This is a genomic window from Achromobacter sp., from assembly GCF_032113835.1.
Taxonomy (GTDB): domain Bacteria; phylum Pseudomonadota; class Gammaproteobacteria; order Burkholderiales; family Burkholderiaceae_B; genus Achromobacter.
In genome coordinates this window covers 1-46,170 of record NZ_DAMCTG010000040.1, presented here as the reverse complement: position 1 = coordinate 46,170, position 46,170 = coordinate 1, and the positions used below count along the sequence as shown (strand labels likewise).

General features: G+C 65.2%; 44 protein-coding genes and 1 pseudogene. 16 read left to right on the top strand and 29 right to left on the bottom strand.

All coding sequences use genetic code 11. The features are described from left to right. Positions 1–1,438 (bottom strand): annotated as a pseudogene (locus RT697_RS15465) (DNA mismatch repair protein MutS); the annotation flags it as partial. A 213-nt stretch (positions 1,439–1,651) separates the two neighbouring features. Next, entirely contained in the window at positions 1,652–2,020 is a 369-nt protein-coding gene (locus RT697_RS15460; RefSeq protein ID WP_313699971.1) for a hypothetical protein, read from the bottom strand. Between the two features lie 475 nt (positions 2,021–2,495). Between RT697_RS15460 and RT697_RS15455 the strand changes: the two genes are divergently transcribed. The 3 genes from RT697_RS15455 to RT697_RS15445 all read left to right on the top strand — a co-directional run bounded on the left by RT697_RS15455 (position 2,496) and on the right by RT697_RS15445 (position 4,314). Next, positions 2,496–2,888 (top strand): YkvA family protein, encoded by a 393-nt coding sequence (locus tag RT697_RS15455; protein ID WP_313699969.1) that lies wholly within the window; start codon positions 2,496–2,498, stop codon positions 2,886–2,888. Positions 2,889–2,986: 98 nt separating this feature from the next. Further along, the gene (locus RT697_RS15450) at positions 2,987–3,889 is read left to right on the top strand and encodes an aldose 1-epimerase (RefSeq protein WP_313699968.1); all 903 of its coding nucleotides are present in this window, start codon (positions 2,987–2,989) and stop codon (positions 3,887–3,889) included. A gap of 68 nt (positions 3,890–3,957) precedes the next feature. Continuing rightward, complete coding sequence (locus RT697_RS15445; RefSeq protein ID WP_312429823.1) at positions 3,958–4,314, top strand: hypothetical protein; 357 nt, start codon at positions 3,958–3,960, stop codon at positions 4,312–4,314. 64 nt (positions 4,315–4,378) lie between these two features. Here the strand turns inward: RT697_RS15445 and RT697_RS15440 are convergent, their stop codons facing one another. Then, on the bottom strand, positions 4,379–5,392 hold the full coding sequence (locus RT697_RS15440; protein ID WP_313699966.1) for a zinc-binding alcohol dehydrogenase family protein: 1,014 nt from the start codon (positions 5,390–5,392) through the stop codon (positions 4,379–4,381). Positions 5,393–5,418: 26 nt separating this feature from the next. Next, entirely contained in the window at positions 5,419–6,213 is a 795-nt protein-coding gene (locus tag RT697_RS15435; protein WP_313699964.1) for an SDR family NAD(P)-dependent oxidoreductase, read from the bottom strand. A gap of 113 nt (positions 6,214–6,326) precedes the next feature. On the opposite strand from RT697_RS15435, the gene RT697_RS15430 reads away from it, so the two are divergent. Next, entirely contained in the window at positions 6,327–7,229 is a 903-nt protein-coding gene (locus RT697_RS15430) for a LysR family transcriptional regulator (protein ID WP_313699963.1), read from the top strand. Between the two features lie 52 nt (positions 7,230–7,281). On the opposite strand, the gene RT697_RS15425 is transcribed toward RT697_RS15430, so the two are convergent. Beyond that, positions 7,282–7,800 (bottom strand): DUF6496 domain-containing protein, encoded by a 519-nt coding sequence (locus tag RT697_RS15425; protein ID WP_175138624.1) that lies wholly within the window; start codon positions 7,798–7,800, stop codon positions 7,282–7,284. 187 nt (positions 7,801–7,987) lie between these two features. Between RT697_RS15425 and RT697_RS15420 the strand changes: the two genes are divergently transcribed. After that, positions 7,988–8,203, top strand: coding sequence for a dodecin (locus RT697_RS15420; RefSeq protein ID WP_062842102.1), 216 nt, complete (start codon positions 7,988–7,990; stop codon positions 8,201–8,203). An 814-nt stretch (positions 8,204–9,017) separates the two neighbouring features. Here RT697_RS15420 and RT697_RS15415 read toward each other — a convergent pair. Both RT697_RS15415 and hpxZ read right to left on the bottom strand, forming a co-directional pair. Continuing rightward, positions 9,018–9,572, bottom strand: coding sequence for an NAD(P)H-dependent oxidoreductase (locus RT697_RS15415; protein WP_313699961.1), 555 nt, complete (start codon positions 9,570–9,572; stop codon positions 9,018–9,020). 126 nt (positions 9,573–9,698) lie between these two features. After that, a complete protein-coding gene (gene hpxZ, locus RT697_RS15410; protein ID WP_313699959.1) occupies positions 9,699–10,073 on the bottom strand; it encodes an oxalurate catabolism protein HpxZ in 375 nt (124 codons plus the stop codon). A gap of 200 nt (positions 10,074–10,273) precedes the next feature. Here hpxZ and RT697_RS15405 point away from each other — a divergent pair, with 200 nt between their 5' ends. Next, the gene (locus RT697_RS15405) at positions 10,274–10,813 is read left to right on the top strand and encodes an antibiotic biosynthesis monooxygenase (RefSeq protein ID WP_191579228.1); all 540 of its coding nucleotides are present in this window, start codon (positions 10,274–10,276) and stop codon (positions 10,811–10,813) included. 102 nt (positions 10,814–10,915) lie between these two features. On the opposite strand, the gene RT697_RS15400 is transcribed toward RT697_RS15405, so the two are convergent. From RT697_RS15400 to RT697_RS15375, 6 genes are all read right to left on the bottom strand, one after another. Further along, complete coding sequence (locus tag RT697_RS15400; RefSeq protein ID WP_313699958.1) at positions 10,916–11,623, bottom strand: GntR family transcriptional regulator; 708 nt, start codon at positions 11,621–11,623, stop codon at positions 10,916–10,918. A gap of 34 nt (positions 11,624–11,657) precedes the next feature. Further along, positions 11,658–13,046 (bottom strand): AtzE family amidohydrolase, encoded by a 1,389-nt coding sequence (locus RT697_RS15395; RefSeq protein ID WP_313699956.1) that lies wholly within the window; start codon positions 13,044–13,046, stop codon positions 11,658–11,660. Continuing rightward, complete coding sequence (locus tag RT697_RS15390; protein WP_056563598.1) at positions 13,043–13,225, bottom strand: DUF4089 domain-containing protein; 183 nt, start codon at positions 13,223–13,225, stop codon at positions 13,043–13,045. The genes RT697_RS15395 and RT697_RS15390 overlap by 4 nt, the downstream gene beginning before the upstream one ends. Positions 13,226–13,253: 28 nt before the next feature. Beyond that, a complete protein-coding gene (locus RT697_RS15385) occupies positions 13,254–14,075 on the bottom strand; it encodes an ATP-binding cassette domain-containing protein (protein WP_313699954.1) in 822 nt (273 codons plus the stop codon). Continuing rightward, the gene (locus RT697_RS15380; protein WP_175124396.1) at positions 14,076–14,849 is read right to left on the bottom strand and encodes an ABC transporter permease; all 774 of its coding nucleotides are present in this window, start codon (positions 14,847–14,849) and stop codon (positions 14,076–14,078) included. Between the two features lie 84 nt (positions 14,850–14,933). Next, positions 14,934–15,941: an ABC transporter substrate-binding protein gene (locus RT697_RS15375; RefSeq protein WP_313699952.1), complete on the bottom strand. Its 1,008-nt coding sequence runs from the start codon at positions 15,939–15,941 to the stop codon at positions 14,934–14,936. Positions 15,942–16,184: 243 nt separating this feature from the next. On the opposite strand from RT697_RS15375, the gene RT697_RS15370 reads away from it, so the two are divergent. After that, a complete protein-coding gene (locus RT697_RS15370; protein WP_313699951.1) occupies positions 16,185–17,096 on the top strand; it encodes a LysR family transcriptional regulator in 912 nt (303 codons plus the stop codon). Positions 17,097–17,103: 7 nt separating this feature from the next. Here the strand turns inward: RT697_RS15370 and RT697_RS15365 are convergent, their stop codons facing one another. The 3 genes from RT697_RS15365 to RT697_RS15355 all read right to left on the bottom strand — a co-directional run bounded on the left by RT697_RS15365 (position 17,104) and on the right by RT697_RS15355 (position 19,994). After that, entirely contained in the window at positions 17,104–18,063 is a 960-nt protein-coding gene (locus RT697_RS15365) for a tripartite tricarboxylate transporter substrate binding protein (RefSeq protein WP_312429790.1), read from the bottom strand. A gap of 96 nt (positions 18,064–18,159) precedes the next feature. Beyond that, positions 18,160–18,960, bottom strand: a complete 801-nt coding sequence (locus tag RT697_RS15360) for a class II aldolase/adducin family protein (protein ID WP_313699949.1) — start codon at positions 18,958–18,960, stop codon at positions 18,160–18,162. Between the two features lie 107 nt (positions 18,961–19,067). Next, positions 19,068–19,994, bottom strand: coding sequence for a LysR family transcriptional regulator (locus RT697_RS15355; protein WP_313699947.1), 927 nt, complete (start codon positions 19,992–19,994; stop codon positions 19,068–19,070). Positions 19,995–20,194: 200 nt separating this feature from the next. Between RT697_RS15355 and RT697_RS15350 the strand changes: the two genes are divergently transcribed. The 5 genes from RT697_RS15350 to RT697_RS15330 all read left to right on the top strand — a co-directional run bounded on the left by RT697_RS15350 (position 20,195) and on the right by RT697_RS15330 (position 26,349). Further along, the gene (locus tag RT697_RS15350; protein ID WP_313699946.1) at positions 20,195–21,493 is read left to right on the top strand and encodes an imelysin family protein; all 1,299 of its coding nucleotides are present in this window, start codon (positions 20,195–20,197) and stop codon (positions 21,491–21,493) included. Next, positions 21,490–23,007, top strand: coding sequence for a di-heme oxidoredictase family protein (locus RT697_RS15345; RefSeq protein WP_409517443.1), 1,518 nt, complete (start codon positions 21,490–21,492; stop codon positions 23,005–23,007). Before RT697_RS15350 ends, RT697_RS15345 begins: the two co-directional genes overlap by 4 nt. Next, positions 23,007–24,095, top strand: a complete 1,089-nt coding sequence (locus tag RT697_RS15340) for an imelysin family protein (RefSeq protein ID WP_313699944.1) — start codon at positions 23,007–23,009, stop codon at positions 24,093–24,095. Before RT697_RS15345 ends, RT697_RS15340 begins: the two co-directional genes overlap by 1 nt. Continuing rightward, positions 24,085–25,194, top strand: a complete 1,110-nt coding sequence (locus tag RT697_RS15335) for a DUF1513 domain-containing protein (protein ID WP_313699942.1) — start codon at positions 24,085–24,087, stop codon at positions 25,192–25,194. Before RT697_RS15340 ends, RT697_RS15335 begins: the two co-directional genes overlap by 11 nt. 318 nt (positions 25,195–25,512) lie before the next feature. After that, on the top strand, positions 25,513–26,349 hold the full coding sequence (locus tag RT697_RS15330; RefSeq protein ID WP_313699940.1) for a mechanosensitive ion channel domain-containing protein: 837 nt from the start codon (positions 25,513–25,515) through the stop codon (positions 26,347–26,349). A gap of 118 nt (positions 26,350–26,467) precedes the next feature. Here RT697_RS15330 and RT697_RS15325 read toward each other — a convergent pair whose 3' ends face one another. After that, a complete protein-coding gene (locus tag RT697_RS15325) occupies positions 26,468–27,229 on the bottom strand; it encodes an IclR family transcriptional regulator (RefSeq protein ID WP_105239793.1) in 762 nt (253 codons plus the stop codon). Between the two features lie 161 nt (positions 27,230–27,390). Here RT697_RS15325 and RT697_RS15320 point away from each other — a divergent pair, with 161 nt between their 5' ends. Then, positions 27,391–28,380 (top strand): Bug family tripartite tricarboxylate transporter substrate binding protein, encoded by a 990-nt coding sequence (locus tag RT697_RS15320; protein WP_409517442.1) that lies wholly within the window; start codon positions 27,391–27,393, stop codon positions 28,378–28,380. A gap of 118 nt (positions 28,381–28,498) precedes the next feature. On the opposite strand, the gene RT697_RS15315 is transcribed toward RT697_RS15320, so the two are convergent. Further along, a complete protein-coding gene (locus RT697_RS15315; protein WP_312429777.1) occupies positions 28,499–29,275 on the bottom strand; it encodes an RNA methyltransferase in 777 nt (258 codons plus the stop codon). Between the two features lie 129 nt (positions 29,276–29,404). On the opposite strand from RT697_RS15315, the gene RT697_RS15310 reads away from it, so the two are divergent. Next, positions 29,405–30,190 carry an inositol monophosphatase family protein gene (locus RT697_RS15310; protein ID WP_056563559.1) on the top strand — a complete coding sequence of 262 codons (786 nt, stop codon included), beginning with the start codon at positions 29,405–29,407 and terminating at the stop codon, positions 30,188–30,190. A gap of 115 nt (positions 30,191–30,305) precedes the next feature. Here the strand turns inward: RT697_RS15310 and RT697_RS15305 are convergent, their stop codons facing one another. The 11 genes from RT697_RS15305 to RT697_RS15255 form a co-directional block, all read right to left on the bottom strand. Next, entirely contained in the window at positions 30,306–31,196 is an 891-nt protein-coding gene (locus RT697_RS15305; RefSeq protein ID WP_313699937.1) for a LysR family transcriptional regulator, read from the bottom strand. Positions 31,197–31,396: 200 nt separating this feature from the next. Beyond that, on the bottom strand, positions 31,397–31,732 hold the full coding sequence (locus RT697_RS15300) for a hypothetical protein (RefSeq protein ID WP_313699935.1): 336 nt from the start codon (positions 31,730–31,732) through the stop codon (positions 31,397–31,399). A 35-nt stretch (positions 31,733–31,767) separates the two neighbouring features. Then, a complete protein-coding gene (locus RT697_RS15295) occupies positions 31,768–33,837 on the bottom strand; it encodes a pyridoxamine 5'-phosphate oxidase family protein (RefSeq protein ID WP_313699933.1) in 2,070 nt (689 codons plus the stop codon). Positions 33,838–33,895: 58 nt separating this feature from the next. Continuing rightward, positions 33,896–34,513: a glutathione S-transferase gene (locus RT697_RS15290; protein WP_313699932.1), complete on the bottom strand. Its 618-nt coding sequence runs from the start codon at positions 34,511–34,513 to the stop codon at positions 33,896–33,898. A gap of 174 nt (positions 34,514–34,687) precedes the next feature. Continuing rightward, complete coding sequence (locus tag RT697_RS15285) at positions 34,688–35,686, bottom strand: FAD:protein FMN transferase (protein ID WP_313699930.1); 999 nt, start codon at positions 35,684–35,686, stop codon at positions 34,688–34,690. Positions 35,687–35,751: 65 nt separating this feature from the next. Continuing rightward, on the bottom strand, positions 35,752–36,261 hold the full coding sequence (locus RT697_RS15280) for a nitrous oxide reductase accessory protein NosL (RefSeq protein ID WP_313699928.1): 510 nt from the start codon (positions 36,259–36,261) through the stop codon (positions 35,752–35,754). Beyond that, on the bottom strand, positions 36,258–37,088 hold the full coding sequence (locus RT697_RS15275) for an ABC transporter permease (RefSeq protein WP_312429760.1): 831 nt from the start codon (positions 37,086–37,088) through the stop codon (positions 36,258–36,260). Before RT697_RS15275 ends, RT697_RS15280 begins: the two co-directional genes overlap by 4 nt. Continuing rightward, entirely contained in the window at positions 37,085–37,990 is a 906-nt protein-coding gene (locus RT697_RS15270; RefSeq protein ID WP_313699925.1) for an ABC transporter ATP-binding protein, read from the bottom strand. Before RT697_RS15270 ends, RT697_RS15275 begins: the two co-directional genes overlap by 4 nt. Next, the gene (locus tag RT697_RS15265) at positions 37,987–39,384 is read right to left on the bottom strand and encodes a nitrous oxide reductase family maturation protein NosD (RefSeq protein WP_313699924.1); all 1,398 of its coding nucleotides are present in this window, start codon (positions 39,382–39,384) and stop codon (positions 37,987–37,989) included. Before RT697_RS15265 ends, RT697_RS15270 begins: the two co-directional genes overlap by 4 nt. A gap of 6 nt (positions 39,385–39,390) precedes the next feature. Next, positions 39,391–41,307, bottom strand: coding sequence for a TAT-dependent nitrous-oxide reductase (gene nosZ / locus RT697_RS15260; protein WP_313699923.1), 1,917 nt, complete (start codon positions 41,305–41,307; stop codon positions 39,391–39,393). 53 nt (positions 41,308–41,360) lie between these two features. Then, complete coding sequence (locus tag RT697_RS15255) at positions 41,361–43,616, bottom strand: 4Fe-4S binding protein (RefSeq protein ID WP_313699921.1); 2,256 nt, start codon at positions 43,614–43,616, stop codon at positions 41,361–41,363. 268 nt (positions 43,617–43,884) lie between these two features. Here RT697_RS15255 and azu point away from each other — a divergent pair, with 268 nt between their 5' ends. Next, positions 43,885–44,334, top strand: a complete 450-nt coding sequence (azu, locus tag RT697_RS15250; protein ID WP_056563534.1) for an azurin — start codon at positions 43,885–43,887, stop codon at positions 44,332–44,334. A 239-nt stretch (positions 44,335–44,573) separates the two neighbouring features. Further along, complete coding sequence (locus RT697_RS15245; RefSeq protein ID WP_313699919.1) at positions 44,574–46,160, top strand: TerC family protein; 1,587 nt, start codon at positions 44,574–44,576, stop codon at positions 46,158–46,160. Positions 46,161–46,170 lie beyond the last annotated feature (10 nt).

Below are 46,170 nucleotides of genomic sequence, written 5' to 3'. Positions count from 1 at the left end.
CGGTGCGCTCGCGCTCGCGGGCTTCGAGCTGAACCAGGAAGTCGCCGCCATCGGCAGCCAGTCCACGCAATTCGTCCAGTTCCGCATCAAAGCCGGCCGCCAGCACGCCGCCATCGCGGATGGCCACGGCCGGCTCCGGCGCGATGGCCCGCACCAGCAGCGCGGCCAGCGCCGGATCCACGGATAGGTGGGAAATCAGTTCGCCGATGCGCGGCGAGCCCGACATGGGTTCGACCAGATCGGCCAGCGCGGGCAGGGCCTGCAGCGCGTCGCGCAGGCTGGCGAGTTCGCGCGGGCGCACGGACCGCAGCGCCAGTCGTGCCGCGATGCGCTCGATATCGGGGAAGGCATTCAGGGACGCGCGCAGGGCTTCCAACAGGCCCGCCGAACCGAACGTCTGCTCGACGTCCATGCGGCCAGCCAGCAGCGCCGAAATGGCCTGTTGCCGCGCCAGCGCCTGCTCGTTCTCGCGCAAGGGGTGATGCAACCAACGGCGCAGCAAACGGCTGCCCATCGGCGTGCGGCAACCGTCCAGCAGCGAGAACAGCGTGGGCGAGTCTTCGCCCGACAGCGTCTGCGTCAGCTCCAGGTTGCGGCGCGTGACCGGATCCAGCAATACGAACTGCCCAGGCCGCTCGGCCGACAGGCTCTGCACGTGCGCCAGCGCCTGCGACTGCGTGCGCGCCGCATAGCGCAACAGGGCGCCCGCCGCGCAGATGCCGGCCGGCATGTCTTCGATATCAAAGCCTGCCAACGTGTCCGTTTTGAAATGCGCCAGCAGATGCGCGCGGGCGCCGTCGCTTTCAAAGTGCCAGTCCGGCACGCGGGAGCGCGCGCCTTCGAACGGAAAGTCGAACTCGGCGCTGTCGGCGCAGACAATCTCCGCCGGCGCGATGCGGTGCAACTCGGATTCCAGTTGCGCCGGCGCGCATTCGGTCACCCGGAACTCGCCGCTGGCCAGATTCAGCCAGGCCAACCCGGCACGCGGCGCGCGCGCGCTGCCGCTGACGAAAATGGCTGCCAACGCGCGGTCCGCCTTGGCGGGCAAGAGGGCGTCATCGGTCAACGTGCCGGGCGTCACGATGCGCACGATACGGCGCTCGACCGGACCCTTGGAAGCAGCGGGATCGCCGATCTGTTCGCAGATGGCGATGGACTCGCCCATCGCGACCAGTCGCGCCAGGTATTGCTCCATGGCATGCACGGGCAGCCCGGCCATGGGGATGGGCACGCCGTTGGACGAGCCCCGCTTGGTCAACGTGAGGTTAAGCAACCGCGCGCCGCGCTCGGCGTCTTCGTAGAACATTTCATAGAAGTCGCCCATGCGATAGAACAGCAGCAACGGCCCGGCCTCGGCTTTGAGGCGTAGGTACTGTTGCATCATGGGGGTGTGGCCCGCGTGGGCGTCGGCGGCGGTGTTTTGCAGTGCAGAATTCATGCCCGTGATTGTATCGGGGCGGGGAGGGGGACGCTGAGCGGGGGCGCGGCAAATTCGTTGCGGTTTGCGATTTTCGGCATGGCGGACGGTTCGCATGCTGGTCGCGCTTCCGGTGTTTGCCGTGCGCCCCATGTATCGGAAGGCCTGCTGTTCCTGCGGCCGGGATCGATCCGGTCGCAGGACGGGTCATCATGCCAAACGCATCGCCCGCGCTCAGGCGGTGGCGATTCCCCAACGCTGCTTGGCGAGCGCGGTGTCTTCGCTCTCAGCGTCCACGAACGTCCAGTTTTTCTCGAGGTAGTTCTTGGCGGTCAGTTCGTTGCCTTTGACCGACATAAATACCTGAAGCCCCATATATATCGCCACATTGAACAACATGGCAATTGCCTGCACTTCCTCGGTCGGCGTCGGCATGATCAAGTTAATGGAGCCGACGGCTAAAAACACAGCGCCCCACATATGTAGGCCGCGCAGGAAGAGCGGAATCCCAAACATGCCGGAAAAGAAAAACAGCGTCCAGCTCCAACCAACCTTTACCTGTTTTATTTCGCCTGTCTTGGGGTTTCTCATACCAACTTTCATGAAGTCTCCGGAATAAAAGCGCTAGCTCGGGATATTCGCTAGCGAAAAAAATTCTAGAGCATAATTTCCGAATGAAAATCGTTACTTCAAAATGTAAATTTGTTTAATTTGTCGGTTATGCCGTGTGGGCCTTCCCAATTCGACGCTTTCGCGGGAGTGGTCACTCCTCCGCATTTCATAGGGGAAAGGAGCAGTTCGGCATCAGCGAAATTACAGAAGGCTTCGAATATGACGGCCGCTTTTATGCTGCTGTAGTGTTGATATTCTTTGAGCGCCGAGAGTAATAATCGAATATTTACTACCCGGTTAGTAATGGTGGTCGTTTCGCATCTTCGCGCATTCAGTCCCAACCATCGGACTTTGCAATCGACCGAAACGCCGGTGCCATGTCTCGCGCACAGTCTCGTCAGTAGTCATCACCGAGCCAGGTGGCGACTCTTACAATCGAAGCCTTATATAAATAATCCGCCCAGCCGTGACGACAACCCAAAAATTGAAGGCCTGGGCCAAACGAATCAAGCGTGACGGCGTCACGCTATGGTTTGCCGGCAAGGACCCGCGAACGCCGTGGTACGCCAAGGCGCTCGGCGTTCTGGTCGTGGCATACGCGTTAAGTCCGATCGACCTGATTCCGGATTTCATCCCGGTGCTGGGATGCGTCGATGACGTCTTGCTGCTTCCCGTCCTGATCTGGGCCGCCATCAAACTGCTTCCCCCGGATGTCATTTCAGATTGCCGCCTTCGCGCTGAGGAATGGATCCGGGAAAAGGGCTCCAAGCCCAGAAGCTTGGTCGGCGCAATATTGATCGTTGTGGTTTGGGTGGGCACAGCCGCAGCGGCATGGATGTGGTGGTCCGCAAGAGCGTAGCGGTCTGCGTTGCAATCAAGCCAACTTGCCGCCATATCGCGCCGGCGGGCACAATCCCCCCTCGTGGCGCGTGTGGACGCCGCAGGAGTTTCACCCCCATGCCCGATATCGCTGTTCCCGCCGTACTGGACGCCACCGAGCGCGTTTCCATTTCCAGTGGCGACCACCAAGCCGAATTCGCACCGGCCGGTGGTGGGCGGCTGACGCGGCTTTCCACCAGCGGACACGACTGGATCGTGCCCCTGACCGCCACCGAATGGCCCGCCGGCAAATGGCCGCGTGCCGGATCCTATCCGCTCGCGCCGTATTCCAACCGCATCCGCGACGGCGTCTTCACCTTCAACGGCGCCCGATGCGCGCTCCAGTCCGTGCCAAACCGCCCGCAGGCGATTCACGGCGCCGGTTTGTTCCAGACCTGGCAAGTCCGCAATCTGACACCCGACAGCGTCGACCTCGTGCTCGACCAACCCGCTGGCGTGCTGGGCTGGCCCTGGCCGTTTGAATGCGTGCAGCGCTGGCGTCTGGACAGCCGCGGACTCAGCCTGAAGCTGTCCATCACCAACCAAGGCGACACCCCGATGCCGTGCGGCATGGGCATACATCCGTATTTCACGGCCGAGCGCGTGTCGCTGCACGCCCGGCGCATCTGGCCGTCGGACGAGAGTGGTCTTCCCACCGGCAGCAAGACGACCACGGTGCGAGAGCTACGCCAGTCCGCCGAGGGCTGCGACACGTACCTGTCGCAGTGGCAGGGCCGCGCCACGCTGCACTGGCCCGCCGGCCATGAACTGGCGCTGCATGCCGATCCGGCGTTCGCGCATCTGGTGGTGTACACGGCGCCGGGGGCGGATTTTCTGTGTGTGGAACCGGTCACCAACGTGGCTGACGCCTTCAACCTGGCAGCGGCCGGCGACACCCGTACCGGCATGCAGGTGCTGGAACCCGGCGAGCGCTTTGCCGCCACGCTCTTGCTAGGCCTCGCGCCGGCTCGCAAAAAGTGAATGGCAGCTTGGTAACCGCCGCACCCTGCGGCGATAATCCGCACAAATCAAGAATCAGGAGTCGTTACGTGAAAAAGCTCAGCACCGAACAATTGCAGGCCGCTGTCGAGACGCTGCGCCGGACGCAGGCCAAGTTGGCGCGCGCGGGCAACCTGCCGCTGGAGCCGACCATCTACGCCAGCGCCAAGGGCTTTCGCCGCAACGTGCCCGATTATGTGTGGTCGTGGCTGTCGGGCCTGCTGGCGCCGCACAAGAGCCTGTCCGCCTGGATGGACGCGCACCAGTCGGGTTGGCGTGAGGGCAAGACGCCGGCGGCCGCCGTCTATGCCCGCACGGAAAACGGCTGGTTCCAGTGGCTGATTGCCGAGCTGGAAGCCGAAATCAACGATCCGCACGCACGCGCCAAGCGCGAAGGCCGAGGCTGACAGGCCTGGTCGCGCCCGGCGCGCCGCGCCGGCGCACGCGGCCCTGCTCGGGTTCGCCGCGCCTTTAGAACCCCTCCAGCACGATCTTGCCGCGCGCCTTGCCGCTTTCGATGAAGGCATGAGCGCGCCGCAGGTTTTCGGCGTTGATCTTGCCGTAGTGCTCGCCAAGCGTCGTGCGCAGCGTGCCGTTGTCGATGAGGCGGGCGGCCTGGTTCAGCAGCTCGTGCTGGGCGATGAGGTCGGGCGTGTTGTGCAGCGGCCGCGCAAACATGAATTCCCAGTGCAGCGAGGCCGATTTGCCCTTGAGCAGCCGCACGTCCACGGCGGCCGGGTCATCGATCAGCGCGATCTTGCCCTGCGGCGCAATCGCCTCGGCCATCTGCGCAAAATGCTTGTCGGTGTGCGTCAGGCCGGCGATATAGCTGACGTTTTCAAAGCCGATGCGCTTGAGCTCCTCGGTCAGCGGCCGCGTGTGGTCGATGACGTGGTGCGCGCCCAGTTCGCGCACCCAGGCCTGGGTTTCGGGGCGCGAGGCGGTGCCGATCACCGTCAGGCCGGTGAGCTGGCGCGCCAGTTGCACGAGGATCGAGCCGACCCCGCCGGCCGCCCCGATGACGAGCAGACTGCGTTGGCTGGGCGCGGCGTTGTCCAGCACGCGCAGGCGGTCGAACAGCAATTCCCACGCGGTGATGGTGGTCAGGGGCAGGGCGGCGGCCTGCGCAAAATCCAGGCTCTTGGGCATGTGGCCGACGATGCGCTCGTCCACGACGTGGCGTTCGCTGTTGGCGCCCGGGCGGGTCAGGGCGCCCGCATACCAGACGCGGTCGCCGGGCTTGAAGAGGCTGGTCCGGGCGCCGACCGCGCGCACCACGCCAGCGGCATCCCAGCCGATGATTTCCGGCTTTCCGTCCTGCGGCTTGCGATTGGCGCGGATCTTCACGTCAACGGGATTGACCGAGATGGCGTGCACATCCACCAGCAGGTCGTGGTCGCCCGGCACGGGGTCGGGGGCGGTGATGTCCTGCAGCGCGTCGGCGTTGTCGGCGGGCAGGTTCTTGTAATAGGCGATGGCTTTCATGATGGGGTTCTGGTTATCTCAAGGGATCAGATGATGGAGCGGACGACGCCGCCGTCCACGCGCAGGGCCGCGCCGTTGGTGGCCGATGCCTGCGTCGAGCAGACGTAGACGACCATGTTCGCCACTTCTTCCACCGTCGCAAGGCGGCGCAGCAACGATGTCGGGCGGTGCTGGGCGATGAAGTCCTGCTCCATCTGTTCCTGCGAAACGCCTTGCTCCTTGGCCATTTCCGCGAAGAAGTCGGCGACGCCTTCGGAACGCGTTGGGCCCGGCAGCACGGCGTTGACGGTGACATTGGTGCCCGCGGTCAGCTCGGCCAGGCCGCGAGACACGGCAAGCTGAGCTGTCTTGCTGACGCCGTAATGGATCATCTCGGCGGGAATCTGCACGGCGGACTCGCTGGAGATGAAGACGATTCGGCCCCAGTTGGCCGCCAGCATCCGCGGCAGGTAGTAGCGCGACAGTCGAATGCCGCTCATGACGTTGGTGTCCATCATGGACTGCCAGTCGTCGTCGGTGATTTCGGTGAAGGATTTGGGCGTGAACGTGCCGGCGTTGTTGACCAGGATGTCCACGTCGGGATGCGCGGCGCTGACCGAGGCCGCGCCGTCCGCGGTGGCCAAGTCAGCCTGCACGGTGGTGACCTGCGCGCCTGCCACCTGCTGCGAAATGGTCTGCGCGGCCTGTTCCAGCTTGCTCGCATTGCGGCCATGCAGGACGACCTGCGCGCCGGCTTGCGCCAGTCCGAGAGCGATCGCCAAGCCGATGCCACCGGACGATCCGGTGACCAATGCCTTCTTGCCCTTCAGTTCGATGTTCATGGGGGTGACTCCTTGCGTGTCGGGGAATGACTGCATGATTACCCACACCGCAGCGATGAAAAACCGGCTAGCATCGCAGGCAGTTTCAATATTTTTTTGAAAATGAGGCCGCTGTGGTCCGATTCGAAGACTTGAAGATTTTTGTCGCCGCGACGGATCTGGGCAGCTTTTCCGCCGCTGCGCGCGAGCTTGATCTGACGCCGGCGGTAGCCAGCGCGGCGCTCAAGCGGCTGGAACTTGAATTGGAGACGCGGCTCTTCGTGCGGTCCACACGTAGCTTGCGCCTGACCAGCGACGGTGAGCGCTATCTGGAATACGCCCGATCGGCGATCTCGACGCTCGAGGCCGGCAAGAACGCCATGGCGCGCGACAAGACGGACATTGCCGGCACCTTGTCGGTGTCGATCCCCTCCGACCTGGGCCGCCACGTGCTGCTGCCGTGGCTGGACGAATTCCAGCGCCAGCATCCCCGCGTCAACTTCCACCTGCGCATCAGTGACCGGCTGGCGGATCTGTACCGGCAGCCCGTCGACATCGCCGTGCGTTACGGCACGCCGAACGATTCAAGCCTGGTCGCGCTGCCGCTTGCCGAGCACAACCGGCGCGTGGTGTGCGCCGCGCCCGCCTATCTGGCGCGGCATGGCGTGCCGCAAACGCCGGCCGATCTGCGGCGCCACAACTGCCTGTCCTTTGTGCTCGGCGAGACCTTGCATGATCGCTGGACGTTCGAGCACGACGGCACCAGTCTCACCATTCCGGTCAAGGGTGACCGCGTCGGCGACGACGGCGACCTGGTGCGGCGCTGGGCGTTGGCCGGACACGGCGTCGCGTACAAATCGCGCTATGACGTGCTGGCGGACCTGCGTGCGGGCCGGCTGGTCGAACTACTGGCCGGCTACGTCAGCGAACCGTCGCCGCTCTACCTGTTGTGCGTGCACCGCATGCTGCTGTCACCCGCGGTGCGACGGTTGCGGGAGTTCCTGCAGGAACGGTTCAAGGCTTTTGAAGCAGGATAGCCCGAGGGTTGCAGGGGGCTGCGGCAAAGACACGCCGCCTCAGTTCACCCTATCAATGCGCTGCGTGATGCCCGCCCGCTGCCTGCTTGTTCGCTGCACGCGTGCGCGCCGCCTTCTTGGCCGCAGCTGAGCGGCCCGCCGCACCCTTGGTCGCCGCTGCCTTGCGCGCCGCAGCCGAGCGGTCCGCAGCCGTGCGCTTGCTCGCCGTCTTGGTCGCGTTGCGTGACAGCGCCGACTTCGATGCGGGCTTGGTGCTTTCCTTCTTCAGGGCCTTGGTCGCGGCCTTAGAGCGCGTGCTCGACTTGGCATGGCCGTCGTGCGCCGCGCGCGTGTCCTGCTCTGCCTTGCGTTTGGTTTCGGCGCTGGCCTTCTTAGGCGTGCCAAGCTTCACACCTGCGCGGCGCGCCTTGGACAGGCCGATTGCAATGGCCTGCTTGCTGGACCGCACGCCGTGCTTGCCTTCGCGCACGTTGTCGATCTCCTCGCGCACGAATTCGCCGGCTTGCGTGGATGCGGACTTGCCTTCGCGCTTGTCGCGCTTTGCGCGTTCAATGGTCTTTCGTTCAGGCATGGTGACCTCCTTTGCTTCGCGTTGCAAAAGCGATTCCGTCGCCAGTCGAGACCGCGCGACGGAACTCGTAACACCACTCTATCGCTGCGCGGGTATCCTGTGTGTTCGAATGGATTGCCGGTCGTAAGCGCCGGAACACGGCCACAGCACCGACGATTCACGACTCACCTCACAGCGGAGACGAGCTATGTCGAATCATGTCTACAAGCAGATCGAGTTGGTGGGCTCTTCCACCAAGTCCACCGACGATGCGATCGCGAAAGCCATCGAGCGCGCGTCCGAAACCTTGCGCAACCTGGATTGGTTCGAAGTGACCGAGGTACGAGGCCACATCAAGGACGGCAAGGTGGCGCACTGGCAGGTGGGTTTGAAGATCGGCATGCGCCTCGAAGGCGATTCCTGATCCCGGTGTTGGTCATTCCTTGACCGCACCTCGCAAGTGACTGTTGCATAACGGGTTTCTGTACTTGTTGTGCGACTGTTCAGAGGCTTGTCCACATTCCATGGGGACAAGCCTGTCCGCCTTTTTCCATAAAGCAGTCATCCACAACGCGGCCCGCACCGCGGCGGCGCGGTGAGCGATTCTTGCCCGCCACCTGCAAGTCACTGACCTGCAAGGCTTTTTGCAGACTCCCCCTTGGCTGTCCTCAGGCTTATCCACATTTGGCGGGGACAACACAGGCCCGGACAAACTGCGTTTGGGCCTTTCGTGACCACGCCCCGCAGGGCATTGATATGAAACAGGATTTTCAACCTGTGCGCATACTGTCCTCATGCTTTTCCACAGAAGGCGGGGACAAATCCACATTGGGCTGCGAGATCAACGTTTGCGCCTCGCCTCGCGCCCAAAAACGGGGATAACTCCGCCGGAAATCGCCCAAAAGGATGATTGCGCATTTATTGACCGCACGCTGCAAGTGCTTGGCGAGACAGGGAATTTCCGACCTGCCCCAAGGCTGTCCTCACCTTTCTCCACAGTTGAAGGGGATAAGTTGCGCGGAGCGTAAGCCTAGGGTGTCAGACACCCCCATCAGTCCTACATTGGCGTAGGGCCTGAGATATCAGACGAGGTCGGGTGTCTGACACCGGTGTTGGTCCTACAAGAAAACGGCGCAAATAAAAAAAGCCCCTCGACGCATCGAGGGGCTTGATCGCCCGGAGGTAGGTCGGGCGATCGGCGCCGGCACGCTTTGCGCGTGGCCGGCGTCGGCGGCAGATCAGGCGTTGAATTTCTTGACCCAGTCGACGTAGCGGTCCACCCAGCCCTGCAGGAATTTGCGGGTGCCTTCGTTGGTGATGTTGAACTGGTCGTCGACCAGGCCTTCGGAATACTGCAGGAAGACTTCCGGCGTGGTGAGGGCGATGGCGCCTTCGGCGGCCAGGATGTTGCGCAGGTGCTGCTGCATCATGGCGGTGCCTGCGGCGCTGGGCGATGCGCCCACGATGCCGACGGCCTTGCCGGGCCAGGAGTTTTGGCCCCACGGGCGCGAGCCCCAGTCGATGCCGTTCTTGATGGCGGCTGGGACCGAGCGGTTGTGCTCGGGCGAGACGAAGAGGATGCCTTGCGCGTCGGCGATCTGCTGCTTGAGCTTGGCGGCGGGCGCGGGCAGGTTGTTTTCGTTGTCCTGGTTGTAGAGCGGGATGTCGCCCAGGCTCACATACTCAAACTTGAAGTCGGCCGGAACCAGCTTTTCCAGCGCACGCGCCAGGCGCAGATTGATCGAGGCGGCACGCAGGCTTCCGACGAAGACTGCAATCTTGTATGTGCTCATGAGCGTGTGCTCCAACGAGGGAAAAAGGAACAGCCAGTGTAGACCTGCATGGGGCAAGGCTCAATGCCGATTGCGCATATTCATATGGCAGGTTGGCGGCAGACGCGACGCACGCCACGGGCTGCTTCAGGTCATCAAACTGACATGCGCCGCCACTACGCGCCAGCCTTGCGGCGTGCGCATCCAGGTCTGGCTTTGGCGTCCGATGCGCGTGCTGCCTTCGCGTTGGAATTCCAGGTTTGCCGTGGCGAAGTCTCGGCCATAGGTCGTGATGGCGGTGCGCAGGACATCTCTTGCAAGGCCTTGTGGAGAGCGCTGTGCGCGGAACGCGCGGATCTCGTCGTAGCCGTAGAGGTTTTCGCCCGCACCGTACCGCAGGGTGTGAGGGCTGTTCCAGAACAGGGTGTCGAGCACTTGCACGTCGTTCGAAACCAGCGCGGCTTCGTAGCGTTCAACGGCGGCCGTGACTTCGGCCAAGACGTCGGGCAGATTGATGTCCATTGCTGCTTATCTCCGATATGCACCGAATTGGTGCGTCGTGTAGGGGTTATCACCAATATGGGGTGTGTTGCGGTGCGCAATTATTCGGAACCTTAGGCCGAGCAGCACTGCCAAGGGGGAAATGCTGCGCCGCAAGGCTGGCACACGGATTGCTAGGGTTAACGTGCATAACACGCTGCACGCTGCCCAGGAGTTCCGCCATGTCTCATTCTGCCGTTTCCGGTCCGGTCACCATGCTGGTGACGCGGCACATCGCGCCCGAGCGCTATAGCGATTTCCTGTCCTGGATGCGTCAGGGCGAGATCCTGGCGGCGGGCTTCCCGGGGTTTCTCGGGTCTGGCGTGTTGCAGCCGCCGGAAGGTGGCGATGAGTATCAGATCGTGCTGCGCTTCACCGACGAGGCCAGTTTGAACCGGTGGGAAAAATCGTTGCCTCGGCGCATGTGGCTGGAGCGGGGCGCAACGCTGGTGCGCGCGAGTCACGAGCATCGGGTGAGCGGCACGGCCGGGTGGTTTGCGCCGAAGGCCAGCACGCCGCCGCGCTGGAAGCAGGCCGTCAGCATCTGGCTGGCCTACTTTCCCGTGCTGCTGGTGTTCTCGGTGCTGGTGAGCGAGCACTTGAGCATCCTGCCGGTGTTTTGGCGCGTGTTGATCACGAGCGTGATACTGACGCCCATCATGGTGTTTGTCTGCATTCCCGTCATCACGCGCGTGCTGCACCGTTGGCTGCGCGCCAGCTGAGACGGTCAGGCGTTGCGGCCGCTCGGCAAGCGGCCCGCAAGCCAGAAAGCCCTCAATTCTGAAAGCCCGCAGGACCATCCATCCGCATGAACCCATTCGCCTTCACGCCGCCTTCGCGCGGCGCGTGGCGTAGAGCCGGTGCAGCGTGATCTTGCGTACGGCGTCCTGGCTGTCTTTGATATGGGCGCGCAGCAGCTCCGCGGCGTGCGCGCCGTCGCGGGCCAGCACGGCGGACAGGATCGCGGCGTGTTCCCGGTACGTGGTGCCGATGCGATCGGGCTGGGTGAAGTCGAGCCGGCGCACGATGCGGATCCGCTCGGTCGCAGCCCGATGCACCCGCGAGATCTCGGGGTTGCCGGCGGCCGCCACCAATTCGATGTGAAAGCGCTCGTCCAGGTCCGCCAGCCATTCGCAATCACTGGATCGGTCGTCCTCGTCGACCAGCCACGTGTCCGCCAGTGAGCGCAGCGCGATCAGGGGATCCGGCGATTGCCCAGGCGTGCACAGCGCATGAACCGCTGCCGCTTCCAGCACGCTGCGCAGCTCATAGAAATGATCCAGCGTTTCAAAATCCAGCGGCTTGACCAGCCAGCCATTGCGTTGCCGGACCTCCAGATAGCCTTCGCGCTCCAACCGGAACAGCGCCTCGCGCACCGGCGTTCGGCTGACCTGCAGGCGGTCCGCGATCTCCGTTTCGGTGAAGCGGTCGCCCGGCGCCAGCCGGAACTCCAGGATGTCCCGCTTGAGCGTGGTGTACGCGGAATCGGCCAGCGTGCGCGGCATGTCGATGGCGGCGAAAGCGGTGTCCATGTCGAGGCTCCAGGCGTTGCGGTAGAAGGGCGTGTCAGACCGGCCGGGTGCGTGCCGCGCCGGCTTGCTCCAGCGCGTGGGCGGCGCGCAGGCAGTCGGCTTCGCGCCAGGGGGCGGCGATGAGCTGCACCCCCAGCGGCAGATGGCCGTCTTCGTCCAGTTCCGGCCAGGTGGGCGCCGTGCAGACGGGCAGGCCGATGGCGGAAATCGGTTGCGTCAGCAGCCCCATGCTGGCGCGGGCGGGCAGTTGCTTGCCCGCGAGTGTCAGCCAGTCCGCGCCGATGGGCGTGGCGCTGACGGGCGTGGCGGGGGCGATCAGCACATCGTATTGGTCGAAGAGGGCCAGCGCCTCGAGATAGGCGCGGTGGCGCACGCGCTGCGCCTGCTGCACCCACGCCGCGGGGACGAGGCTGCCGGCGACCAGGCGGTCCCGTGAATGCGGTTCGTAGTAGTCGTAATGCGTGACGAGCCGGCGGCGATGCAGCGCGCCGCCTTCAGCCGCGGTGATGATGAAGGCGGCGGAGCGTGCCTGCACGGCGGCCGGCATTTCGACCACGTCGGTCGCGCCCAGGGCGCGGGCGGCGATTTCCACGGCGCGGCGCGCCTGCGGACCCGCCCACTCCGAAAAGTAGCCACCCAGCACGGCGATGCGCAGCCCGCCCGCGCCTTCGACGATGACGGGCAACGTGGGGGCGGCCGGGCGCTGCGCGCAGGCGACGTCGTCGGCATCGGGTCCTTGCAGCGCGTCGTAGGCGGCCGCCAGGTCGCTGGCGCTGGCCGCGAAGGGGCCCAGGTGATCCAGACTGCCCACGAACGGGAAGGAGCCGGTGCGCGGCAGGCGGCCGAAGGTGGGCTTCAGGCCGAAGACGCCGCACAGCGAGGCCGGCACGCGGATCGAACCGTTGGTGTCCGATCCCAGGGTCAGTGGCACCAGCCCGCCCGCCACCGCGGCGGCGCTGCCGCCGGACGAGCCGCCCGCGATGCGCGCGGTGTCGTGCGGGTTGCGGCAAGCGCCGTAATGGGTGTTCTCGGTGGTAAAGCCGTACGCGTGCTCGTCCATGTTGAGCGCGCCGATCAGCACGGCGCCGGCCTCGCGCATCCGCTCGACCAGCAGCGCGTCGCGCCGCGCGGGCGGGTTGGAGGCGTTGACGCGGCCGCCGGCCAGCGTGACCTCGTCGGCGATGTCAAAGAGGTTCTTCACGGCGTACGGCACGCCAGCCAACGGCGGCAATGTTTCGCCACGCGCTCGGCGCGCATCGATGGCCAGGGCCTCCTGTCGCGCGCGGCTTTCCGTGACGGCCGTGAAGCAGTTGTAGCGGGGATCGCGCTCGCGCACGCGGGCAAGCGTGGCGTCCAGCACCGCGGCGGCGCTGCGTTCGCCGCTGCGGACCTGGCGGGCGATGTCGTGAGCGGGGCCGGTCACGGGCGGAACACCGAAGCGGATTCCAGTTCCACGGGCAGCGGCTCGTCGGCGAAGGTCGACGCGATGTCGTGGATGCGCGAGAACTGCTGCACGACCTGCTCGGCGGCGGACTCGCGCAACGCATAGCCCGACAGCGCCAGCGCGCTGCGCACGTATTGGTCGATGGTTTCCTGTGTCATGGCGAATGCTCCCGGTGTTGGCTTGGGGTTACTTGCGCACTTCGCGCTGGAAGATTTCCAGGCTCAGTTTCTTCATCTGGATGAAGCTGGGTTCGGACAGCGTCTCGACCGTGCGAGGGCGTGCGTCCGTGTAGTCCAGGATCTCCGCGACGCGTGTGGGGCGCTTGGTCAGCAGCAGTACCTGGTCCGCCAGGTACACGGCTTCTTCCAGATCATGCGAGACCAGCAGCATGGTCGTGCCGGTCTGCAGGAAGACTTCCTGCAGCTTCTCGCGGATGAACAGCGTCATCTCGAAGTCCAGCGCGGAAAACGGCTCGTCCAGAAACAGCACCTCGGGTCCGGGAGCCAGCGCGCGCATGATGGAGGCGGTCTGCTGCTGCCCGCCCGACAGTTCATACGGATACCGGTTCAGGTCGAACTTCACGTCGAACGACGCGACCAGCTCCTCGACGCGCGCATCGACCTGCGCCTTGGTGCGGCCTTCCAGGCGCAGCGGATAGGCGATGTTGTCAATGGTGCGCAGCCACGGGAACATGGCCTCGCGGTAGTTCTGGAACACGTAGCCGATCTTGGTCTGCGCCAGCGACTTGCCGTCGAACAGGATCTCGCCGGAATCGATGGGGATCAGGCCGGCGATCATGTTGATCAGCGTGGACTTGCCGCAGCCGTTGGGACCGAAGACCGAGACAATCTTGCCCTTGGGGATGTCCAGGTTGAAGTCTTCATAGAGCGGCCAGCCGGCGAAATACTTGGTCAGGCCGCGGATGGTGATGTGCGTGCCCAGCGGACCGGGCTGGAAGGGCGCGGCGGCTGGCGCGGGCGCGATGACGGGGTTGATGACGGTGGACATTTAACGGCCGCTCCAATGAACCACGCGCTTTTCCAGCACGAGAAAGAGAATGTTGAGCACATAGCCCAGCGCGCCGGCCGCCAGGATCGCGGCGTACATTTCGCGCACGTTCAGCACCTGCTGCGCATTGATGATGCGATTGCCCAGGCCGCTGTCCGAACCGATGAACATCTCGGCCACGATCACGATGACCAGCGCCATCGACACGCCGCTGCGCAGGCCGACAAACGTGGGCTGCAGGCTTTCCCAGATCAGCACGTCCTTGAAGATCTGCCAGCGCGACGCGCCCATCACGCGCGCCGCCATCACGCGCTGCTTGCGGGCGTTGATGACGCCGTACGCGCTGTTGAACAGGATCACCAGCACGGCCGCGAAGGCGGCGATGGCGATCTTGTTCATGTCGGTCACGCCGAAGATCATCAGGAACAGTGGGATCAGCGCGGACGAGGGCGTGGACCGGAAGAAGTCCACCAGGAACTCGACGCTGCGGTAAGCCTTTTCGTTACTGCCGAGCAGCACGCCCAGCGGCACACCGATCACGCCGGCCATCAGGAAGGCCTGCACGGTGCGGTTCAGCGACGACAGAAAATCGGCCAGCAGCGGGCCGCCCGCCATGCCCTTGACCAGCGCCACGATGGTGGCGCTGGGCGTGGGCAGCAGCACCGGGCTGACAAGCTGCAGGCGGACCACCAGGTCCCACACCACAAAGAGCGCGAGCGGGCCGATCAGCGGCAGCAGGCGCGAGGTGTCGAACTTGCGCGGCGGCTTGGACATGGCCGTCTGCGCCTTGGCCGGTGCGGGGGCGGTGGCTTTAGCGGGGGCGGGCGTGGCGCCCGTAGCGGTGGTCGCGGTCATGGATCAGCCCTTGTAAAGCATGGTCGAGACGTCGACCTTCTGCGCGAAGATGCCCTTGTCGGTGAACAGGTCGAAGAACTTCTGGAAGTACTGCACGTCGCTGGGCGTGAACTCGTTGTGCAGCGTGTAGGCGGCCAGCGGCACTTCCTCGGTCATCGGGCCTTCGATGGCGGTGTAGCCCTTCAGGAAGGGGCGCGCCTCTTCCGGCTTGGTGCGGATCAGTTCAATGCCGCGCGCATAGGCGGCGATGAATTTCTTGCTTTCCTCGGGGTGCTTCTTCAGGAAGGCGGTGGTCAGCGAGGCCGAGCCGCCGAACCAGGGCGCCATCGGATCGCCCAGGACGTACTTGGCGATGACGCCGGTTTCCAGGACGCGGGTCGTGCCGTTCAGGCGGCCCACCGTGCCCGTGGGTTCCAGCGTGTAGCACGCGTCCAACTGGCCGGCGGCAACCGCGGCGACGTGCTGGCTGATCGCCAACTCGACCACGGTTGCCCCCGTTGCGCCGGCGCGCTCCAGGACTGCTTTGGCCAGCGTGGAATTCTGGATGCCGGGACCAGAACCGACCTTTTTCCCCTTGAGGTCTGCGATGGATTTGATGGGACTGTCTTTCGCGACGATGAACTCATCCAGCACGTTCTTGGCGTTGCTGGGGTTGGACGCAAAAATCTTGAACAGGCCGGGCGAGGCGATCTCGCCGATGGCCAGGTTGGCCGAGCCCGTGCCGTTGGCGCTGCCATCGGCGCGGCCAGCGAGCATGGCTTCCATGACCTGCTGCGCGCCCGCGAACTTCAGCGCCTCGACGTTCAGGCCGGCTTCCTTGAAATAGCCTTTCTCGATGGCGGCATAGAACGGCAGGCCGGCCGCCACGGGCCAGAAGCCGATCCGGATGACCGGGCCCGATTGCGCGCGCACCAGCGCCGGAGCGGCGAGCGCCGCCGCGCCCATGGCGGCGCCCTGGATCAGGCGGCGGCGGGTGGCGTTGAAGGCGTAGGGTGCATTGCGATGGATCATGTAAGGCTCCTGGGCTGCTTGATTGGGGGCGCTTGTAGACAAGCTTGCATACCAGTCATCAAGCAATACCCGTGCCAGGTTTCGCGCGGGGCGGTTTCCTCCGGGACGCGCGGTCTCGCCGCCTCAGGCTGGTGCTGGACGTGAACCAAGTTGGTGCAAGGCGCACCACATAAGGGGACATAACGTGTCCTCACGCCGGCATCGACGCGCCCGCGCCGGCCGCATTGGCAGTAGCATCGGCGCATGAATACGCGTTTCGTCGAAGCCTTTCTGTGGTCCGCGCGGCTGGGAAGTTTTCGCGCCGCGAGCGATCGCCTGCACATCACGCAGGCGGCCGTCGCCAACCGCATCGCATCGCTGGAAGAGGACATCGGCGCGCGCCTGTTCGAACGCGACGCCAAGGAACTGAAGCTCACGGCGATCGGCACGCGGCTGCTGGATTATGGCGAGCGCCTGCTCGAGATCCGCCAGCAGATCCTGTCGCTGGGCAAGCGCGGCGACGCGGTCGCCGGGCTGGTGCGGATCGGCGCCATCGAGACCGTGGTGCATACGTGGCTGATCGGCTTTCTGACGAACCTGCGGTCCACGTATCCCGGCATCGAGGTCCAGTTGACGTGCGAGACGGTGCGCGCCCTGCATCGCGGGTTGCGCGAAGGCACGCTGGATATCGCGTTTCAGACGGACGTGCTGAACGACACGGGCATCATCAGCATGCCCTGCCTGCCGATGGAGATGGGCTGGGTCGGGCCGGCAGGCGGTGAGGACACGATGACGGCGCACGACCTGCTCGGCGAGCCGGTGCTGACCATGAGTCCCGGATCGCAGCCGCACGAGGCGTTGAAGGCCATGTACCGCGAGGTCGGCATGCCGCAGGGCAAGGTGCATTTCGTCAGTTCGATCTCGGCGCTGGCGCGGCTGGTGCGCAGCGGCTTCGGCCGTGCGCTCGTGCCGTTGCCGCCCATCTACGAGTACGTCGCGCGCGGCGAGGTCCAGGTCATCCGCACCGATCTGCCGGCGCCGCCGCAGCTATTGGTGGTGAGCTATTTGGAAAGCGGCGGCTCGGATGCGATCCGGCTGGTGGCGGAATTGGCGTGCCGCGCCTCGGATCAGTTCACGGCCGCCGTCGTCGCGCCAGGGATGGGATCGGCCCATTAGCCGCGCATCAATGCGCCTGCGGGTCGAACTTGCGTACCAGCACGGCCCACTTGTCGTGCTCGCTCTTGATGAAGGTCGCAAATTGCGCCGGCGTGCCGCCGACCGGTTCGGCGCCTTCGCGAATCATCTGCTCGTTCAGTGCGGGCAACGAGGCGTTGACTTCGCGGTTGACCAAGTCCACCACCTGTTGCGGCGTGCCTTTGGGCGCAAAGAAGCCAAACCACGAGCCGGCGTCAAAGCCCGGATATCCCGACTCGGCGATGGTCGGCAGTTCGGGCAAGGTGGCGGACCGCTGCAACGTGCTGACCGCCAGCGCGCGCAGTTTGCCCGACCGGATATGGCCGATCACGGACGGAATGGTGGCGAACATGAAGTCGATGCGGCCGGCCAGCAGATCGTTGACGGCGTCTGCGCCCTTGTAGGGCACGTGCGTGGCGTTGACCTTCAGCTCGTCCATCAGCATGTAGCTGGACAGGTGCGATGACGTGCCCACGCCGGTGGAACTGTAGTTGAGCTCGCGCGCGCCTTTGACGAACTTCAGGAAGCCCTGGATGTCCTTGGCGGGCGAGGAGGGCGGCACGACCAGCACGTTGGGCACGGTGGCGATCTGCACCATCGGGATCAGGTCGGTCAGCGGGTCATAGTTCAGCTTGTTCAGCGTGGGATTGACGGCGATGGGGCCGACCGAGTTCACGATCAGCGTGTGGCCGTCGGGCGCGGCGCGCACCACGTATTCGGTGCCGATGTTGCCGCCCGCGCCGGGTTTGTTCTCCACGACGAAGGGCTGGCCGAGTTTCTGCGTCAGCGTGTTCGTGACGCTGCGCGTGAGCGTGTCGGTGGTGCCGCCGGGCGAGAACGCCACGATGACTTTGACCGGTTTGTCGGGATAGCCGGCGGCGCTGGCGGCGGGCGCGATACAGGCGCTCGCCAGCGCCGCGCAAGCCAGCAGGGCTTGGGCAGATTTCATGATGTCTCCTCGCGTGGTCGTTGTCGTGTGGGATATCGCGCCGTGCCGCCACGCCGGCCGGTGCTGGAAATGTTCAGTGGGATGTCGGGTGGGACTTCAGTCCCGGAAGCCCGGGTCGATGCGATCCAGCTTGCGCAGCAGCGCGGGCCACTCCATGACGCCGTACGGGCGGCGCGTGCCGGGCTGGTAGTTGTTCCAGGTGGCCTCCAGGACGGGGGGCGGCACGGCCTGCAGCGGGGCGCCCGTCGCCATCGCGGCCAACTGCGAGCGGCACGCCAGTTCCAGGCGGTGCATCCAGTTGAAGGCCTCGCCCACGGTGCGGCCCACGGTCAGCGCGCCGTGGTTGCGCAGGATCAGCGCCTCGCCCTGACCCAGGTCTTCGAGCAGCGAAGCCTGTTCCTCGGTGCCCAGCACCACGCCCTGGTAGTCGTGGTACCCGATCTTCAGGAAACGCATGGCGGTTTGCGTCAGCGGCAGCAGGCCGCATTCCAGCGACGACACGGCCATCGACGCCCAGCTATGCGTGTGGATGACGCAGTCCACCTCGTGCCGCTGGGCATGGACCGCGCTGTGGATCACGTAGCCGGCCTTGTTGATGCCGTAGTCCAGATCGCCGAAATCGGGCTTGGACAGGATGGTGCCGTCCACGTCGACCTTGATGAGGCTGGACGCGGTGATCTCCTCGTACATCATGCCGTAGGGGTTGATGAGGAAGGCGTTGTCCTCGCCGGGCACGCGGGACGAGATATGGTTGGCCATCATGTCGGCCATGCCGTAGAGCTCGACCAGGCGATAACAGGCGGCAAGGTCCACCCGGGCCTGCCATTCCGCTTCGGAGCATTGCGCCCGCATGGAGGAGATGCCCAGCCGGCCGGGACGTGAGGAGGAAGTGGTCATCGGATTTCGTGAAGGTTGATCGTCGCACGCACCGTGCTGCGACTTGATGTAGATCAATTTATCTTCAGAAAATCCGGCCGCCTAGGCATCCTCAGGCTATGGGGGCATCACGAATCCAGAAGGGTTGCTCCTGGCCAGCCGCCGTGCCGGACCAGCCCGCGCATGGCGTCGAGCAGCACCACCCGCGCGGCCAGGGCGGCGGGCGACAGCTCGTCGTCACTGATGCAGTAGATGTGGTTGCGGCGGAACAGATAGGGATCGTCGATGGGGTGCATGCTGAGCAGGCCGGTCTCGACGCGGGCCACGGCCGCGCCGGGCTGGATGGTCGCGATCGGATGGGCCAGCACCAGGTCCATGAGCGTCGTCAGGCCGTCGACCTCGACGCCGATCCAGGGCTCGATGCCGGCCCGCTCGAAGGCGGCCTCGACCCATGCACGCAGCCCGTGCGCCTTGCTGGTGACCGCGAGCGGCAGCCCGGCCAGATCGGCCATGCGGACCGGCACTCCGTCGGGACGCTCCACCATGCCGCGCGGGGCCAGCAGGAACAGCCGTTCGTCCAGCACGGGCACCACGCTGCGGCCCTGCGCGGTGTCGTTCTGGAACAGCACGGCCAGGTCCAGCCGCCGGGCGTTGAGCAGGTCGCCCAAGTTGCCCGACAGGCCTTCGACCAGATGCAGCCGCACGTTGGGATAGCGCTCGGTCATGGCCGCGTAGAACGGGCGGGCCAGCAAAGACGCGGTGGTGGGTGCAAAGCCGACGCTGACGGTGCCGGCCAGCCGCGCTTCGCGCGCGGCCGCCACGGCGCTTTCCGCGTGCCGCAGGGTCAGTTGCGCTTGGCGCAGGAAAGCGGCGCCGGCCGGGGTGGTGGTCACGCCGGTGGGGCTGCGCGTCAGCAGCCGCGTCGCCAGCTCGCTTTCCAACCGGCTGATCTGCTGGCTGAGCGCCGACGCGACCACGCCCAGGTCGCGCGCGGCGCGGCCGATGCTGCCCAGCTCGGCGACGCGGACGAAATAACGGAGTTGGCGCAGTTCCATGAGATGGCTTCCAGGCTGAAAAACGGGGCCGGCGTGGCCCTGAGTGACCTGCCGGAGCATACTTTTTCCGTTCAAAACTATGTCAGCTATCTGAATAACGCCTGAACATCAAACGAAAATTGTTTACACTCGCATCCACAAAATTCAAGCCGGAACGGGCCGCCGCGGGGGCGGGCCGTCCGAATTACGGGAGAAAGACGATGCGCAAGTTGCTATTGGGTGCGGTGCTGGCCGCCGCGGTGTACGGCGGAGTGGCGCAGGCCGCCGTCGAACCCAAGGCCGTGGTCGCCACGTACTCCGATCTGGCGCTGGCCGGCTACGAGGATTCGCTGACGGCCGCCAAGAAGCTGCGCGACGCCATCGACGCGCTGGTCGCCAAGCCCAGCGCCGACACCCTGAAAGCCGCGCGCGAGGCGTGGATCGTGGCGCGCGTGCCTTATCAGCAGACCGAGGCCTACCGCTTCGGCAACCCCATCGTCGACGACTGGGAAGGCCGCGTGAACGCCTGGCCGCTGGATGAAGGCCTGATCGACTACGTCGATGCGTCCTACGGCACGGAAAGCGACCAGAACGCGTTCTACGCCGTGAACGTCATCGCCAACGCCAAGGTCTCGGTGGGCGGCAAGACGGTCGACGTCAGCAAGATCACACCCGAGCTGCTGTCCGAAGTGCTGCACGAGGCCGACGGCAACGAGGCCAATGTGGCCACGGGTTATCACGCGATCGAATTCCTGCTGTGGGGCCAGGACCTGAACGGCACCGGCGCCGCGCCCGCGGACCGCAAGGGCACGCCGCAGGAGCGTCACGCGGGCAATCGCCCGCATACGGACTTTGATCCGAAACAGTGCACCGGCGGCAATTGCGAACGCCGCATTGAATTTTTGAAGGCGGTAACGGACTTGCTGGTGACTGATCTCGAAGAAATGGTGGGCAACTGGAAGAAGGACGGCGCGGCACGCAAGGCAGTCGAAGAGGATCCGAAGGCCGGCCTCATCGCCATGCTGACCGGGCTGGGCAGCCTGTCGTACGGCGAGCTCGCGGGCGAACGGATGAAGCTGGGCCTGATGTTGCACGATCCCGAGGAAGAGCACGACTGCTTCTCGGACAATACGCACAACTCGCACTATTACGACCAGATCGGCATCCGCAACGTCTATCTGGGTTCGTACACGCGCATCGACGGCAAGAAGGTGGCCGGCGCCAGCCTGTCCGAACTGGTCAAGGCCAAGGATCCCAAGCTGGACGCCGAAGTGCGCGCCAAGCTGGACGCCACGGTCGCCGCCATGCAGGCCATGAAGACGCGCGCCGAGACGGTCGAGACCTATGACCAGATGATCGCGGAAGGCAACAAGGAGGGCAACGCGGTGGTGCAGGCCGCCATCGACAGCCTGGTCGCGCAGACGCGCAGCCTGGAACGCGTGATCACGCTGCTGGACCTGGGCAAGGTCGCCATCGAAGGGTCCGACAGCCTGGATAAACCCGACGCCGTATTCAAGTGAAACTCGCATTAGCCGCCGTACTGGCGGCGTCGGTTCATGCCGTCGCCGCCGCCGCGCCCGCCGCTCCCGGCGGGCGTGACGATCTGACGCCCGAAGACCAGGAGCGCGTCACCGCCATCACGGCGCCCACCCGCGATTTCTCGAAGGTTGAATCATTCGAGACCATGCAGGCTGGGGCCACGACGACCAACAAGCTCATCAACGCCGACATCTTTTCGCAGCCGTCGGCAAACATGAGCTTTGAAGGCCGCCAGGAGTTCATCGTCGGCAACGGCCTGTTCCGCAAGGACTGGGTGTCCGCACCCTCTTCCACGCAGGCGTCCGACGGCCTGGGACCGCTGTTCAACGCCCGCTCCTGTCAGGCCTGTCACACCAAGGACGGGCGCGGCACGGTGCCGGGCTTCGATCCGCTGGAACGCACGGATGCGGTCGCGCTGCTGCTGCGCCTGGCCGTGCCGGAAGGCGCCGATCGCGGACATCCCAAGCTGGGCGCCGACGAGATCGCGGCCTTGCCGGAACCCGTCTACGGCGTGCAGTTGCAGAACTTCGCGGTCGCGGGCCTGCCGGCCGAAGGCCGCATGGAAATCGAGTACGAAGCCGTTCCCGTGGCGCTGCGCGGCGGCGAGACCGCCACGCTGATGAAGCCCACGTATCGCATCGAGAACCTGGGTTACGGGCCGATGCGCGCGGACACGCAGATCTCGCCGCGTTTGGCGCCGCCGATGATCGGGCTGGGCCTGCTGGAATCGATTCACGAGTCCGACATCCTGGCGAACGTCGGCGCGGACAAACGCGACGGCATCGTCGGCAAGGCCAACTGGGTCACCGATGCGCGCACCGGCGCGCGCGTGCTGGGCCGCTTCAACCTGAAGGCAGGCCAGCCGACGGTCGAGCAGCAAAGCGCTGCCGCGTTTTCCAACGACATGGGCCTGTCCACGCCGATGTTCCCCAAGCATTCCGGCGAATGCACGCCCGCGCAGACGCAATGTCTGGACATGCCGCACGGCGCGCAGCCGCGCTTTGGGTCGGAGGAAGTGCCGGGCAAGCTGATGGACTTCGTGACCATCTATTCGACCAACCTCGCCGTGCCCATGCGGCGTGATGCGGACGACGCGCGCGTGCTGGCGGGCAAGAAGCTGTTCTACGAGGCCAATTGCGTGGCCTGCCACGTACCCAAGTACGTGACCATCCGCAACGCCAAGCAGCCGGAACATCGCTTTCAACTGATCTGGCCGTACACCGACATGCTGGTGCACGACATGGGCGACGACCTGGCCGATGGCGTGAGCGACGGCATGGCCACCGGCCGCGAATGGCGTACGCCGCCGCTGTGGGGCATCGGCCTGACCAAGACCGTCAATCCCAATGCGACCTGGCTGCACGACGGCCGCGCCCGCACGCTGCTGGAAGCGGTGCTGTGGCATGGCGGCGCGGCCAAACCCGCGCGCGACCGCGTGGTGGACATGACGCCCGAAGAACGCGCGGACCTCATCCGCTTCCTGGAGTCCCTGTGATGGCCCGCCTTTTGTTCACGCGCGCCGCGGCTGCGGCGTTGATGCTGACGGCGCCGATTGCCGTCTTTAGCGCGCAGGCCGCGCTGCCCGCCGACCTGGGCGAACGCCTGGCGCGCGACTACGCCCGGCCGGCGGTCGCTAAGATGGCGGACGCCGCCGCCGCGCTGGAAAGCGCGCTGGGCGGCTGGTGCGCCAAGCCCGATGCGGCCGGGGCCGGGCGCGTCGGTGATGCGTTCAAGGCGCTGGCGCACGCATGGTCGGGTGTCGAGATCCTGCGCTTTGGCCCGCTGGTGCAGGCCAACCGCTTTGAACGTCTGGCCTTTTGGCCCGACACGCGCGGCGTGATGCCCCGCCAGGTGCAGGCGCTGATCGCGGCCAAGGATGACGCACTGCTCAAGCCGGGCGCGCTGGCCGGCCGCAGCGTCGCGGTGCAGGGCCTGCCCGCACTGGAATACGTGCTGTACGGCGAGCCCGATCTGCTCAAGCAGACCGGCACGCCCGGCTTTGCGTATGCCTGCGGCTACGCCACGGCCGTTTCCGCCAACGTCGCGACGATCTCGCGCGATCTGGGCGAGGCCTGGAGCGCGCAGGGCGAGTTCGGACGGCAGTTCGCAAAGCCCCAGCCGGGCAATGACCTGTATCGCAGTTCGCAGGAAGTCGCGGCCGAGGCCATGAAGGCCTTGTCGACCGGCCTGCAGTTCGCGCGTGACGTGAAGATCGAGCCGGTGCTGGGCGATACGCCGCAGGCCGCCCGCCCGAAGCGCGCGGCATTCTGGCGCAGCGGCCTGTCGACGAGCCTGCTGGCAGCCAACCTGGATGCGTTGAAGGCGTTCTACGTGGCCGGCGGCTATCCTTTGCCGGCGGGCGAGGAATGGATGGATGCGTCGGTGCGCGGGGAGTTGTCCAGCGCCGCGCAGACGCTGCGCGCGGTGCCTGTGCCGCTGGACCAGGCGCTGGCGGGCGAGGAAGGGCGCCGACTGCTGGTCCTGGCGTCGCTGACGCTCAAGAATGCCAAGGCCATCGTTGACGAAAACCTGGCGCCCGCCCTGGGCGTCACCATCGGCTTCAACGCGCTCGATGGAGATTGACCGGCGCCGCTTCCTGGCGCTGGCCGCGGCGCTGGGCCTGTCGCCCGCCGCGGCACGCGCTGCGCTGCCGGCCGATGGCGGACCGCTGTACCTGACCGCGCGCAAGCGCGGCGGACGCGACGAGGCGGTGGTGCTGGACGAGACCGGCCGTGATCGCCTGGCGATCCCCATGCCTGCACGCGGGCACAGTTTTGCGATCGACGCCGGCGCGCAACGCGCCGTGGTGTTTGGCCGTCAACCCGGTTTTTTTGCGCTGGGCTTTTCGCTGGAAGGCGGCGAGCCCGCGGCCTTGCCGCTGCCCGAGGACCGGCACTTCTTCGGGCACGGCGCCTTCGTGCAAGCCGGCCGCCTGCTGGCCGCCACGGAAAACGACTTCGAGGGCGGGCGCGGCGTGCTGGGTCTGTACGACGCCACGCCCGGCGGCGGCTACCGGCGCGTGGGCGAGTTCGATTCCGGCGGCATCGGTCCGCACGAGGTCGTGTTGATGCCCGATGGCAAGACGCTGTGCGTGGCCAACGGCGGCATCCTGACTCACCCTGACTACGGCAAGCTGGAACTGAACCTGGACACCATGCGTCCGTCGCTCGCGTATATCGACGCGGCCTCGGGGCAACTGCTGGAAAAGGTGGAGCTTGCGCCGGCGCTGCACCGGCTGTCGATCCGGCACCTGGCCCTGGCGGCCGACGGCGCGGTGTGGTTCGGTTGCCAATACATGGGCCCGGCCGCGGATCGTCCGGCGCTGGTCGGCCGCCATCGCCGCGGTGCGGCGCTGGAACTGTTCGAAGGCCCGGTAGAGACGCTGCGCAACATGCGCAACTATGTGGGTTCCGTCACGGTCGACGCCGCCGGCGGCATCGTGGCCACGTCCAGCCCGGTTGGCGGGCAGGTGATCTATTGGGACACGGCCAGCGGCAAATGCCTGGGCGTCACGGCGCTGGCCGACGGGTGCGGCGTCGCGCCTGCCGGGGAGGCGGGCTTCCTGATCAGCAGCGGTCTGGGTGCGTTGATCCGCACTGACGCGCGAGGCATGGAAAAGCCGGTCCTTCCCCCGTCGCGCGATGTCTCCTGGGACAACCACTTCCGCATCGTGCCTGCGTAACTCAGTTTTGCCTTACGGCCCTTCAAGACCTATGCTGCGTGCTGGTGCTGGTGCTGGTGCTGGTGCTGGTGGTGCTGCTTATGCCGGTGTCTGACACCCTGGGGAGACGATCTCGGGTTTGCAGCGGTGTGCAAAGGGTGTCAGACACCTACGCGCCTCGCAGGTGTCAGACACCCGAATCAGTCTCACACCGTTCCCCGCGCTGGCTCGCGCCGCTTCTCTTTACAAAGCCTGACACTCCCGTCGGGCGCTGCACCGCTTTGTGCAAGCCGCTTCTGATACATTCTTCCGTCGATTTTTTTCGCAGGAGATTCCTCCATGGATGAGGCCGTAAAAGAGTTCTATGTCTGGGCCCCGAGGCTGATGGATATGGGCATCAATCTGCTCGTCGCCTTGCTCATTCTCGGCATTGGCTGGTGGGTGTCGTCGCTGCTGGGCGGCTGGGTTCGCCGGGCTGCCACGCGGTCGCCCAAGATCGATCCCACGATCGTGCCCATGTTCTCCACGACGGTGATCTGGGCGGTGCGCATCTTCACGGTGATCGCGGTGCTGGCGCGGTTTGGCGTGCAGACGGCCAGCCTGATCGCGGTGCTGGGCGCCGCGGGTCTTGCCGTCGGTCTGGCCTTGCAGGGCACGCTGCAGAACATTGCGGCCGGCATCATGCTGCTGATCCTGCGTCCGATCCGCGCCGGCGAATACATCGCGCTCAGTTCGGGCGCGGATGGCACCGTCGAGGAAGTGGGCCTGTTTCTCACGCGCCTGGTGCAGGGCGACGGCATCCACATGACGCTGCCCAACAGCACGGTCTGGAACGCCACGATTACTAACTACAGCCGCAACAAGACGCGCCGCCTGGACATCCCGGTGCCGGTCCGTTATGGCGACGACCTGGATGCGGTGGTCGCCAAACTGCAACAGATCGTGGACGCGCGTCCCGATGCGTTGAAGGACCCGGCGCCGCAGGTGAAGGTGTTCGACTACAAGGAAAACGGCGTTACGGTGAACGTGCGCGTGTGGGCCGAGGCAGGCAAGTATTGGGACCTGCGCTGGAGCCTGTACCAGGAGATCCGCCGCTCGCTCGAAGAGGCCGGTTTCCAGGCCCCGATCCCGCTGCGCGAGATCCAGAACCCCAAGACGGGCGCAGCCGCTTCCTGATTGCGAGTTTGGCTGTATCAGTCATGAAAATGGGCGCCTTTCTGGAGGCGCCCATTTTTATTTGACGGCGAGATGGTGTGACGACGAGATGGCGTGAACCAGCTCGGCAACCCGCCAGTCAGGCCGGCATCGCAAGCCGCGCCAATTCCGTCTTGATCCAGCCCGCGATCTCGCGCTGACGCTGCGCCGGCATGCGGTCGATGATGGCCGTGACGCTGACCGCCAGCAGGGGCGCGCCTTGCGCGTCCAGCAGCGCGCAACCCACGCCGAGCGCGCCGCGCACCGCGTGGTTGCCCACCACCGAATAGCCGCGCGCACGCGTGTTTTCGATGAGGCGGAACATTTCCTGAGGCGTCATGCCGCCGTACTCGTCCAGCCTGCCGGAATTGCGTTCGACGATGCCGCGCGCGATGTCGTCGGGCAGGGCGGCCAGCAGCGCCATGCCGCCCGAGCCCACACCCAGCGGCTGGCGCTTGCCCGCATACGTGGCAAGGATCTGCACGGGATAGCTGCCGATCTCGCGATGCAGGCTGATCGAGTCGTCTTCCTCGCGCACCACCAGGAACACGGCGTCGCCGGTGCGATCGGCCAGGCGGCGCAGCACGGGCAGCAACTGGCGCACGCGCGGATCGCGGGAACGGGTGTCCGGGTCGACGGCAAGCTGGGCGCGGTACTTCTTGGTGCCCGCGACGGGCAGGACCAGACCCGCGTCGAGCAGCGCGGCCAGCAGACGGTAGATGGTGGGCCGCTGTATGCCGGTCAACCGGGCAATATCGGTCACGCTCAGGCCGTCCGGTCCCTGGTCACGCAGGGCGGCCAGAACGGCGAGGCCGCGTCGCAGAGTACGTGGGCCGGCGGCCGCGGCATCGCTGTCTTGCATGCAGATCTCTGAAAACTAAGGGTTATCAACGTACGGACAAGGGAAAACCATCGTCCGTAGGGTGGACTCTACCTTGATGGCCAGCGCATGTATAGCGCAGAATGCGTTCATCCAATAATTCAAATCGTCCATCTAATGGACAGTACCTGCACGGAGACACTATGACTACAGGTCACAAGCCTGGCATGCGGCGTTTGGCCGCCACCCTTCTGGCCACCGCCGCAAGCGCATTTGCAATGGGTTCCGCCCACGCCGCCTATCCCGACAAGCCCGTCCGCATCGTGGTCGGTTTCTCGGCCGGCGGCACCACCGACGTGATCGCCCGCATCATGGCCAAGGAACTGACCGAGTCGCTCGGCCAGTCCTTCGTGGTTGAAAACAAGCCGGGCGCCGGCAGCAACATCGCGACCGACCAGGTCCAGCGCGCCACGCCGGACGGCTACACGCTGCTGTTCGTCGCAGTGACCAGCGCGATCAACCAGACGCTGTACAAGAACGTTACGTTCGACCTGACGAAGGACTTTGCCCCGGTCGCCCTGGGCGCCAAGGTCCCGAACATCCTGGTGGTCAATCCCCAGGTGCCGGTCAAGTCGGTGCAGGAACTGGTCGACTACGCCAAGAAGAACCCGGGCAAGCTGGCTTTCGCCTCGTCCGGCAGCGGCACCTCCATCCACATGGCGGGTGAGCTCTTCAAGATGAAGGCGGGCATCGATGTCCTGCACGTGCCGTACAAGGGCAGCGCCCCGGCCATGACCGACCTGATCGGCGGCCAGGTGCAGTTCATGTTCGACAACATGCCGTCGGCCTGGCCGCACGCCCAATCGGGCAAGCTGAAGGCGCTGGCCGTGACCACCGCCGACCGCTCCAAGAGCGCGCCGGATCTGCCGACCATGAAGGAATCGGGCTTTACCGACTTCGACGTGTCGTCGTGGTTCGGCCTGCTGGCCCCGGCCGGCACGCCGCCGGAAGTCATCAACAAGCTCAACGCCGCCATGCAGCAGGCGCTGGACAAGCCCTCGGTGCAGACCAGCTTTGAAAAGCTGGGTGCCGTGGGCGTGAAGACCACGCCGGCCGAATTCGGCCAATTCATCAAGTCGGAAGTCGAAGGCTGGGCCCCCGTGGTCAAGGCCTCGGGCGCCACGGTGGACTGATCGGCGCCTCTGCCGGTTACACGCCGGCAGGTGGCACAGTAAAAAGGGACGGTCACATGACCGTCCCTTTTTTCATGCATGTCGCCTTTAGGGCGAGGCGGACCGAACCTCGGATCCGCTATTTCTTCTTGGCCGCGTTCAGCATCGCCGTGCAGACGCCGCGCATCATGTCCACTTCGTCGCGGGTGAGCGACAGGCGGGAATACAGATGGCGCATCCGCGGCATCAGTTTCTTGGGGTGGGCTGGGTCCAGGAACTGCACGCCGACCAGCGCTTCTTCCCAGTGCGCCAGAAACGCCTGGACCGCTTCGCTGGAAGCCGGCTCCGCGCCCCGCGAAGGTTCCTGCGCGGTGGAACGGGGCAAGAGCTCGGCGCCCTGATCCACCAGCAGCGCATAACGCAGCTCCCAGGCGGCCAACTGCAGCGCCTGGGCGACGTTCAGCGAGCTGTACTCGGGATTGGCCGGGATGTGGCAGATGCGGTGGCACAGCGCGATCTGCGCGTTCGTCAGGCCGGCGCGCTCGGTGCCAAGCACGACTGCCGTCACGCCCTCGGCGGTGTCCGCCAGATGGGCGCAGGCCAGATCGGCGGCCTGCCGGATGTCGCAGGGCGGGGGACCCAGGTCGCGAACCCGCGCCGTCAGCGCAAACGCCAGCGTGACGGGCGCCAGGGCGTCTTCCAGCGACGGGTAGATGCGGGCGTTCTCAAGCACGTCCAGCGCGCCGCTGGCCAGCGCCACGGCTTCCGGCTGACTTGTTACATCCGGGAATTTGGGGTCCACCAGGACCAGTTCCGAGAAGCCCATTGTCTTGATCGCCCGGGCCGCGGAACCGACGTTTCCGGGGTGGCTGGGGTTCACCATTACGAAGCGAACACGTGAAAATGCTTGAGTCATTTAAAATGGCACGTTTGGCTTCGTGCCTTCCTGGTTTTTTGAGTCGATTTCCCCGCGGGGGCGACGGCGTGCCGGGGGGCGGCAAGCGGCCTATCATCAAGCCAACTCATCGCATACGTACGGAATTTTATGCACCCGATGCTCAACATCGCCATCAAGGCGGCCCGGCGTGCCGGCACCATTATCAACCGTGCCAGCATGGATTTGGAACGACTCAGCGTGGCTCGCAAGGGGCCGCGCGATTATGTCACGGAAGTCGATCGGGCCGCCGAAGAGTCCATCGTCGAAACGCTGCGTGCAGCCTACCCGGACCACGCCGTCCTGGGCGAGGAGTTCGGTCTGCAGGGTCCCGACCAGGCTGAATTCCAGTGGATCATCGATCCGCTGGACGGCACCACGAACTTCATCCATGGCCTGCCCAACTACGCCGTGTCGATCGCGCTGACGCAGCGCGGCCAGGTCACGCAAGCGGTCATCTATGATCCCTCCCGCAACGAACTCTTCACCGCCAGCCGGGGCAGCGGCACGTTCCTGAACGACCGCCGCGTGCGCGTTTCGGGCCGCACGCGCTACCACGACGCGCTGCTGGGCGCGCACTGGCCCAACGCCGGCGATCCCGAACAGGGCTCGCAGCGCTTCCGTCAGATGGCCGAAGGCGCCACCGGCGTGCGCCGCCTGGGCTCGACCGTGCTGGACCTGGCCTACGTGGCCAGCGGCCGCCTGGACGGATTCTGCGGCGTGGGCCTGAAGCCCTGGGACGTGGCTGCCGGCAGCCTGATGGTGCTGGAAGCGGGCGGTCTGGTCGCTGACTTCGACGGCGAACAAGGCTGGATGGACAGCGGCAATGTCCTGGCCGCCAGCCCCAAGATCTTCACCCAGATGCTCTCCACGCTGAATCCGCCGTCCGCGGCCTGATCGGCGCGACGCGCAAACAGAAACCGGCCCTTGAGGCCGGTTTTTTTTATTGCTCCCGGGATGCCGCGCGCGCGAGCGGGCGGTGTGAAAGCGGGTTCCGGGTAATGGCGAGCAGTCAGCTGAAGAGCGGATTGTCCTTCAACCGGGAAACCGCCAGGTCCACGAAGGCCCGCACTTTCGCCGGCGCCTGTCGGCCCTCCGGATAAAGCACATGGATGGGCAGGGCAGGTTCTTCGAATTCGCTGAGCACGATTTGCAGCGTCCCATCCAGCAATGCGGGGCCGATCTGATAAAGAAGCACCCGGGTCAAGCCCCAGCCGGCCTTGGCAGTGGCGATGGCCGCCTCGTTGGTATTGCATTGCAAGGCGGCATCGATGACGACTTTCTGTCCGTCCGCGAAACGCCACTCTGGAGAGGCCCAGGCACTGTTGGACGCCACCATGCGGTGATTGCGCAGATCCGCAGGCGCGGTGGGCGCGCCATGCGAATCCAGGTATGCCGGCGATCCGCAGATGACCCGGCGCACAGAACCGACCTGGATCGCAGTGAAACCCGAATCCGGCAGGTGGCCGATACGGATCGCGACATCGATGCCCTCATCCACGATGTTCACGGGACGATCCACAAAGAACGTTCGCGCGCGCATGCCGGGAAAGGCATCAAGATATTCCGTCACGATGGGCAGCACATACATCTGGCCAAACATGGAGGACGCCGTGACGGTCAAAGTGCCGGACGGTTCGGCGTAAAGGCCTGCGGCGGCAGATTCGGCTTCGGCAATGTCGCCGAGGATTCGGCGGCAATCCGCCAGGTAACGGCCACCGGCCTCTGTCGTCTTCACCGACCGGGTCGTCCGCACGAAGAGACGCGCCCCAATCAACGCTTCCAGCGCCGCCACGGTTCGCGTCACCGCTGGCGCGCTCATGTGCATCTGGCGCGCGGTCTTGGCAAAACTCTCCGTTTCAGCAACCTTTACAAAAACGCGCATCGCCAGCCAACGATCCATTCCCTTGTCCTTGTTCCGGTATCAGCGGATCCTCATGAGTGTCTCCGGGTCGAGCCCGGGATACTGCCGGAGCATTTCACCATAGTAATCGGGACGTGGCGGCGCGCATTCGACAAGCCTGCGAAGCAACTTGCGCAATAGCGGCAATGCTCCGGTGTGCGCAGGCCCACGCGGGGGCTTTGACATCATTGAAGGATCCCTCATTTCAGTGTCCTCTTGGCAATGGGCGGGGCAAGCAGCTTTACCGCCATCCGCTCGATTTCGGCGCAGGCCTGGTTGTCGATGCCGGCACGTATCGCGTCGCGCCGACGGCTCACGCGAATTGCCTCGTCCTGGGCCAGTGCAAGGGCAATCGCCTTTGACGTGCAGAAATCAAAACTGAAGCCGCGCCGTGCCGCGTCGATCTCGGCTCGCGTCAGACCAAGCCTGCGGCCTTGAGCATCCTGCCGTGCACGGCGCTCAGGGTTGCTGCTGCCGGCAGTGAGTGCAACGACGATGCAGAATCGTCCTTTCTCGTCCAGTCCGTGTGCCGCCATGACGAGCAAGCTCCTGAGTTCGGTTTGATGAAGTGTCAGAGCGCCAACTGGATTCGATTCTCTTCTTCGCCCTGCGGCATGGCCGGCACTGCGCAGCAAATGAGAACCTCATCCTCACCAACGTCGGCGGTCGGTTCCTTGATGTAAGTCACCGCGCCTTTGATCAGCTTGGTGCGGCACGTGCCGCAATGGCCTTCACGGCAACTGAATTCGGGATTCAGTCCACGCGTCTCTGCAAGATCAAGCAGCGTGCCGGACGCCGGGGTCCAGCGTGCCTCCTTCAGCGAATTCATGAACGCGATGGGCACGGACGCCGTTGCCGGCGGCAAGCGGGCCGGCTTATCCGCATGGGGCGTACTCGTGCGCTTCAACGAGGCTGGTCCGAACGCTTCGGCCAAGATTCTTTCGTCGGCGATACCGTAGCCGCGCAGCCCGTCGTAGAGGGACTGCGTGAACGACGGGGGGCCGCAGAGGTAGAACTCGTAGTCGCCAAAGGCAAGAAACCGGCTGAGCAGCGGCATGTCGATACGGCCCGACGCCTCGTAATCAATGCCCTTCTGGGCATCGGCGATATCGCTGAGCACCCGAACGACCTTGACTGCACCTTTTGCGGAGGCAACCAGCTGGGCAATTTCGTCATCAAACGCGCGTTCTCGCTTGGCGCGCGCGGCATAAAACAGCGTGGTGGGGCGGATGCGTTGCTTGCGCAAGCCCTCGTAGACGATATGGCGCAGCATCGCCAGCATGGGCGTGATTCCGACACCCCCTGCCATCAGGACCGCAGGGCGATTCGTCTGCGCGTCCAGCGTGAAACTGCCCGCCGGCGCGCGGACTTCGATGGTGTCGCCCTCATGAACGTGGTCATGCAGGTATTGGGAGACCTGGCCATCCCGCTTGACGCTGATGCGGTAATGGCCATCCGACGGCGCGACCGACAGCGTGTAGGTGCGAATGACCGGCTTATCCAATCCTGGGAGCTTGACCCGAATGGGCAGATGCTGGCCCGCCAGATGCGGCAACAGTCCCGCGCCGTCGTCCGGCGCCAGATGAAACGAGCGGATCGACTCGCTTTCCTGCACGACGCTGCGCACTTTCAAGGGCCGCCAACGGGTTGCAGATTCCGCCGCGCGCAACCGCGCATCGGCTTGCGGCCAGTCGCCCGTCATCAACGAACTCTCGGACCAGCCGCCCTCCTGAAACTTCCAGCGCAGCGCCAGGGCGCCGCGTCTGCGCACGATCTTGTGCGCGCGGAACGTCCACAGACGCTCCGCACCCTGAAACGCCGCGATGTCGGGAGAGTCCAGGATGACCTCGGCCTCGCCCGTCATCTGCAGCATGTCGCCCGTCTCGAAGTCGACGAACAGGAGTCCTGCCTTGCCATTGAGCAGGATGTTGCCGAGCGTGGCGAAGAAGAGGTTGCCGTTGAAGTCCGGAATGGTCAGCGTGCCGTCCTGATGCACCCGGACGAAGCCGGCCTTGCCCCCGCGATGGGAGACATCGACCTGACGGCGATCTTCTCGATCGGCGTAGGACGCGACGAAAAAGGCGTCGGATTTTTCGATCAGCGCCCGCGCCTGCGCGTCGATTGCCGCCAGTTGCTCGACCTGCACCGACGTGGGCGCGCCGGGATCGCGGACGAAGGTGAAATCGCGAAGCTGGATGTACCGCGGGCAGTTTCCAAAGCTCTGATCGACGTCGACCCGAAAGCCGTTGTCCACCCCGCTTGCGAGCACACCGTTCATGCGGTTGCGGCGGCGCGTGTGCATCTCGATGCCCAACAGGCCGACCGGGGCGCCTTCGATCATGCCGCGGCCTGCCGGGTCCGTGGCATCGGGACGGGCGGCGATATCGAGCGACGTTGGTGTCGGCGACGACATGAAGCCGGGCCTGCCTTCAAGAAACGTCGCCCAGGCATACCCCTCGGTGTCCACGCTGCCCAACACGATGAACGGCAGTTGCGCGTAGAAGTCCCGGTGCTGGTCGGGCATGTAGTCCCGCACGACACGCTGGCCGACCACTTCCATTCGTTCGGCGACGCCGACCTTCTCCTGGATGAATTTCTCGCCCTCGTGCCAGGTGGGCAACTTGGTGGATGTGTCGGCCATTTTCGTGTCTCGCTTTGGGGATGGGCAGCGGTGCAAACGGTCCGCGGTCAAGTTGCCGTCACGCGTGGGCGGTCAGTCCGGCCGGCGTCTGGACGAAGGGGACAAAGCCCGGCAAGGCCTCGACACGGCCAAGAAAGCCCTTGACCGCGGGGTACGCCGAGAGATCGACGTTCCCCTCGGGCGCGCGGGCGACGTAGCTGTAGATGGCGACGTCAGCGATGGTCGGATGATCGGCGGCCAGCCAGTCGCGGCCGGCTAGGTGCGCCTCCAGCTTGTTGAGCACGGCATGCGCGCGCCCGATGACCTCTTCGGCGTTAAAGCCGGCGCCGAACACGGTGATCAGCCGGGCCGCCGCCGGCCCGTAGGCGATTTCGCCGGCCGCGACCGACAGCCAGCGCTGAACGGCCGCTGCGCCACGCGCGTCTTCGGGCAACCAGGCGCGTTGACCGGATTTCTTGGCGAGGTAGACCAGGATGGCATTCGAATCCGCAATGGCAATGCCGTCGTCTTCCAGAACCGGGACTTGGCCGAAGGGATTGAGGGCGAGAAATTCGGGCTTCTTGTGGGCTCCCGATTTCAGGTCGACTTCGACCAGCTCGGCATTCAAGCCAAGCAGCGATGCGAAGAGGACTGCTCGGTGAGAATGGCCCGACAGCGGGTGGTGGTGGATTTTCATGGTCCGGCTCCTGAGGTTGGTTTTCGGAGCGGGACAATTCCCGAACCGTGCCGCCAGTGTGGAACCGAACGATTTTTAGAGGAATAGCCTACGTGCGCACTTCTTTATTACGCTAGGCGGAATAATTAATGCGGATCTGCCCCTTCAGGCCATGACGCAGCAGCCGCTGTGGGATCAGGTCTCGGTGGACTGCATGATCAGCCGGCCATCAGGCAGCACCATCCACGCGCGAACCCCCAGGCGGTGCACGAGGGCAGCGGTGCGTTCCAGCGGCATGTTGGAAAACGCCGTGGACAGCGCATCGGCCGCCGTCGCCGTGGATGCCATGACTGACACGCTGCGGTAGAGCGGCCGCGCCCGCCCGGTATGCGGATCGAACAGGTGCGAATACTGACCCGCGGCATCCAGCGGCGTGCCGTAGCCGCCGGAGGTGGCAAGCGCCTGGTTGCTGATCGGCACCTGCGTCAGGATCTGGTCCGGCGACAGGGGATCGGCCAGCCCGACGCGCCAGCCCTCTGCGTTGGCGGACGAATCCAGTCCGCGTATCTCGCCCATATCGACCAGCGCGCGTTCCAGGCCGGCGTTGCGAAACAGGTCCGTCACGCGGTCGGTGATGTAGCCCTGCGCGATGCCGTTGAGCGTCAGCGCCATGCCGGGCTGCAGGCGAATGCGCTGGGGGTCGATTTCGATGCGCTTGTACGACACGGACTGCAACGCCTGGGCGATATCGTTCTGCGCCGGGCCGCCGGGGGACGCGTCGGTTTGCGCGAAGTGGTCAGCGTACACGCGCCACAGCGGCTGCACGGACGGGTCAAAGAGGCCGCCGGTCAATTCAGCGTAGTGCCGGCTCTCGCTGAGCAACCGGACCAGATCCGAGGGCGGATCGGTCAGATATCCCTGTCGGTTCAGGATCGACAGCGCACTGTCGTCCCGATACAGGCTGAACACGCCCTCGAGCCGCCGCAGTTCCTGCAATGCGCGTTCGATGAGCTGTTCGGCGGCCTGTCGGTCGGGATGGTACAGCCGCAGTTCCGCGTCTGCGCCCAGCGCCACGCCTTGCCAGCGCGTCGGCGCGATGGCCGCCTGCGCGCGGCGCAGAAAGCCGGGAGTGAGGGCCAGCGCGGAAGACGCGGCAACGATGCCGAGGAAGCGGCGGCGGGCGGGAGAGTTCATGGCGATATCAACTGATTAAGGCGCGATAGGCTTGAGTGCAGGAGGCAAGTCCGACGGCATAGGCGCTATTGAGCAAACACGTAGTCCTCGGGCACGTCGGCAAAGCGCACGACGCGGCCGCCGTGGGTCTGAGCGAAAGCCTGCGCGCGGGCCTGATCTGAAAATGGCATGGCGTCTTCGGCGCCCATGCCGCCAATGAAGCTGGAATTGATGACGTAGAAGGCCTGGCGCGCGTCGACCCACGCTTTCAGATCCGCCGCGCCATCGGGACCGGCGGCCGCCATGTCGTTGACGTAGATGGCGGCCAGGCCCTTGGGTTCCTCGGGCAGCAGCGTGTAGGCGAAGACCTGCTTGATGGACGAGAACCACACCGGCGCGGCGCGGCCCTTCACGAAAATCTGGCCCTTCGGTCCCGCATGGTCCAGCAGCATCATGCCGCAGTAATGGCCGACGGCCTCGGCGGAGACGGCCTGGGGCGTGGGGGGCGGTGCTGCGGGTTCATCGCCGCCGCAGGCCGAGAGCGCCAGCAGGATGGCCGAGAAGGCCGTCATTGCGGCCAAACGTTTCAGCGTCATAGCTGTTTCCTCCGGAAGCAGAGCGCGGCCAGCAGCAACGGCACGGCGATCCACAGCAATTGCGCGGCCACCAGCAGCGGCACGGGCATGTGGGCCTGATCGCTGACGCCGGCCATGCCGGCATACATGGAAATGTTCTCGAACCCCGTCAGGTTCAGCAGCCGGTACACGTCGGACGGATTGGCCAGCAGCAGCGCATTGAGCATGCCCGGCGTGACGTGGCGCCCCTGGTCCGCGGCCAGCACGCCCAAGAGGCCCATGTCGTAGATGACGACAAAGAACAGCCAGACGCCCAGCGCGATGCCAGCCGCCGTGGCGCGCTCTCGCACCAGCGTGCTGACGAGGTAGCCCATTGCCAGAAAGCTGGCGCCCAGCAGCACGCTGGCGCCGATCAGCATGGCGAAGGGCCGCCAGGCGCCGGCGTCCATGCCGCCATAGACCCACTGCAGCGCCAGCCCCGCCGAGCCGTAACCGGCGCCGGTCGCGATGGCCAGGATGGCCAGGTGCCCGATGAACTTGCCCATGATGACCTGCCAGCGCGACACCGGATAGCTGAGCAGCAGGGCCATGGTGCCGCGGTCGACCTCGCCGACGATGGCGTCGTAGGCCAGCAACATTGCGATGAGCGGCACCAGGAAGATGGACAGGCTGGACAGGCTGACCACGGTGACGGTCAGCGGGTCGACCTTGACCGCGCCGGTGGGGGCGCTGCCCAAGAGGCCCAGCGCCAGCGCCAGCGCGGCCAGCAGGAGCGATGTGGCAAGGACCCAGCGATTGCGCAGGCCGTCGCGGATTTCCTTGCCGATGATTGTGCTTACGGCGTTCATGCGTCTTCCCGTTCAAGCAGATGGGCGTAGATGTCGTCCAGGCCTGGGACCTGGATGTCCAGGTCGCTGATTGGCGCGCGGATCGCGCCGATGCTGCGGATGGCTTCGACCTTGTCCGATTCGTGGCATAGCCGTTCATAGCGGCCGGCGTCGACCTGGCGCCAGGCCGAGGAGGGTGGGGCGGATGCGTCGTCTGGCCCGAGCGTGACGCTGATGCGGATCGGCAGGCCGGTGTCGCGGCGCAGCGCCGACATTCCGCCGTCGGCGATCTTCACGCCCGCCTTCATGACGACGATGCGGTCGGCATGGCCGGCCAGTTCCGACAAGGCGTGCGTGCTGAGCAGGATGGTGGCGCCGCTGGCGCGAAGCTCATGCACGATCTCGTAGAACTTGAGGCGCGACGCCGGATCCAGACCGGTTGTGGGCTCGTCGAACAGCAGGATGCGCGGCGCGCCCAGCAGCGCCTGCGCCAGCGCCAGCCGTTGGCGCATGCCTTTTGAATAGCCGCCCACACGGCGGTTTGCCGCGCCGGAGATCCCCACTTTTTCAAGCAGTTCAGCATTGCGCGACAGCGGTTGGCGCTTGAGGCGCGCGTAGAAGGCGAGCGTTTCGGCGCCGGTCATCGCGGGATGCAGCGCCACCGTTTCAGGCAGGTAGCCGATGCGGTCGCGCAGGCGTGCTGCGGCGGGGCTGTGCGCGTCCTGGCCAAACAGCGTGACGCGGCCGTGTGTTGGGCGGATAAGGCCCAGGATCAGCTTGATGAGAGTGCTTTTTCCAGCGCCGTTATGCCCGGCCAGCGCGACGCATTCGCCTTCGCGCAGGTCCAGGTCCAGGACGCTGATGGCCCGGTGGGCGCCATAGTGTTTGCTGACGCCCGCAAGCGTCACCAGTGGATTGCTCATTGATCGTCCTCGGCGCGCTGCGCGCCGGTTTTTTCGTCGTGGGGTGCGCTGGCTTTGGCGTCGCCTTTTTTGTCAGGCGATGCGGCGGGTTTCCCGTCGGCCATTGCTCCGCGGTAATCAACCCGTTCCCGGACCGGTTTCATCAGCGGCTTGCTGTCGATCACGCCGCCGGGCAGGATCGCGGGGAACTGCGATTGCGCCCAGCGCACCACCGAGATGGCGGGGCTATTGAGCAGAATCCGCGCGGCGGGCGCGCGCCACAGCAGCTGGTCCACCACGTCGTTCGGTCGGTAGGCCGTGTCGGCGATGCCGTCGCCGTCCAGGTCGAAGGCGGTGTTGTCGCTCCAGTAGTTGCCGCGGCCGTTGTCCGACCATTCCATCACCCGCGTGCCCACGTACTTGACCTGGTTGCGGTTGTTGATGAAGGCGTTGCCCGAGATCCGGTTGCCCTCGGAGCCCGCCGTGAAGTGGATGCCGATGTCGCAGTTGGAGAAATGGTTGTCCGCAAAGCGGTTCTTGTTGGCGTTGTAGATGAACACGCATTTGCCCGCGCCATCGACCGTGTTGCCGGAGATGTCGGAGTTGTTGGCGTAGTTCATCATCAGCCCCTGTTCCACGTTGTTCACCGCCACGTTGCCGGTGACGATCAGGCGGTGCGAATACATGATGGCGTAGCCGATGTCGTTGCCGGTGGATACGTTGCCGCTGATCTCGCTGTCGTTCGTGTACATGTAGTGCACGCCGTAGCGCAGGTCATGGAAGCGGTTGCCGGTGAATCGATTCTGCTTGCTGGTGTTGACGAAGACGCCGTCGCGGCCGGCGGAGATGTCGTTGTCCACCACCGCGCTGCCCGGCGTGTTCCATAGCGACACCCCGTTGCCGCGCTCGGCCACGCGCAGCTCCTTGTTGCCGACGATGCGGTTGCCGCGCACCAGCGCGTCCTGCGGACCCCATACATAAACGCCGAACAGGTTGTCCAGGATGTCGTTGTGTTCGACCACGGCGCGGTGCGCGGTGCGGTCCAGGAAAATGCCTGCGTCCATGGCGGGCAGGTCCAGCCCCGAGCGCGTGATGGTCAGGTTGCGCAGCGACACATCCGCGGACTTGACCCACAGCGTGCGTCCTTCGCGGGTGCCGGCGATGATGGCGGAACGGTCTTGCGGTCCTTCGATGACGAGCGGTTTGTCGATGACGATGGCGCCTGTGTAGGACCCCGGCGCCAGCCGCAGCGTGTCGCCGGGCTGCGCCGCGGCCACGGCTTGCGCCAGGTCGGCGCCCGCCTCGACCTCCAGCGTGGCGGCCGCGGCCGCCCCGTGCAGGGCCGGGCCGAAGCCGGCCAGCACGAAGCCGGCCGCGGCCCACGCCGCGTTTCGCAAGGTTGCGATGGCAGCCATGGATCGTTACGCAGACTTCTTGGGATGAACGATCATCTGACCGGACATTTCCATGTGCAGCGCGTGGCAGAACCACTGGCAGTAGTACCAGTAGATGCCGGGGCGATCCGCCTTGAACGTGATGGACGACGTGGCCTGGGGTCCGATCTCCATGGCGATGCCGTGGCCTTCCAGCGTGAAGCCGTGCGTCAGGTCTTCGATCACTTCCATGTTGGTCACGAACACGGTGACCTCGTCGCCCTGGTTCACCTCGAACTGCTTCAAGCTGAACATCGGCGCGACCGCCATCATGTACACGCGCACCTTGTTGCCGTCGCGCACGACCTTGGCCGCGTCTTCCAGCGACACGCCGTCCTTCTTGGCGATCTGGCGGGCGTCTTCCCACATGGGGTCGTCGCGCTTCCAGACGCTGATCGGGTTGATCTTGGAGCGGTGCACCAGGCACATGTCGTGCGGCTCGGCGAAGCTGGGGCCGTCATGCACGAGCTTCATTTCATCGCCGGAGATGTCGATGAGCTGATCGTTCTCGGGCTTGAGCGGACCGACGTTCAGGAAGCGGTCTTTCGAGAACTTGTTCAGCGACACCAGCCACTTGCCGTCGGCTTCCTTGGTTTCGCCCATGGTCGAGTGGTTGTGGCCCGGCTGGTAGTGCACGTCCAGCTTCTGCAGGATGGGGTCGACCTTTTCGCCCTTGTAGGCGCGCTTGGCCTTGTCGATGTTCCACTTGACCATCTGGCTGTCGATGAACAGCGTGGTGTAGGCGTTGCCGCGGCCGTCGAACGCGGTGTGCAGCGGGCCCAGACCCAGCTGCGGTTCGGCCACGACGCAGTCGCGGGGCTTGATCTTGTCGGCGAACAGGTCGTCCAGCTTGCGCACGTCGATCACGGTGACCGTGGGCGAGAGCTTGCCGTTCAGCATGAGGTGGATGCCGTCGGGCGCGGCATTGCAGCCGTGCGGCGAATTGGGCACCGGAATGTAGCGCGTGTACTTGGAGCCCTGGCGGCCGTCGACGACCGGCACGCCGCCCATCGTCTTGAAGTCGCCGTCCTTGACCGCCTTTTCGATGCGCTTGAGGTCGAAGACCACGACCCAGTCCTGCTCGTTGGCCGACATTTCCTCGACGGTGACGCCTTTCTCGGAGTTGTAGCAGGTGGCGAACGAATACTTGCCCTGGTAGTCGGCGTCGCCGTTGTCCAGGTTGCCGTCGACCAGCACCTGCCACGCCACCTTCATGGTGTCGCCATCAATGGCCGAATACACCGAGAAGAAGTTCTTCTTGGGATCGTCCAGCACCTTGCCGTCGTTGGGCAGCGGGATGATGTGCTCGCCATTGGCAAACACGTAGCCGGTGCGCGGGTAGCGTTGCGGACGCAGACCGTGCACGCCCGACACGTTGGGCAGTTCCACGATCTTGTCGGTCTTCATCACGTCCAGGCGGATGCGGGCCACGCGGTTGTTGGCCTTGTCGTTGATGAAGAGATAGCGGCCGTCGTAGGTCTGGTCGGTGAACGACAGGTGGGGATGGTGGGCGTCGCCGTTGGGGAACACACCGCCCTTGTCCTTCAGGTACTCGCGGGTTTCAGGCGTGAGGCCGTCGGTCAGCACCTTGCGGCTTTCGTTGGTGCGGCCCCAGCCGGTGGCGCTGCAGTGATTGAACACGGGAATACGCACGAGTTCGCGCATGGACGGCAGGCCCAGCACGCGGACTTCGCCGGACTGGCCGCTGGAGTTGAACGCATAGTATTCGTCGAGCTCGCCCGGCGCGACATGACCGAGCACGGCGCCGTTGCCTGATTTGCCCTCTTTACCGTGCGCGGTGGACATCTGCGCCCCGGCAACGAGGCCGGCCGCGCCGGTGATGGCTGCGGTGCCCAGGAAGCTTCGGCGGGTGAGGCCGGCTTTTTCGGGGGTCTTGTCGGACATGGATAACTCCTAGGTAGGGACGGCGCAGTGCGCCGCGGTACGAAAACCGTGTTTCACGATTCCCGGTTGGGGCGATTTGCCGAGTTGGGGGTCGGCATGCGGTGCAGAACGACTTCCTGCACCGTCGGCTCAGGGGGCGGAGCCGGGCGCCGCTCACGCTTTGCCTGCTTCTGGATCAGGTGAGGGCACTTCTGTTTGTGGTGGTAAAGCATTTGGCAGTGCAGGCACTGGATGCACTCGTTCGGGTTGATTTCGCCGGAGGGGTCGATCGCCTGAACGGGGCATTCGATGTTGCAGCGCTGACAGGGATTGCCGCAGTCGCGGTAACGCTTGAGCCAATTGAAGATGCGCAGCCGGGCGGGGATGGCCAGCGCGGCGCCCAGCGGGCACAGGTAGCGGCAGAAGAAGCGCTCGATGAAGAGGCCCGCGGCCAGCAGCGCCACGGCGAACAGCACGAAGGGCCAGTGGCGCACGAAGTGCAGGATGATCGCGGTCTTGAAGGGTTCGACCTCGGCCAGTTGCTCGGCGACCGCCAGGTCATACAGCGAGAAGCCGAAGAGCAGCAGGAAGATCACGTACTTGAACGTGGACAGCCGCTGCGCCACGCCATGGCGGATCTTGAGCTGGCGCACGCCGAGCCGCCGGGCGATGCGGTTGGTCAGTTCCTGCAGCGCGCCGAACGGGCACAGCCATCCGCAGAACGCGCCGCGGTTCCAGAACACCATGGAGATCGCGGTGGCGCACCACAGAATGAACACCAGCGGGTCCATCAGGAAGTATTCCCAGCGGAAGTCGGTGCGCAGTGCCGAGAAGAACGTCAGCACGTTCACGATGGACAATTGCGCCTGCCCGTACCAGCCGATCCAGAACAGCGCGAAGGCCAGAAAGGCCAGACGCAGGCGGTCGTGGAGCAGCGGGCGCGAGGTGAGCTGATCCTGGAAGAAGAAGATGCCGACGAGCACCGTCAGCGCGACGGTCAGGATGGCGATCTGGCCGGCCTTGCCCTGCCAGATCTGCTTCCATAGTGCGGGCGGGGCGGATTCGACGTCGGGCGAGGGCGCGGGTGCGGCGGTGGCTTGGCTTGCTGCGGGTGCGGGTGCAGGCGCGACGGCGCGGGTGTAGGCCGTGGGCAGGTCATAGGGCAGATCGAACGTGACGAACGCCTTGTCCGACACGCTGAGCACGCGCTGCACCATCAGTTGCAGGCGCCACGGTTTGACCGGGTCGAGCGAGGAGTCCTCGGGCACGACAAAGAGGGCGACTTCGCGCAGCGCCGGCGCGCCCTTGGCGTTGACGTCGGCCAGCCGCTGGTGGTTGCGGTCGCGGAACCGGAAGGCGCTTTCGTCCTGGATGACCTCGATGCGGTCGAAGATGCCGCCGCGCACGTAGCCCGAACCCTTGAACGAATAGAGGCCGTTGCCCGCGACCAGCACGGCCTGCTGGCCGGGCTTGAGGCGTTCTTTCAGGCGCTGCCAGCCGATGTCGCCCAGCAGGCTGCGGCCGATGGACGGGGCGCTGACCAGCGCGGCGTACAGGTCGATGAAGGTATCGTCGGGGCCGCCTTCGCCATGCTCGGCGGCGTCCTTGCGGCCGGACCGCAGAAACGCCTGATTGACGTCGCCGGGCGTCAGGCGCAGGTTCTTCACGGCGCCGGCGTCGAGCAGTTCCTGCCAGGTCTGCACCGTGTCTTTGCTTTCGTCGAGGACCCGCGTGGCCGGCGGCTGCGCCGCCTGGCGCGGCGCGCCCGACTTGTCGATGCCGTGGGCGCGCGCCACCACAATGGCGGATCGCGTGATCGTGTCGCCGATCACCATCAGCGTGACCGTTGCGCCGCTGACGATGTCCACGGGCGGCGGCGCGCCATGGCGGGGCGGGGATTCGACGAAGTTCAGGCCGACGTAGCCCTGGATGAAGCGATCGACCTTGGCTTGCGGGATGCCGATCAGCACGATGGGCTCGTGGTGCTCGACCAGCTTTGCGCCCATGATGCGGCCGCTGTCGGAAAGTCCCACCAGCACGTCGATGGGTTTGCTGGAGTAGCCGCGGGTGTTGACCACGTCGGTGGTCAGGTAGACGAGTCCCAGCTGCTTGTTGCCCGCAAACACACGGGCGATCGCGGGCTTGCCTTCGACGGGACCGGTGCGGTCGGCGCCGGGGAATACGTCCGTGATGGGCGTGCTGGCCAGGAATTCAGGCAGGCGCTGCGCCTGTGCGGGTTGCGCCAGAAACAGACAGGAAAGCCATAAGGCAATGAACGCGGCTTGAACGTATTTGGTGAACCAGTGGGGTACTTCGGTACTGCCGCGCATGCTGAACTCTGTTCGTCGTGTTTGCTTACGGGCATCCTACGAACATGCACCCAGGACCGGATTGCGGTTTGTCAATCTGCCAGAGTCGAAGGCCTAATAGCCCTACGAAATGTAGGGGAAGTTCCGTAGATTTTGGGGGTATCCGCGGGTGGTTTTGATGGATGTCAATCGGACGATGAGAAGGCAGTCCTACACTGATCCGCGGCGGCAACGGCGTCTGCATCTGGCTGGCGTACGTGCATCGACCGCTGTGTCATCGGAGAATTTCATGCTGGCAAAAGCCACCCTCGCCATCCTTCTTTCCGCCTCCAGCCTGCCCGTGCTGGCCGCGCAATGTGAAGCCACCGTCGAAAGCAACGACGCCATGCAGTTCAACGTCAAGGAAATCGTGGTCGACAAGAGCTGCAAGGAATTCACGGTCAACCTCAAGCACGTCGGCAAGATGGCCAAGGTCGCAATGGGCCACAACTGGGTCCTCACCAAGGAAGCCGACAAGCAGGGCGTCGCCACCGACGGCATGGGCGCCGGCCTCGCGCAGGACTACGTCAAGGCAGGCGACACCCGCGTCATCGCCCACACCAAGGTCATCGGCGGCGGCGAATCCGATTCCGTCAAGATCGATGTCTCCAAGCTCGCCGCTGGCGAAAACTACGCATTCTTCTGCTCCTTCCCCGGCCACTGGGCCATGATGAAGGGCACGCTCAAAGTCGGCGGCTGATTCCCCGACAGGTCTGTTGAGCCAAGCAAGAGCCGGCCGGGGGGCCGGCTTTTTCATGCCCGTCGCGTGCGCCGCGCGGTGCGCGCCAGCCCGGCGTGAACGTCGCGTTCAGGCGCTTGCAAGCCTTAGTCCATAAGGCCCAAAGCCTCTGTCCATCAGGCTTACGGAGGGGATGCGTCACCGGCATGTCATGGATTTTCCATGTACGATTACCGGTCGTGTAACTTCTGGAGCTCCTGATGGAGTGGCTGCTGGACCCCGCTGCGTGGGTCGGCTTGCTTACCCTGGTCGTCCTTGAGATCGTCCTGGGCATTGATAACCTGATTTTCATCGCCATCCTGGCGGACAAGCTGCCGCCCGCGCAGCGCGATCGCGCGCGCATCATGGGCCTGAGCCTCGCGCTCATCATGCGCCTGGGCCTGTTGTCCGTCATGTCATGGCTGGTCACGCTGACTACCCCCCTGTTCAATATCGGTCCGCTATCGCCCTCGGGGCGCGACCTTATCCTGATGGTGGGCGGCCTGTTCCTGCTGTTCAAAGGCACCATGGAACTGCACGAGCGCCTGGAAGGCAGCGTGCATTCCGGCACGTCCGGTCCGCGCGTCTATGCCAGCTTCTGGGTGATCGTCACGCAGATCGTGGTGCTGGATGCCGTGTTCTCGCTGGACTCGGTCATTACCGCCGTCGGCATGGTGGATCACCTGGCCATCATGATGATCGCGGTCATCATTGCCATCGGCATCATGCTGATCGCCTCCAAGCCGCTGACGCGCTTCGTGAACGCCCACCCGACGGTGGTGGTGCTGTGTCTGGGCTTCCTGCTGATGATCGGCTTTTCGCTGCTGGCCGAAGCCTTCGGCTTCAAGGTGCCCAAGGGCTATCTGTACGCCGCCATCGGCTTCTCGGTCGCCATCGAAGCGCTCAACCAGGTGGCGCGCCGCAACCTGCTCAAGCTTGACGCCCGCTTCCCCATGCGCGAACGCACCGCCTCGGCCGTGCTGCGCATGTTGGGCAAGCGCCCGCCGGCCAGCGACGAGCCCGACCTGCCTCATGCTGACGGCCCGACCGTCCAGGCATTCGGGGTGGAAGAGCGCAACATGGTCAGCGGGGTGCTGACGCTTGCCGAACGTTCCATCCGGTCCATCATGACGCCGCGCACGGACGTTTCCTGGATCAATATCGATGACGATCCCGACAATATCCGCCGGCAACTCACCGAGGCGCCGCACAGCTTCTTTCCGGTGTGCCGCGGCTCGCTGGACGAAGTGCTGGGCATCGGCCGTGCCAAGGACCTGATCGCGGATCTGATCACCGAGGGCCGGGTGCGCCGCAACCGCCTGCGCGATCCGATCATCGTGCACGAGTCGATCGGCATCCTGCGCCTCATGGACACGCTCAAGCGATCGCGCGGCCAGCTCGTGCTGGTGGCTGACGAGTTCGGCGCCATCGAGGGTCTGGTGACGCCCATCGACGTCTTCGAGGCCATCGCCGGCGAATTCCCCGACGAGGACGAGCTGCCCGACATCGTGGCGGACGGCGACAACACCTGGAAGATCGACGGGGCGGCCGACCTGCACCACGTCGAACAGGTGCTTGAAACCGAAGGCCTGGTCGACGAGGCCCAAGACTTTTCCACGCTCGCGGGCTATCTGCTCTCACGCTTCGGACACCTGCCCAAGCCGGGCGACGTGTGCGAATACCAGATCCATCACCAGCATTTCCGCTTCGAAGTCCTGGCAATGGATGGCCGCCGCATTGCGCTGGTGCGCGTCGAAAAGCGCCCCGAAGAGCATTTTCCCGACGAATCAACCCTAGCCAACGACTAACAGAGAGAGA

Coding starts and splice junctions, on each gene's coding strand:
- RT697_RS15460 (WP_313699971.1), bottom strand. CDS start 2,020: ATGAAAGTTGGTATGAGAAACCCCAAGACAGGCGAAATAAAACAGGTA.
- RT697_RS15450 (WP_313699968.1), top strand. CDS start 2,987: ATGCCCGATATCGCTGTTCCCGCCGTACTGGACGCCACCGAGCGCGTT.
- RT697_RS15440 (WP_313699966.1), bottom strand. CDS start 5,392: ATGAAAGCCATCGCCTATTACAAGAACCTGCCCGCCGACAACGCCGAC.
- RT697_RS15435 (WP_313699964.1), bottom strand. CDS start 6,213: ATGAACATCGAACTGAAGGGCAAGAAGGCATTGGTCACCGGATCGTCC.
- RT697_RS15425 (WP_175138624.1), bottom strand. CDS start 7,800: ATGCCTGAACGAAAGACCATTGAACGCGCAAAGCGCGACAAGCGCGAA.
- RT697_RS15420 (WP_062842102.1), top strand. CDS start 7,988: ATGTCGAATCATGTCTACAAGCAGATCGAGTTGGTGGGCTCTTCCACC.
- RT697_RS15415 (WP_313699961.1), bottom strand. CDS start 9,572: ATGAGCACATACAAGATTGCAGTCTTCGTCGGAAGCCTGCGTGCCGCC.
- hpxZ (WP_313699959.1), bottom strand. CDS start 10,073: ATGGACATCAATCTGCCCGACGTCTTGGCCGAAGTCACGGCCGCCGTT.
- RT697_RS15405 (WP_191579228.1), top strand. CDS start 10,274: ATGTCTCATTCTGCCGTTTCCGGTCCGGTCACCATGCTGGTGACGCGG.
- RT697_RS15400 (WP_313699958.1), bottom strand. CDS start 11,623: ATGGACACCGCTTTCGCCGCCATCGACATGCCGCGCACGCTGGCCGAT.
- RT697_RS15390 (WP_056563598.1), bottom strand. CDS start 13,225: ATGACACAGGAAACCATCGACCAATACGTGCGCAGCGCGCTGGCGCTG.
- RT697_RS15385 (WP_313699954.1), bottom strand. CDS start 14,075: ATGTCCACCGTCATCAACCCCGTCATCGCGCCCGCGCCAGCCGCCGCG.
- RT697_RS15380 (WP_175124396.1), bottom strand. CDS start 14,849: ATGTCCAAGCCGCCGCGCAAGTTCGACACCTCGCGCCTGCTGCCGCTG.
- RT697_RS15375 (WP_313699952.1), bottom strand. CDS start 15,941: ATGATCCATCGCAATGCACCCTACGCCTTCAACGCCACCCGCCGCCGC.
- RT697_RS15370 (WP_313699951.1), top strand. CDS start 16,185: ATGAATACGCGTTTCGTCGAAGCCTTTCTGTGGTCCGCGCGGCTGGGA.
- RT697_RS15365 (WP_312429790.1), bottom strand. CDS start 18,063: ATGAAATCTGCCCAAGCCCTGCTGGCTTGCGCGGCGCTGGCGAGCGCC.
- RT697_RS15360 (WP_313699949.1), bottom strand. CDS start 18,960: ATGACCACTTCCTCCTCACGTCCCGGCCGGCTGGGCATCTCCTCCATG.
- RT697_RS15355 (WP_313699947.1), bottom strand. CDS start 19,994: ATGGAACTGCGCCAACTCCGTTATTTCGTCCGCGTCGCCGAGCTGGGC.
- RT697_RS15350 (WP_313699946.1), top strand. CDS start 20,195: ATGCGCAAGTTGCTATTGGGTGCGGTGCTGGCCGCCGCGGTGTACGGC.
- RT697_RS15340 (WP_313699944.1), top strand. CDS start 23,007: ATGGCCCGCCTTTTGTTCACGCGCGCCGCGGCTGCGGCGTTGATGCTG.
- RT697_RS15335 (WP_313699942.1), top strand. CDS start 24,085: ATGGAGATTGACCGGCGCCGCTTCCTGGCGCTGGCCGCGGCGCTGGGC.
- RT697_RS15330 (WP_313699940.1), top strand. CDS start 25,513: ATGGATGAGGCCGTAAAAGAGTTCTATGTCTGGGCCCCGAGGCTGATG.
- RT697_RS15325 (WP_105239793.1), bottom strand. CDS start 27,229: ATGCAAGACAGCGATGCCGCGGCCGCCGGCCCACGTACTCTGCGACGC.
- RT697_RS15320 (WP_409517442.1), top strand. CDS start 27,391: ATGACTACAGGTCACAAGCCTGGCATGCGGCGTTTGGCCGCCACCCTT.
- RT697_RS15315 (WP_312429777.1), bottom strand. CDS start 29,275: ATGACTCAAGCATTTTCACGTGTTCGCTTCGTAATGGTGAACCCCAGC.
- RT697_RS15310 (WP_056563559.1), top strand. CDS start 29,405: ATGCACCCGATGCTCAACATCGCCATCAAGGCGGCCCGGCGTGCCGGC.
- RT697_RS15305 (WP_313699937.1), bottom strand. CDS start 31,196: ATGGATCGTTGGCTGGCGATGCGCGTTTTTGTAAAGGTTGCTGAAACG.
- RT697_RS15300 (WP_313699935.1), bottom strand. CDS start 31,732: ATGGCGGCACACGGACTGGACGAGAAAGGACGATTCTGCATCGTCGTT.
- RT697_RS15295 (WP_313699933.1), bottom strand. CDS start 33,837: ATGGCCGACACATCCACCAAGTTGCCCACCTGGCACGAGGGCGAGAAA.
- RT697_RS15290 (WP_313699932.1), bottom strand. CDS start 34,513: ATGAAAATCCACCACCACCCGCTGTCGGGCCATTCTCACCGAGCAGTC.
- RT697_RS15285 (WP_313699930.1), bottom strand. CDS start 35,686: ATGAACTCTCCCGCCCGCCGCCGCTTCCTCGGCATCGTTGCCGCGTCT.
- RT697_RS15280 (WP_313699928.1), bottom strand. CDS start 36,261: ATGACGCTGAAACGTTTGGCCGCAATGACGGCCTTCTCGGCCATCCTG.
- RT697_RS15275 (WP_312429760.1), bottom strand. CDS start 37,088: ATGAACGCCGTAAGCACAATCATCGGCAAGGAAATCCGCGACGGCCTG.
- RT697_RS15270 (WP_313699925.1), bottom strand. CDS start 37,990: ATGAGCAATCCACTGGTGACGCTTGCGGGCGTCAGCAAACACTATGGC.
- RT697_RS15265 (WP_313699924.1), bottom strand. CDS start 39,384: ATGGCTGCCATCGCAACCTTGCGAAACGCGGCGTGGGCCGCGGCCGGC.
- nosZ (WP_313699923.1), bottom strand. CDS start 41,307: ATGTCCGACAAGACCCCCGAAAAAGCCGGCCTCACCCGCCGAAGCTTC.
- RT697_RS15255 (WP_313699921.1), bottom strand. CDS start 43,616: ATGCGCGGCAGTACCGAAGTACCCCACTGGTTCACCAAATACGTTCAA.
- azu (WP_056563534.1), top strand. CDS start 43,885: ATGCTGGCAAAAGCCACCCTCGCCATCCTTCTTTCCGCCTCCAGCCTG.
- RT697_RS15245 (WP_313699919.1), top strand. CDS start 44,574: ATGGAGTGGCTGCTGGACCCCGCTGCGTGGGTCGGCTTGCTTACCCTG.